Source organism: Streptomyces sp. NPDC003691, from assembly GCF_053981115.1.
The window spans coordinates 1-57,671 of sequence record NZ_JBSFNQ010000010.1; the positions used below are offsets into that span (position 1 = coordinate 1).

The window sequence follows — 57,671 nt, forward strand, 5'->3', positions numbered from 1 at the left end:
GCCACCCGCTACGAGAAGACCGCCGAGTCCTACCAAGCAGCCCTCACCCTGGCATCGCTCCTGATGTGGGCGTGACATTTGAAGACAACTCCTAGCGGGCAACGTGCATGAAGAACCGGACGGATAGCTCCCTCTCAGCGAAGATCTGGCACATGGCCTGCCCCAGGGTGTAGGACAGCATTCCCTTCTCGGACGGGTCGAGTTCGCGGGCGAGGTCGGTACGTGTGATGCGAGGGATCGGATCATCGCTCCAGCTGAGATAGGCGGGCAGGGCCGCCACCCTGTGGCACCACTCGTACGCCGATGACCTCCCGTGCTTGGTTTGGTCGTACGGGGCCCTGCCCGTGATGAACAACGCGCGCGCCAAGTCTTGCGGCAGGACTGGCAGATCCTGCTCGACGGGGACTCCGGTACTGGCCGGGAAGAGCGTGGCATCGGTGCGCACGTGCGCGGGGCCTTTGAAGAACATCGTCGCCGCTTTCCGGGTTCAGGGCCGTCATACACAGACCGTGAGGATCTTCCTACCGGCATCTCTCTATCACCCCGGTCCGCAGTCCGCCCCGGCATCAGCGGAGACGGGAGCGATCCCCCGGGGACTCTGGCTCGCCGCATGGCTCCGGCCACGCCAGGCGCCTGTGTCCGCATGCCGCCCTGATGGCGACGGGCGCGTCGGACCGCGCCGGCCATCAGTCACCGAAGCGACCCACGACAGCCGCATGCTGCTGGAAAGTGAGCGTCGGCGTGGGCCACCACATCATCCGGATCTGTGAGCGACAAGGCGTCTCTGTCCTCGCCGACCGCGCCCAATCCGGCGCTGGCCCCCACGTCGCCGCCGTCCTCAAACGACCACTCGGGGGCGAACTCACCCGATGTTGCGCTACCGCGATTCTCCAGCGAAGACGGCGGTGCCCGAGTCCCGATCCGGGAACCGGAGCCAGTTGTAGACTCCCGCCATGCCGATCTTTGAATACCGGGGCGAAGCCGCCAACTTGAAGGTGCTGGCACGGGAAATAGAGGCGGATCAGCACCTCGCCGGAAAGTGTTCCCTCGCCCTCACGCCCCTGCAGCAGAACAGGCGCGACTCCTTACGCCACGCCCACTGGGCGGAGATCTCCATCTCCGTCGCCGCCGGACTGGCCACGAACACCCTGTACGACGCCTTGAAGGCACTGGTCGAGCGGGCGCGTGACCGGGGGCCCGTGGAGGAGGCGCCTCCTCGACCGGAAGACGACGACCAGGGTGCGGACGGCTCGGAAGGGGTGAACCGGTGACCGTCCACTCTCCACGTCTACGGAACTCGAGCGGCGCCGAGTTGAATCTGCGCAGCCAGATCCTCTTCCAGGATCAGACCCGCACGCGCACCAGCGATCTTGTGACGGCCGTCGGCTCCTGGCACAAGACCTACGTCCACGAGAGCAGCCACTGGGCGCGATATCACGGATCCACTGTCGGTATTCTTCTGAGCCTGCTGCGACGCACGAGGGACCAGTTGGCCGCGTACACGATCTCTCACCTGCCCCGGCAAGACGTTGAGCATCTCCACGAGGACCGGAGCAGCGGACTCCCCTTTTTCTCCTTCGAGCGCTACCCCAAGCACGCCCAAGGGGAACTGAAGTACAGCGAATTGGATTGGCTCAACCTCTACTACGCCTACTACCTCCTCTTGGACCCGGAGGGCCTGACGAAGTTCGACACCACCACCTGGGACATGCGGGCGGCAATAGAGCACTCCCTCGAAGACATGTGGCGCCAGGGTGCGGGCATGGAGATGGTCGAGTGTCCCGATGACGTACGCGTCGGCATCGACGGGCCCCTGAAGCTCGTGCACACCTCCGAGGGCCCGCTCACCACTCGCGTCCTCTTCGAGTGCGCGGCGGTGCTCGACGAAGTCTTCCAGTTCGAGGGCGCCTTCATGCGGAAGACTGACCCGGCGCTGCGCGAGTTCTTACTCGAGGTGCTGAACGGCGATTATGGGATGCCGTGTCGCCTGGCACGTACTCTCGCAGGGCGCACCCTCGGCGGAAGTACCGCCCTGGCTCTTATCGACTTCGCACTGAACCCTGTGGTGCCGGGCTTGAACTCCGACGATCCGTCCGTTGACTGGAAAGAGCTCTACCCTCCCTACCGGTTCGTGACGGCAGCCAAGGCGATGACGGGCTGGGAGACGGACCTGGATTTCCAGTATCCGAGCCACGAGGCAACGGTCCACTTCCAGCAAATGTTGGCCAGGCGCAGTGGGCTCCGGATGGGAAGCGTGGCTTCCCGTCTGTCCGACCTCTCGACCCTCCGGGAAGCAGCCACGGCCCCCATGCACCTGTCCGCGCGTACGCCTGCCGTGTCCCTCATGTGCGCTTCACGTCTGCTTGGCCTGCGGGAAAGAGACGTCTGTTCGATCTCGCACTATGGCGTCAATTTCCTGGGCGAGAGAGCGACTAGGTTCATCAAGCCTGACCGGGACATGCAGTGGCTGTTCCCGGTGTTCCAGGTGAGTCAGGGTGAGTACCGGTGGCCAGCGGAGCACGTGGGCCTCGATGAGGCGACGGACCTACTGATAGGTGCCGCCGTGGCCTCGGCGTACGACGACATCCTGCACGGCATCGGCCCTCTCGCTCACGACCACCTTCCCCGGCGCCTCTTCGACGACCTCGGACAGGTCGAAGCGCTGAACCAGGTCCTTAAGGACTCGACGGGACTGGATATGGGCTGGCATCGGACCTGATGCCGACCCATTCACCGCTCCTGGTGCAACGCCGCTAAGTACCGGTCACATTGTGCGCCTCCAACATGTCCATCCCTCACCCTGTCCGTCGGTCTAATAGGTGATGGCCGCATGGGTGCTGTCTCTCAAAAACTCGGGGTGAATAAAGGAGTGGCCACGGAATCCAGCGTGGCTGGCCTAACCTCGTCGGCCAACTCTCGGACAAGTCAATTCCCGAACCCGTCGCAGGCGAGCCCTACGCCACCACGCCGACTGGCTTGACAAGCACGGAGTCATCCAAAGGGCACCGGCCGGTCCGTCTTCATTGCCGTCGAAATCGACAGCGCCCCCACAAAGCCCCCGGCTGGAACACCCACCCGAAGCCTCTTTGCCAGGCTCGTCGCAACACTGGAATGATGACCATGTTGCGACGATCAGTCGATTCCGCCCTCCCAAGTGAGGCCACTTCACGTTCCTGCGGTCACCTGGCCGAAGACGCGGTCGAACTTCCGGCTCAGATGGGTGGCCGCGATGCGCGGGGCGAGTTGTTGGTCGACGCTCACGTTGCGGTATGGGGTGGACACGAACTCAGACATCGCTGCCTTCAGGGGGGCGGACGGCAGGAGCTAGCCGATGCATCCGGTCGGCGAGTTCACTCAAGGCGTCGGCGAAGGCGCCGCGGGTGCGGGTGCGGTGGGATCGGGTACCGGCCAGTGCACCCGGTCGGGGACTCGGAGCCGAGCTGTTCGTGAGCGTTGTCGCAGACGGCCACGACAGGGTCGTCTGGTCGGTGCGAGTGTGCAGGCAGCGGCCAGGGAATGGCCGCGTTTGCCAGCGGTCGCGACGGCGCGGGGATGGACGCGCTGTGCGGGCTCGGTTCGTGCCGAGGCGGTCGGCACCGTGTTGTGCGCCGTCCGGCTAGCTGGTGCGGGCCGCGTCACACGCGTTCATACAGGGAATCCTCCGTCTCCCTCAGTTCGCGTTCGACGGATTCGCTGAGGTTCGGGTTGTCGATGAGGACGCCGAATTCGACGTTGTTGTTCTCTGCGCTCCAGGAGAGGTTTGCGCTGGTGACCAGGAGGAGGTGGTGGTCGACGACGAGGAACTTGGCATGGTTGCGGACGTAGCCGCCGTCGAATTCTTTGGTGCGCCAGATCTCTGCCGGTGCCAAGTGCGCGGCTACCTCGCTGGTTGATGGTGACCAGTGCTGTGCGCTGCCATCGGCGGCCCGGGTGTCCATGTAGACGCGGACAGCGACACCTTCGCGCTGTGCAGCCGTCCGAAGCGATGTCCAGAGCGTTGAACTGCGCTGGAAGTTGAAGGTCGAGCAGGTGATCGCGTGGCGGGCGCTGTCGACGAGGCGGGTGACCGAGGTGGTGAGTGGTCCGCTCTGGGCGAGGTGTCCGGGCATGGTCCACAGCGGTGACAGTGTGGTCGGAAGTGCCCGTGCCCCCTCGATCGCTCGCAGAACCAGGAGCTGCTGGGGTGCCGCTCCGGGGCCGCCGCCGACGGCTTCCAGCAGCCGCCGTGCCTCTGCCCGCTGGCCGACCGCGACGACCTTAAGGGCGGTGGTCAAGGTGTCGCCGTCGGCCAGGCGGTCCGCTATGTCCTTGGCCTCTGTTCCGGTCAGGAGTCGGCCGAGCCGACGTGGCGCGTCCGCTTCACTCATGGGTCTGGAAGAAACCGAGGCCGCTGCCGGGCAGATCGAGGAGGAAGCGGCGGTCGAGGAAGCGGTTGGCGCGCTCGCAGGAGGTTTCCGAGGCCATGACGCAGCAGTGGCAGGCGGCGCCGTGGAGGAAGTCCTCGGGGTCCTGGGGGGTGCGCTTGGAGCAGATGGGGTCGGAGGAGCAGCGGGTGGCCTTGCGCAGCGCGCTGCCGATGACACGTTGGAGGCGTGTGGGCTCGCTGAGCTGGACGAGGCCGCCAAGGGTGCCGTCGCTGTCGGAGGCGGTGGTGCAGATGAGAAGGCCGGCCGCGGGGTCGCGGCCTTCGGCGGCGGGCCACGCGTAGAGGCGTTCGCTGAGGCTGGCGGCTGAGTAGCCGCAGGTCAGGGCGAGTTCGCGGATGAGGATGTGGGCGAGGGTGTGGACGAGCCAGTAGCGCGGGGGCTTAAGGCGGGTGTCGGGATGGACCTGGTCGGCGGTCTCGGAGAAGCGGCGGCGGAAGTTTCTCTCGTGCGCCTTGCGGTGCAGCTCCCACAAGGGGGCGTCCAGGACGCGCTTCTCCCAGGCGGCGACTGCGTTCTCGTCGAGTTGGAGGAAGATGCCTTCACCTCGGTCCTCGTTCGCCACGGTCCAGCTCGGCCGAGAGGTACGCGTCAGCGGGGCCAGGCGTCGTGGAAGGTCGCCAACGCGGTCCATGTCGTCGATGCGGGTGAAGCCGACCAGCGCGTTGACCTTGCGCAGGCGTTCGACCGCGAGCACACGGGTGATCTCAGGGCGCAGGGCGTCGCCCCGGTCACGGGTGGCGAGGGTAAGCCCGCTCCTGGGGTCTGCGACGCGGGCGCCGACAATGTCGCGCAGCAGGTAGCGCCATTCGGGGACGAGGAGGTCGACCGGGTCCCAGTCGCGGAGCTTCTTCTCCTGCTCCTCCAGGGTGTCGGTGGGAACGGATGCTGTCTGGAGGACCTGCTCCAGGTCGTGGTCGGACAGGCCAGTGACGTCGACGCCGCCGTCCATGCCGAGCAGGTCCCGGATCAGGTCCAAGTTTTCGCGGTACTTGGCGAGCTTGTCGCCGAGCGCGGTGCGGACGCGGTCGGCCAGGTCGCTGGCCTTCTCCTCTTGGGACTCCGGCATCACGATGATCGACTGGGTGGCTGGGAACCACAGGTTGGAGGCGCCGACGAGCATCAGCCGGGTCTCGTTGCGGCAGCCCTTGGGTTCAAAGGCGTCCAGGTGGGGGTGGCGTCCGCGGCACTGGGGGAGTTTCGTCCGGCCGGCCTCGCCCTGTGCTTCGTTCATGAGCCGTCGCATGTCGCAGGATGCGCAGTGGATGACGGCCGAGGCTCCCTTGCCGGCGGTCCGGTCGACCATCTTCAGAGTGGGCAGCTCCGCCTGGGAACACGGCTGCCCGCGGTGCACCCACAGGTCGTACGGAAACTCGTCCAAGTGTCCGTCGACACAGGCCAGCAGATACCGGGCCGGGATGGCTGTGCGGCGCATCGGCTTGCGGGAGCCAGTGCCCGCACGACCCGTGCACTTGGCGTGCTCGAAGACGGCCAGGTCGGTACGGAAAGGGTGAGTGTTGCGGTAATCGAACTGAGTGAGCAGCCCGAGCATGTCGCAGCCCGTGCACCGCAGCCATTGCGGGAACACCCGGGAGGGCACTCCGAGATCATTGCCTTCGGCGGACCGGCTGTGCTTCTTCGGCTGCCACGGATACGGCCGCAGCTGCACATCGGGGGAACGCAGCATCATCCGGACCACATCGCGCAGGCGCGGGGCGTGGATCTGCGGGGGGGCGGAGTCACGGCGCCGCCAGATGCGGTTCCAGTCGTCCAGGCCGGTGGGCATGATCGTGAACTGTGGCAGGTCCATGATCGCGCCGGGACCATAGGTGTAGAGGAGGGAGGAGGGGCGGGCCGATCCGACCTTGGCACGGTTGTGCTTGGTGGCCTTCTCCGCCTCCTGCTCCAGGTCCCCCAGCGGGTCGACGGCCCGGGCGACGTCGTAGACGAAGCGCGTCTCGTCACTCACGAGTTGTCCTCCGGCATCTTCCACTGAGGGGCACGGTCAGGTGCGCGGTACACCAGTCGCTCCTTGATCGGGCTCACCAGGAGGTTGATCTCCGGCTGCACCTCGCGCATCGAGTTCGCCACCACGAACGGTGCGGCGTCACGGGTGTCGATGCCGGCCTTGGCATTCTCCGCGCTCATCATCAGTGCCTCGTGCCGACTGTCGTCCAGAACCTTCTCGTACACCAGCGACTTACGGTCTTCCATGAGCCTCTTGCGCCGCTTGCCCCACTGGTCGAGCCGGTTCTCCAGACGCAGCCGGGCGCGGGTGGCGGCGTCCTCGTCGCCGGCCCGCGCGACGCGGCGCACGAGGGCGTCAACGAGTTCGCCCGCGAAGTGCTGTTCGGCCTCAATATGGGCCGCCCCGTCCTCCGGGGACAGCCCCTGGCCGGCCTTGGCGGCCTGCAGAACACGGGCGGCACTGACCAGCACGCCGTCCAGACCGCGCTCCAGCGAGGTCACCGAGAACGGGGTCACCGACAGCGCCTCCACCTGGGCGTAGAACGTCTCGTGGTAGTGGCGGAACTGCTCGAAGTGGGCAAGGTCCCTCGGCCGCGCCCAGTTCCCGAGCGCGACCACCAGACCCGGCCGGTCCGCGAGACGGCCGACACGGGAGGACGCCTGGATGTACTCCGCGGTGTTCTTCGGCTGCCCGACCACGAGCATCAGCCCAAGGCGCGTCACGTCCACACCGACCTGGAGCATGGAGGTGGCCAGCACCACGTCGTACGGATTGACCTCACGCACGGGCTCAGGCTTTTTCGCCACCCGCAGCGCGCGCCGGTTCCCCTTGCCCGCCGTGGAGTCGAAGCCAGGATCGAACGCCGCCGCCATCTGGTCCAGGGTCGCGGTGATGTCCGCGGAGGCCACGCGCGAGGTCAGCTCGGCGACGTGCAGCGAACCGTATTCGGTGCCGGTGCGGCGGGGCAGCTTCGACCAGGGGCGGCCCTTCGCGAGCGCGGTCTGGATGTCGTCGCTCATGTACCGGGCCATGCCCGCGAGTTCACGGGTGGCGCTGAAGTAGCCGACCAGGGTCATATACGGATCAGCCGCGCGGCCGGAGCGGTCGAGAAGCAGTTGCCCGCCGGCCAGGAGCACCTCGGCGACCCGGATCTCCGCCGTGGTCAAGCGCACCCCGGTCGTGCTGATCCCGATGTACCGGCGCCCCGGGTGCTTCTCGGAGACCGGGATCTCCTTGGAGAAGTACGTGTTCCCGGCGTCCAGGACCTGCGGCGGGAAGATGGTGACGTCGCGCCCGTACAGCGCGCGCACCTGCTCCGGCGCGTTACGGGCCGTGGCCGTGGAGGCGACGAGCAGCGGACGCACCGGGCGCCCCTCCTTCGTCCGCCAGTCGGTCATCACGTCGATGGCCACCTCGAACAGGCCCACCGTCGTGCCGAGCGCCCCCGTGATCAGGTGCAACTCGTCCTGGATCACCAGATCCGGAGGCCGCAGCCGCATCGCGGGATGAACGGGGGCCGTCGGCCAGCCGTCCTTCCTCGGATGCTTGCCGCCGTCCTTGATGTCGCACTGCTGATAGTCGGGATGCACGAAGCCGTGCCGCTCACAGCGCCGCGAGACGTGCCCGAACAGCGAGGCGGCCTCACCCTCCCGCGCCAGGCGGGCGAACTTGTCCACCGTGGCGATGACGAACGCCGGCGCGAGCCGGTAGATCTCCTCGTCCACCGTGAGTACTGGCAGCCCGTCCGGGACCCCACCACCGTCGGCGAACGGACAGTCAGCCAGCTCATCTCCGCAGTACACGTACACCCGACGCAGCGCGGGCTCCGTGCGTACATCGCGCGCTTCCACCCGGGTTCCGCACCATGGACAGCGCTGGATCTGCAGTACCGTCAGCCGGTAGCCGCGGCCCCCATGGGCCTTCTGCAACTGTTCGGCCGCCTCGTCGTACCGCTTCGGACTCACATCCGTACCGACCCACAGCCCGATCCGGAACGGCTCCTCCCCCCAAGCCGCCACGTCATCGCGCCGCGCCAACTCCGCCGCGCACACCAGGGCGGTGGCCCGCTGGAACTGCTGGGCGGTGAGCAGACGCAGCGTGTACCGCATCAGGACGGCCACCCCGGACCGCCCGTCCAGCGGACCGCCGAAGGCGTCCACGACCCCCTGGCGGCGACGAATCGCGAACGTGTACGCGGCCAGACCCAGATACGCCTCCGTCTTGCCACCACCGGTCGGGAAGAACAGCAACTGCGCCTTGGCCAGATCCCCCGACCGCTTCTCCGCCGCCGGATCGGACAGCAACGGCAACTGCATGAGCACGAAGGCAAGCTGGAAAGTACGCCACGAATGCGCCAAGGCCCCCTTCTCCGCGAGGATCGCCTCACGAGCCTCCTCGATGCTCTCCTCCGGCCGGCTCGCCCGCCGCTCCGCGACCTGCGACTGCACACGCTGATCAGCCATCACCCGGTTCATGAACCGGAAACAGCGCAACGCCTCCTCATCCTCAAGGAGATGCTTCAGACCCGCCTCAAGCTGGCGCTGCACCCGGCGCGCCTCAGTGACCGCGTCCAGGCCCTCGGACCGCAGATGCTCCGGAAGGGCTCCGGCCCGCCGCTCCTCGCCGTCCAGCCAGGCCGTGTAACCCGCGACGATTGGCTCAAGACCCGTACGCAGCTCGTCGCTCGACACCTCCTGAAGCTTGCGCATGTCCAGCAGAGCCGCGCCGATCTCCTCGGCGGCCGTCTGCGGCGTCTCGCTCACCGGCAGCCATGTCGTCACGACCTCACTGGCCCGGCGCGCCCCCTCGGCCACCCGCCAGTCCACTGAGCAGGTCCGGCCATGGGCGAACTCCAGACGGTCGCGGTACTGAAGCCGCAGCCGCCGCAGCTCGTCGTCCGGCTCCTCGCGTGTGTCCAGGAGTACGTCATTGACCGGCAGGAACACCTCAGCACCGTCGGCCGACACCGACAGCTTGGTCTGGTACAGCCACGCCTCGACCGGGATCTTCCGAGGCGTCTCCCGGTCGTTGCACAACGCCACCTCGACCAGCCGACAGCCACGCTCGGCATCGTCGTAACGATCCACCCGGAGCAGGACCTTGTCCTTGAGCACGATCTCGGTCGTGCGGGAAGGCTCCAGGTCGGCGATCTTGATCATCTTCGTGATGGCATGCGGGGTGCGCTGGAAACGACGGAGAGCCGGAGCGGGTGCCGCGCCCTCACCCCCGCCGCCTTCGGCGCCTTCCCCGCGCTTCTCCTTCACCGGCTCGTACGTGCCCCACGAGGCGGTCACCGTGAGCTCGTTGAGGTCGTCGGGGATCTGGAAGCGCAGCCCCATCGACGCCGGAATCATCAGCCCACGCTTCTGCGGCTGATCCTCGACCTCATCCTCGTCCGAACTCGCGCTGCTGTCGTCGACCGCGGTGAGCGGCACGCCACGGCTCTCGGCAGCGTCCACAGCATCGCCCACGTCGGTCGCAGCGTCGTCCGACCCCGCCTCGCCGGGGTCGTCCTGGCCGGCGGTGAGGCGCACGGGCGCTATCCGGCCGATCAGGTAAGCCGAGTCCGGGACACCGTCAAGGATCTCGTCCGGGCCGTTGGCCGGGCCGAGGAGCTCACGCTCCAGGATGTCGACCAGGTTCTCGCGGGCCGTCCAGGAACGGTCGTCGGGTTCGAGGGTGAGACGGTAGGCCGGGGCCTGGGGGGTGCCGAGTGTCGCTGCGGGCTGGGCGCCGCTGCGTCGCGGGGTGGTCACTCGTCGTCCTCCTCGTCCTTGATGCCCTCATTGTTGCCGGCGGGACTGACAACGCCCTGCGAGGCGGCACGGCGATGGTTCTCTTCGAGGAGGCGGTCGAGGATCTCCACCCGGGCGGCGGGGCTCACCGTCCAGCGCTCCATCTGACGATAGGTGTGGAAGCCGTGGTCCAAGGGGACGTCGTCCCAGCCGTATGCGGCCATGACGGCGTGGTCGAGCTCAACATGGATCCGGCGGAGGCGGGCTACGTCGGGGTCGGCGGCGTCGGTGATGGCGGGGTCGTTTACCAGGTTGTAGAGCTTGGTGAGGCCGAGGTCACGGCGGAGCATGATCTCGCGGCGGTCGGTGTCGAGGACTTTGCCAATGTCAGACAAAAGCTTGGTCGGCTGCGGTCGAGGGAACGTATCGAAGAGATCGGAAGGCGCATACCTCGTCGTATTATGCCCAAGCGACGACCCGTACATAATCGCCCACATCTGGTGAGGGCTGGACGACAGTACAGCCTGGTCGGCAAATTCCTGAGTGGCGAACACCACGGTGGCCTCACTCGGAACCAGCCCCTTGGGGATCCGGCAAGGCATCACAATCACGGAATGGCGATTTAGGAAAAGAGCATGGTTCAGCTCGGCAGTCGCCTTCCGCATTGCAGGAGCCAGCTCTGCAAACTGCCACCAGCGTTCCCGCCGTGGTTTGCGCTTGTTCTTCGCCCGCTCGGGTTTGACGCGCCCTAGCAGCCGTTCATAGGGTAGCTCGTACTGCTTCGCGGCTTCCTCTGTCCGGTCATTGAAGTCGATTACCCAGCGCGAAGCCGAGCTGTTCGGCCGGGAGTTGATGTCATCTCCATTCAAGTACGGGAAGAGTACGTCACGATTCTTGGCGTCTGCCTCGATCCAGGCATCGGCTTCACCAGGCTGCAGCACGAAGCCCATTCCAAGGACGTAGCAACCGATAAACGCGATTCCCGCGTTCTCTGCAAGCCGGACTGGCGAGCCTTCCACGCGGCCGCCCGCTTCCAGCAGAGTGGAAATGCGTGCCACCTCGATATCGTTCGCGATCCGAGGCGCATCTGGAGCCACTAGGCCACGGCTGCCCCACACTGCCGCGTACTCCAGGTTGGCGCTGGCCGCAGGCCACGACCGGCTCTGAATCGCGCGGGTGATCGTGAAGTCCTTCGAGACCAGCTGGTCGAGACCGACCTGCCGGGTGTCCCCCTGCGCAACCGTATTCGTCGCGATCAGCCCAAGCCCACCGCGCTGCGTCAGCAGCCTGTAGGCACGCAGGAAGAAGTACGCCACCAGATCCGCGCTCCCCTTCTTCCCCTCCGCGAGCGTGTTGACGAACCAGTCGCGGGCGTTGGTCCCCATCGCCCCGGTGAGCTTCTGCCCGCCCAGGAACGGCGGGTTCCCGACTACTGCATCGAACCCGCCCCGCTCCATCACGTCCGGCACCGCCAGAATCCAGTGCAGTGGCTTCCACCACTCGTAGTCCGTCGTCACTGTCGGCTTGAGCCCGGCCTCCTTGATGCCGTCGAGCATCGTTCGGTCCGCTTCCCCGCCCCCGGCCGGGTACGCGTTCTCCACCGCGATCCGCAGATCCTCGTACGCCGCCTTCAACTGTTTGCCGGGCTTGCCTCCCCACCGCAGACCGGCCGCGATCACCCCGTCCGCGACGTCGGCGAGCTGTGCCGTCAGCTCCTGGTACCGGCGGAACTGCCGCCGCTTGGTAGCGGCCGAGCGCTGTGGGTCGCTGTCGTCGACCTCGGTGGCGAGCTGGCGGCGCAGACGGCTGGCCCGCTCCAGGATGCCGTCCACGTCCAGGGCGAAGATGCTGAACTGGTTGCCGGCCGCGGCGGGGTCGATGTGGAGGCGGCGCAGCTGGTCCGCGTCAGTCAGGCCGAGCAGGGCATTGCCGTGCAGGACCTTGTCGTCGACGAAGGAGAACGGGAGCTTCGGATCCAGCGACACCAGCCACAACGACAGCTTGCACATCTCCACGGCCATGCCGTTGATGTCGGCGCCGTAGAGGCAGGTCGCAACGACGGTCCTTATGGCGTGGACGTGCAGGTCGTGCGGCGTCCTTCCGTGCGCCACGCCCTCGCGCTGCCATGCCTCGACAAGCCGGTCCGCGAGGTACCGTGCCGCAGCCACGAGGAAGGCGCCCGAGCCACAGGCAATGTCGGCGATGCGCAGGTCGAGGATCTGGTCGGAGTCGATGGGCCGCCAGGCGTCCTGGTCGGCTGTCTGGTGTGGTCCGGGCGAGAAGACGAGTGGTTCCAATGCGTACCGGACGACTTCCTCGGCCAGCGAGCGGGGCGTGTAGTGCGCGCCGGCCGAGGCGCGCGAGGGGGTCTCTACCAGTAGAACGCCGCCGGGCTCAACCACCAGCGGTCGGTTGCGCAGGTCGCGGCGGATGATTCCGATGAAGGGGCGGAGCCGGTCGCGCAGGTCTGGGTCGTCGGTGACGTCGCGCAGGGCGATCTCGGTGTCGTCGAGGGTGTCGCCCGCCTTCAGCGCCTTGGTGAGGGCGGCTTTGCTGGATGGCTTCGCGGCCGGCTGGTGCTGCTTGATCCAGGCGAGGATCGCGTCGGCCAGCGTGGTCTCGGTGCGCTTGGCCTGGCTGAGGTCTTCGAGGGTGGCGAGGGGGATCTCGGGTTCGGATCCCGCGCCGCCGGTGAGGCCGACAATGATCTCTTCGGCGGGTTCGCAGGAGTAGCCGAGCAGACCCTCGTAGATGTAGCCGATCTGTTCAACGTCGATGTCGCGGAAGGAGATCCGTCGCGCTCCGCCGGGCAGCTGGGCGATCTGGACGGCGCGCAGGACTTCGAGCATGACGCGGTCGCTGACCGTGATGGCCAAGGTGTCCTGGGAGTCGCAGGCGGTGAGGAAGGGGAAGCGGGCCGGGTCGAAGAGGGAGCCGCCGTACTCGGGCAGACGCAGGTCCTCGAAGCTCGCGCCCCGGTACAGGGCTTGGGAGGTGGCCAGGAGCCGGTGCCAGGTCAGGAACGTGGCGTCGAGGGCCTGTGCGCCCTCCTCCTTTTCACGGGCGTCGAGGAGGTCGAGTTCGTCGCTGATGCCGTATCCCATCGCGAAGAGGCGGCTCTGGGGCAGCAGTCCGCGTTCTTCGGCGAAGAGGAGGAAGACCACGCGCATCATGACGGTGACGGCGGCCTCATAGACCTCGCCCCTCGCCGCCGGCAGCGGGTCGGGCTCGCTGCGTCGCTGTGCCTCCAGGGCGCCTTCGGACAGGGACTGGACGATGAGTTCGACGGCACGACGGACCTGGGTGCCGAGCGTTTCGGTGATCTTCTCGGCGGCGGTGACGGACTCGCCGAAGAGTTCTGTCAGGCGGTCCTGCTGTTTTCCGCCCACCAAGCGGCGGCGCTGGAGGAGTTCGATGAAGGCGTTGCGGGTCTGGGGCTCTTCGATCCAGGTCTGGGCGTCGACGATGCCGGAGGCGACCATGGTCTGCGGGCGGGCGCTGACGACCGCCCACCAGCGGCCGTCGGTGACGACGCCGATCGGGACGCCGGAGACGCGCAGCAGTTCTTCCATGCGGTCGATCGGGCTGGCCGACCAGCCGTCGGTGAGCGGGTCACGCAGGGAGTCCGTGGGGTCGGTGACCAGGACGAGAGCTCCGGTGGTGTCGCCGTGGACGAGGGCGCCGTGGGCGCGCACGGTGACGGTGTAGTCGGGTGAGCGGACCTCGGCGGCGGCCGGGGCGGGCACGGTGTATGAGGTACCCCAGCGCAGCCCCTGGCTCAGGACGAGCTCGACCCAGGTGTCCCGGGCCTCTCGGTACAGGTCGAGGGCAGCTACGTCGCCCGGATGCTCGTCCCAGTTCTCCCATGCCTTCTCGAAGGCGGGCTTGCCGTCCTTGATGACGTCGAGCGCCCGGGAGTCGGGCTGGGGAATGCCTTCGCGGTAGACCCGCTCCAGGGCGGGAACGGCGAGGAACGGGCCGTCGGTGTCGACGAGTTCGAGCCAGGCGCGGTGCCGGTCGGCGGCGGTCGGTGGATAGCGGCGGCTCATGCCTTGACCATTCCGTTCTTCGCGTCTTCGGGGGTGAGGGCGAACACGACCGCGGCAGCGGATACGTAGGGCCTGATGTCGCTGTAGCGCTCCTGGATCGAGGCGATCTCGCGCGCCTCCTCGTCGTCCAGGCTGTCCAGGCGCTCGTCCATGTGGTGGAGGTCCCGGCGTCGCTGCTTCTGCTGGTCGTCGGTGAACAGCAGCTCTTCCTCGGCGCGGATGGCCTGCTCCAGACGGTCGCGGGACTCGCGCAGGTTGAGCCGGAATGCGTCGAAGATCTCGTGGGCGCGCTTGATGTCGGCGTCCCGGCGCTGGGTGAGCGCCTCGGTGACCTTCTCCTGACGGTTGGCGCTCTTGCGTTCCATCGCGGTCAGCAGGCGTGTACGCAGCCGGGAGCCGTCGTCGTTCCACTGATCGGCGAGGTGACCACGTACCTTCTGATCGGCGAGGAGTAGGTCGGCGGAGTCGAGGGTCTCGTCGAGGACCTGCTCGACCTTGGATTCGGCGAGGGCCTGACCGCGTAGCCGGACGCCGGTGAGGAACACCTCCTCGTGCAGGCGCAGCCCGCCGCGTCCGACCAGGACGAGACGGGAGACGGCGGCCACGCAGGACTCGGGGAGGCCAGGAGCGATGACGGCGGTCACCCGGTGCACCGGGGAGTCGGTGCTGAACAGCGCGGAGCGCAGGGTGCGGGTGGCACGCTGCATGAGAGCGTGCCCGAGGTGGATGTGGACCTGGTCGGTGCGGTGTTGCGCGGCCTCGTCGTCGAAGGTGATGGGACGCGGGACACCGGGTTCCAGGCGAGTGTCCAGACCACGCAGGGCCGGCTGCCAGGAGCGGCTGAGGTTCGGAATCTCGAAGACCTGCGCTTCGGTGCGGTCGTCACCGATTTCGACGAGCGGCGGCTGCGAGGTCAGCGTGAGCGCAGTGTCCACCACCCGGCGGGCGTTCGCGGGCGTGAGATGCATGGCGGCCTTGCTCTCGTGGTACGTCTCGGAGAGCTTGGTGAGCCGGCGGTTCAGCTCCATTCCGCCCGCCAGCACGCGGGTGATCACCTCATTGCCGTCGTCAGGCGCCGTCAGCCGGGCCTTGCGCACCGTACGGGTGGGGGCGAAGTGTTCCTGCACCTCGGCATCGATGACCTGGTTGACCTTGCCTAGGTCCTCGGTGGCCTGCCCGACCTTGGTCGCGATGATCCCCATGAACTTCATGTCCGCGTCGTACGTCGTGGAGCCGGAAAGCGGCACGAAGTGGAAGATCTCCGGGTGCTCGGTCTGCCCGTACCGGTCGATCCGGCCGATGCGCTGCTCCAGGCGGGACGGGTTGAAGGGGATGTCGAAGTTGACCAGGCGGTGGCAGTGGGTTTGCAGGTCAATGCCCTCACCGGCGGAGTCGGTGGCAAGAAGGACGCGGACCTTGTGCTTGTCCGGGCTTTCGGTGAAACGGGCGCGGATCTTCTCCCGCTCCTCGGTCGGGGTCGAGCCCTGGATGACCTCCAGTACGTCGTTGTAGCCGCGCTGACGCAGCACGCGCTCGATCCATTCGAGGGTGGTCGCGTACTCCGTGAACACCACCACACGTTCGTTGGTCCAGTGCGTGCCGTCCGGCCGGCAGACCGCGGCGAGGAAGGTCAGCAGTTCTTCCAACCGGGAGTCCGGCTTGTGCTCATATCGGCGCCCCCATTCGATGAGCGAGGCGATCTCGCTGCTAGTCGCCACGACCAGGGGGTCCGAGCCCTTGGAGTGGCGCAGCGCGGTGAACTCGGGGTGCTCGGCCGCACCCTCCTCCTCGTCCGTCTGACCGCTGCCCAGTACCTCCGTGTAGTACTGGTCCTCGTCGTCCATCCGCAACTGCCGGTCACTGCCGTCCGCGCCCTCGTACAGCTCAAGGGTGCGGGCAAAAGACCACGGGCTCGACAGGAAACGCTTCTTCAGCAGCATCGCTACGATGTCGCCGCCCGAACCCTTGCCGTTCGCCCGGGCGCTGTCCGCCAGCAGCCGCTCCAGCCGCGCGAACCGCTGCTGCTCCTCCTCCGACGGCGTGAACGGCAGGGTTTTCAGCTTCCGGGTCTTGAACCCCTTCTCCGGAAGGTCAGTCTTCAGCCACCGCACCATCACCTCCTTCAGCGCCTGCTCATCAATGCTCGCGCCGCGGGTGAACCGGCGGCCGTCGATCATCTCCAGCAGAGCCGTGAAGGACTCCGAATAGCCGTTGTGCGGCGTCGCGCTCAAAAACAGCCGGTGCTCGCACGCCTCGGCGAGCCGCATCGTCGCCGTCGTCCGCTTGCTGTCCACCGCGTACCCACGCTGCCCCGGCGCCGTCGTCGGGCTGGACGGTGCCACATGGTGCGCCTCGTCGACCACCAGCACGTCGAACGCGTACCGCCTGGCCGTCCCCGCGCTGCGCACATCGGCCAACACGTCCCGCAGCAGGCGCTGGGCCCGCAGCGACGGCAGCCACGCCATGCTCACGATCACGCGTGGGAAGAGCCGGAACGGATTGGCGTTCAGCCCGTGGCTGCGCCGCACCTTCGCCATCAATTCGCTGTTGACGATGACGAAGTCCAGGCCGAACTTCTCCCGCATCTCGTCCTGCCACTTCAGCGACAGGCTCGGCGGGCACACGATCACCACGGAACGCGCGCGGTGCCGCAGCAGCAGCTCTTGTACGACGAGCCCGGCCTCGATGGTCTTGCCCAGGCCGACGTCGTCGGCGAGCAGCAGGTTCGTGCGCGACGACTGGAGCGCACGGCTCAGCGGCACCAGCTGGTACGCCTCCACGTTGGCGCCGCTGCGGAAGGGGGCCTGGTAGGAGTCGGCGTCCGCCGAGGTGACCGCACCCCATCGGACAGAGTCCACGAACGCGGCGAGGGTGTTCGGGTCGTCGAACGCCTCCGCCCGCACTGTTTCCGGAAGGCCCTGGTTCGGGGCGACAGCGTGGCCGACCTCCAGTTCCCAGACCACCGTCAGTTCCTGCCCGAGCCGGTCCTCGTCCAGTGACTGAAGGCCGACCACATGGGTGAGACCCGGTGTGCTTTCGTCGGCGGGACTACGGGGAAGCCCCTGCTTCCGGATGTCGGACACCGCCCAGGTGGAGCCCCGCACCTTGACGACCTGCCCAGGCTCCGGGACCGGCGGAAGGGTGGTCGCCCTCGCGGTACTGCTCGCTGATCCCTGCGGGTGCTCCGTAGCGGTCGCCACCTGGGCAGACTCCTTCCCCAACGCTGTCATTGCCAGACCGTGACCGCCGCGGCCGCGGCGCGACGCTCGCGAGCCGCCCGAGGGATCACCAAAGCACCAGTATCGCCGACTCTCACACCGCCTATTTGGAGGGTCTCGGAATCATCTTCAGACCTTCGGTGTGGACCAGCGGTGATGCCGCACACAGATGGGGACGCCCCGATCAGTGGTCGCCACTTCGAGGGGCGTAGGAGCGATCACGAGTTTGACTGCGGCAGTGCCGGTACCGGGTCAGCCTCGTCCAGCGCACGTCGACCAAGCTCTTGCCTGCCCTTCACTGAGGCGAGAACGGTCAGATCTCGATCACGGTCGCGCGTCCACCGCAGAGGGCGGTGAGGTCGTCGGGGTCGGAGGTCAGGAGGGTGGTCGGCCCGGGTGCGGCGAGGGCCGTGGCGCTGAGCATGGCGTCGATCGCGTACTTGTGGCCGTGGAGGCCGGCGTCCGTGAGGAGGGCCGCGGCGTGGCGGGCGATGGCCTCGGTGACCGGTTCCACCACGATGCGGGAGAGGGTCCACTCCAGGGCGGGGCGGTTGATCCGAGGGTGGACGACCTCCACCAGGGTGGCCGCGGAGGTGATCACGCGGAGGTCGTCGGTCCTGGCCAGGGCGAGCCAGGCCGTGACCGTCCGGTCGCGCAGGACCGCCTTGGCCAGCCCTTCGCTGTCGAGTACGAGCGTGCCGCCCGGGGCGGCGGGGGAACGGGTCACGCGGCGTTCGCTCCACCCTGCGTCTGCTGCTGGCTGCGGGCGTGGTGGAGCTGGTCGCGCACCGACTGGATCTCCTCGCCGGTGATGGGACCGTGCTCGGCCTCGGCGACCTGGATGATCTCGTTGAGGTTGTCGCGCTCGATCTGCCGGGCGACGGCGGCGGCCACATAGGCGGAAAGCCCAGAGGGTCCGCTGCGGGCCTTGGCGGCCTCGGCGATGTCGCGCGGCATGGTGATCGAATACTTGCTGGTAGGTTCACTCATGCTACCTATCCTACTGCTGATGCTCCAACGGCAGGTGCGTGGTATTACCACGCAGTCCTGGCAGGTTCACCTGGTTGGAGAGGTGGCGATTCGTCGTGAACACAAAAGAGATGCAACCGCAGGCCGTCAACGGCGAGGGTCGACGTGGTTCGAGCCCGACTCGGCGCCGGGGCGATGCTGGCCAGGGGGCAGTGCAAGGGATGAGTGCCGTAAGTCTGGGCGATGAACTCGCTGCGGCGCTGATCAAGGCGATCCGCGAGCAGACTGGTGCAGTCGAACCCACGGCCGTTCAGGACTCGGCCACCCTGAGCTGGTACGCCTTCGCACTGGAATACTTGGACATGCGCTGGCCCCTCATCGCGGCCAAGTCGCGCAACGAAACGAGTGATGCGCTCTGTGAGATCACGCAGGCCATGCTCCGTGACATGCGCGACCGGCCGAGTGACCAGTTGATACGGCGTGCACTGCGAGGCTGGGCCTTCGTGGTCCCTCGCACGGAGCCCCGCAACATGCCGACTGGCGTCCGTCTGGCTCTGCGCTGGGTTGCTGGGGCCTCGCGCCCCCTCACGGACTTGCTGAATCCGAGTGTGATGCGGTCTGTCCTGACAGCCCTGCGGCTCAAACAGGACGGTACGGCGGCAGCCGCGGAGACCCAGCGCCGAAAGCACAAAGTGCTGGTCCACGCCGTTCACTACGCCATGGAGCAGCGCAAGCTCCCCACTGACCCCCTCGCCCCAATCCAGTGGCGAGTCGCGGCAGCCCTCGAACAGGTCGATCCGCGAGTGGTCGCCAACCCGGCCCAGGCCCGCGAGCTGCTGTGCGCTGTGTCGTACGTCGGTAGCTTCCGCCGCGCGCGTGGCCGTCGACTGGTCGGACTGTTCGCCGGCATGTACTACGCGGGTCTGAGACCGGCCGAGGCGGTCGCGGTTGGTTTGCCCGCCTGTGTCCTGCCCGCCGAGGGGTGGGGGCAAGCGACGTTGAGCCGCACTCTGCCGCAGGCGGGCAAGAGGTGGACGGATACGGGGCGACTCCATGATGAGCGTGGGCTGAAGAACAGACCGGTCGACGACGTGCGCGTCGTTCCGTTGCCACCCGAGTTGGTCGAGCTGTGGCAGTGGAGCGCCGACACCTTCGGCACTGCCGACGACGGGCGGCTCTTCTTCAACGAGCGTGGCGGCATCGTCGCCTCGACCACCTACGACCGCGTCTGGCACGAGGCCCGAGAGCTGGGTCTCCCGTCAGACCTCGTGCATTCGCCACTCGCGGTCCGTCCGTACGACCTGCGTCACTCTGCTCTGTCCACGTGGCTCAACGCCGGTGTCGACCCCACTGAAGTCGCGAAGCGCGCCGGCAACAGCGTGGAGGTCCTTCTGACCCGCTATGCGAAGTGCTTGTACGGCCGCTCCGCGATCGCCAATCGGCGTATCGAGAAGCTCCTGCACGAGTACGCGTAGAACCGTTTGCACTTGTCATCCCCCCCCGCAGGGAGACGTCGATCCCGCGCTCCGAGTGAGGCAACGCCTTCGGCGGCAGGCAGACAAGGCAACGTGATGGCGCAAAGGTGACTCTGTGGACCTTCAACGTTCCGGTGCTGCCCTGCTGATGCGCACGGGTGCCCGGGGCTCTGCCGTGGCAGCCGAATAGGGTCGCTCGTATGAACACGACAGAACCAGGAATCCGGTCGGCAGTGCTGGGGCGCTTCATCAAGACGGGCGTGCCGTTGGGACCCTTCGAGGCCACGAGGTTGCCAGGCTTCACCATTGCTTCCGGCACCGGGCGCATCCACGCGGTCGAAGACTGTCCTCTGCTTCGCAAGGCGTCCGAGGTGCGAGCGATCGACTTCGCCCTGGATACGGCCTCGGCCGAACGGCTCTGCTCGAACTGGAGCTGCCGCTGGGAGCTGCCCGACGGGCGGTGGTCCGTTTTCCTCGACACGCTGTTCGCCGTGTCGCTGTTGCGGCTCGATGAGGACGACATCCAAGAGCAGCTGCCGCAAGAGGAGGAGGTCGCCGAGGCGGCGGCCGTTCTCTCTCAAGGCGAGTATCCCGTGGACGAAGACGACGCTGATGCCTGGGAACGCCACGAAGCGGCCAGGGCGTGCCGCACTAACCTGGTGTCGATGTGGCGTGACACCCAGAGCCGCCTTGTCGCCGCCGAGAAGGGCTTGACCGACTGCCCGTGGCTGCGCCCGTGGACTGAGGAGTGGACTGTGGCGCATATCGTCCTGGTCGAGCAGCAGCGGCAGCTGGTCGCCCGTTTCTGCAATCCCCGCGCTCTCTCCGAGGCGGCGGCGGTCACGTCGCTGCCTCAGCCCCTACTGACCCCGGAAACTGCCTTCGACATCTTCGGCCCCGATGCCACCAGTGTGCTGCTGAGGACCTGGCGGGCGTGGCGGACCGGTGCGCGGTGGGATGCCAAGCCGCTCGCCGAAGCAGCGCTCTCGGCCCAGCTGGCCTTCCACGAAGCGGTGGGGCGTCGGCGGAAGGGGAGGGCCGAGGCCGAGCAGTCGTTGGAACGGTTGACCGAAGCGTGGGCCGAGCAAGCCCGCGAAGCTGCGGCCAGGGCGTCGGTCGGGAAGCCGTGGAGGCTGATCGGGGTGGAGATACCGCCTACCGGGGCGTACGCGCATGGTGCAGGGACACACGAATTGCTGACGACCTGGGAGTCGGCTGTCCTCGCGGTGTATCAGATTGCCGTGGACTGGCGCCGGTCCACCGCGGCATTGTGGGTTCCCCAGGGCATCGGCGAGCAACTCCTGGCAGAAGAGGGCACGATGGGGGCGACTGATCTCCTCCGTGAAGCCGAGGACTGGGCCGCGCCGGCTTCCGCTCTCCTCATGGCCTGGGACCCGAAGGGCTCTGCCGGTAAGGCCTGATGGCTGGTCGAGACTTCGTCGTGCCTGTCGCCGCAGAAAGACAAACGGCCACCCGGGCGTAGGGCATTGGTGTCCCAAGTGATGGAAACCGCAGGTCACGGCGCTGTTCAGCGGGCAAGAAGGGACCCTCGCCGACCTTCATCCCGCGTGTATCCCGCAGAATCCGACATGGATCTCTTCGCGGGATGGTGGACTCGTCCCCTCCGCCTCGGAATGCGATGAAACCACCGGTCAGCGCCCTGACGGCAGTTACTTGCACACGGCCAAGTCGGCCGTTGCTGTTCTGTCATGCGCAAGAAAGGCCCTGACCGGCATTTCTGCTGGTCAGGGCCTTAATCCGAAGTGCCCCCGGCAGGATTCGAACCTGCGCACACGGCTCCGGAGGCCGTTGCTCTATCCCCTGAGCTACGGGGGCGCACTGTCTGCCTCGGGTGTTGCTGCCGTCGGCGTGACGGGTAGAACACTACCAGCTCTCCGAGGGTGCCCGTGAACAGGTATTTCGAAGGGATGGACGGGGGATGGAAGTGGACCGGGGTCGCCCGGAGGGGGTGGAAGTGGGGAAAACCCGGACGCAGCCCCGGGAGCGGACCTACTCTCGAGTTGTGTCAGGTGCGTCCGGGCGGGTGCTCGTTGTCGATGACAACCGGGTCATCCGGCAGTTGATCAGGGTCAATCTCGAACTCGAGGGCTTCGAGGTCGTGACCGCGGCCGATGGTGCCGAGTGCCTGGAGGTCGTCCGCCAGGTGCGGCCCGACGCGGTGACGCTCGATGTCGTCATGCCCCGGCTGGACGGGCTGCGGACGGCCGCGCGGCTGCGGGAGGATCCCGGGACGCGGCATCTGCCGGTGGCGATCATCAGCGCGTGCACCCAGTACGAGGTCGAGAGCGGTATCGAGGCAGGGGTCGACGCGTTTCTGGCCAAGCCCTTCGAGCCCGTGGACCTGGTGCGGATGGTGCGGCGGCTGGTGTGCCGGGAAGAGCCTTCGGTGGTCGACGGGCGGTACGGGGCCGGGCGGGCGCTCGGCTGACGGCGGTGCATGTCCAGGACCGGTGACCGGCCGGGGGCGGTGCTGTCCGGGCGACGGCGGTGCATGTCCGGGGGCCGGGTGACCGTATGGCGAAACCGTTCGCTTTACGGGGGGCTCCCTCCCCTACGCTGGTCCCGTGACCCCCGCGCAGCTCTCCCGTACCGTCCGGCACGCCGTGTGCCGGGCGGTGGCGGACGGCGCGCTCGCCGTGGAGGTGCCCGGCAGCGTACGGATCGAGCGGCCCCGGCCGGGCGGCTGCGGGGACTGGGCCACCAATGTCGCGCTCCGGCTCGCCGGGCCTGCCGGGCGGCCCGCCCGAGCGGTGGCCGAGGAGTTGCGGGCGCGGATCGCCGGGGAGCCCGGCATCGGGGCGGTGGAGATCACCGGGCCCGGGTTTCTGAACATCACCGTGGACGAGGATCCGCTGGAGCGCCAGCGCGCAGTCGTGGAGCGGGTCCGCGGGCAGGCCGCCGGGGGAGCGGAGGAGAACCGCGGTCAGGCCCCCGCCGGAGTGGATGACCGGTACCCCCGGGGCAGCGGGCAGGCACTCCCCGGAGCGGCGACAAACCGGACGGCGACCCGCCCCACCGGCACCCGGCAGGCCCTCTGGGACGAGACCGTCGCACTGCTGGGGCAGGCGAGCGGGAGCCCCGGAAGCTCCGTACCGGTGCAGGAGTGCGCCGACGCGAGCGACGTGCCGGGGAAGCTGGGAAGCGACGCCGTGCGGTGGGCGTTTCTGAGCGCCGCCGCGGGCGACCGGGTCCGGCCCGGGGCCGGACTGCTCCGGCAGCACGAGAGCAACCCCCTGTTCACCGTCCGGTACGCGCACTCCCGGGCCCGGGCGCTGAGCCGCGAGGCCGCCCGGCTCGGGTTCGCGGCGCGTGGTGAGCAGTATGTGGAGACACCGCTGGAGCGGTGGATCGGGGACTGGCCGGAGGTGCTCGAATCCGCCGCGCGGCTCGGCGCCCCGGACCGGATCGCCCGGCATCTGGAGGGCACCGCCGAAGCGCTGCTCGGTTTCCAGCACACGGTCCTCCCCGTCGGCGGGGAGAAACCCTCGGCCGCCCACCGCTCCCGGCTCGCGCTCGCCGAAGCCGCCGGGGCGGTGCTGGCCGGCGGCCTGTCCCTGCTCGGCATCAGCGCACCCGAACACCTGTGAGAGAGAACCGACCATGAGCCGTTCCGCACATCCCGCCGGGCCCCGCCACGCCGACGTCCTGCCCGAGGGCCACTACGCCGCCCCGCCCGCCGACCTCAACGCCCTCGACGAGAAGATCTGGGCCCGGACCGTGACCCGGGCCGCGGACGGCGTCGTCGCCGTCGGCGGGATCCCGGTGACGGCGCTGGCGGAGGAGTTCGGCACCCCCGCGTACTTCCTCGACGAGGAGGACTTCCGGGCCCGCTGCCGCGCCTGGGCCGAGGCCTTCGGGCCCGGTGCCGACGTCTTCTACGCCGGGAAGGCCTTCCTCAGCCGCGCCGTCGTGCGCTGGCTGTCCGAGGAGGGGCTCAATCTCGACGTCTGCTCCGGCGGCGAGCTGCGCACCGCCCTGGACGCGGGCATGCCCGCCGAGCGCATCGCCTACCACGGCAACAACAAGTCCCCCGAGGAGATCGAGCGGGCGATCGAAGCCGGGGTCGGGCGGATCGTGCTCGACTCCTTCCAGGAGATCGCCCGGGTCGCCCACACCGCCCAGCGGCTCGGCCGCCGCCAGAAGGTGCTGATCCGGGTCACCGTCGGGGTCGAGGCACACACCCACGAGTTCATCGCCACCGCGCACGAGGACCAGAAGTTCGGCATCCCGCTCGCCGGGGACCAGGCCGCCGAAGCGGTCCGCCGGGCGCTCGCCCTCGACGGCCTCGAACTGGTCGGCATCCACTCCCACATCGGTTCCCAGATCTTCGACACCTCCGGCTTCGAGGTCGCCGCCCACCGGGTGGTCGGACTGCTCAAGCGGGTCCGCGACGAGCACGGCGTCGAACTGCCCGAGATCGACCTCGGCGGCGGTCTGGGCATCGCGTACACCCCCGGCGACGACCCGCGTGAACCGCATCACATCGCCAAGGCGCTCCACGAGATCGTAGGCCGCGAGTGCGACGCCGCCGGGCTGCGCAGCCCGCGGATCTCGGTCGAGCCCGGCCGGGCCATCGTCGGACCGACCGCCTTCACGCTGTACGAGGTCGGCACCATCAAGCCGCTGGAGGGGCTGCGGACGTACGTCAGCGTCGACGGCGGGATGTCGGACAACATCCGCACCGCGCTCTACGACGCCGAGTACAGCGTCGTCCTGGTCTCCCGCACCTCCGACGCGCCCCCGATGCTCAGCCGCGTCGTCGGCAAGCACTGCGAGAGCGGTGACATCGTGGTGAAGGACGCCTTCCTCCCGGCCGACCTGGCCCCGGGCGATCTGATCGCGGTCCCCGCGACCGGCGCCTACTGCCGCTCGATGGCCAGCAACTACAACCATGCGCTGCGCCCGCCCGTGGTGGCGGTCTCGGAAGGTGCGGCGCGAGTGATCGTCCGGCGCGAGACGGAGGAAGATCTGTTGCGTCTCGATGTCGGTTAATGGAGATAGATGTCTCGGATGCCGGACGGAGCATAGAAAATGCTGTCCGGTGAGTGAGACTGGACCAACCCCCAAATGTTGAGAAACGAGGTCGGATGATGCGTACGCGTCCGCTGAAGGTGGCGCTGCTGGGCTGTGGAGTGGTCGGCTCAGAGGTGGCGCGCATCATGACGACGCACGCCGACGACCTCGCGGCCCGGATCGGCGCCCCCGTGGAACTCGCGGGGGTCGCCGTGCGGCGGCCCTCCAAGGTGCGCGAGGGCATCGACCCCGCGCTGGTCACCACGGATGCCACGGCCCTGGTCAAACGCGGCGACATCGACGTCGTCATCGAGGTCATCGGCGGGATCGAGCCGGCCCGCACCCTGATCACCACCGCCTTCGAGCACGGCGCGTCCGTAGTGTCGGCGAACAAGGCGCTGCTGGCCGAGGACGGTGCCACGCTGTACGCCGCCGCCGAGCGGCACGGCCGCGACCTGTACTTCGAGGCCGCCGTCGCCGGGGCGATCCCGCTGATCCGGCCGCTGCGCGAATCGCTGGCGGGCGACAAGGTCAACCGGGTCCTCGGCATCGTCAACGGCACCACGAACTTCATCCTCGACAAGATGGACACCTCCGGCGCCGGATACACCGAGGCGCTGGACGAGGCCACCGCCCTCGGTTACGCGGAGGCCGACCCGACCGCCGACGTCGAGGGCTTCGACGCGGCCGCCAAGGCCGCGATCCTCGCCTCCATCGCCTTCCACACCCGGGTCCGGCTCGACGACGTCCACCGCGAGGGCCTGACCGAGGTCACCGCCGCCGATATCGCCTCCGCCAAGCGCATGGGCTGCACGGTCAAGCTGCTGGCGATCTGCGAGCGCGCCGCCGACGGCCGGTCGGTCACCGCCCGGGTGCACCCCGCGATGATTCCGCTCAGCCATCCGCTCGCCTCCGTCCGCGAGGCGTACAACGCGGTCTTCGTGGAGTCCGAGGCCGCCGGGCAGCTGATGTTCTACGGCCCCGGCGCGGGCGGCGCGCCCACCGCGTCCGCGGTCCTCGGCGATCTGGTCGCCGTCTGCCGCAACAAGCTCGCCGGGGCCACGGGCCCGGGGGAGTCCGCGTACACCCAGCTGCCCGTGAGCCCCATGGGCGAGGTCGTGACGCGGTACCACATCAGCCTCGACGTGGCCGACAAGCCGGGTGTCCTCGCCCAGGTCGCGACGGTCTTCGCCGAGCACGGGGTGTCCATCGACACCGTCCGCCAGCAGGGCCGCCCGGACAGCGACGGTGAGGCCTCCCTCGTCGTCGTCACCCACCGCGCGCCCGACGCCGCCCTCTCGGGGACCGTCGAGGCGCTGCGCAAGCTCGACACCGTGCGTGGTGTCGCCAGCATCATGCGTGTTGAAGGGGAGTAACCAGCAATGACCCACCAGTGGCGCGGCATCATCGAGGAGTACCGGGACCGGCTCCCGGTCTCCGACACCACTCCGGTCGTCACGCTCCGTGAGGGTGGTACGCCGCTCGTACCCGCGCAGGTGCTCTCCGAGCGCACCGGCTGCGAGGTCCACCTCAAGGTGGAGGGCGCCAACCCCACCGGTTCCTTCAAGGACCGCGGGATGACGATGGCGATCACCCGCGCCAAGGAGGAGGGGGCCAAGGCGGTCATCTGTGCCTCCACCGGCAACACCTCCGCCTCGGCCGCGGCTTACGCGGTACGGGCCGGGATGGTCTGCGCGGTACTGGTGCCCCGGGGGAAGATCGCGCTCGGCAAGATGGGCCAGGCGCTGGTCTACGGCTCGAAGATCCTCCAGGTCGACGGCAACTTCGACGACTGCCTGGACCTGGCCAGGAATCTGTCCGAAAACTATCCGGTGGCCCTGGTCAACTCGGTCAATCCCTACCGGATCGAAGGCCAGAAGACTGCCTCCTTCGAGATCGTGGACGCCCTCGGCGACGCCCCCGACATCCATGTGCTGCCGGTCGGCAACGCGGGCAACATCACGGCCTACTGGAAGGGCTACCGGGAGTACGCCGCCGACGGCCCGGCCACCCGCACCCCGCGGATGTGGGGCTTCCAGGCGTCCGGCTCCGCGCCGATCGTCCGCGGCGAGGTGGTCAAGGACCCCTCGACCATCGCCACCGCCATCCGGATCGGCAACCCGGCCTCCTGGCAGCAGGCGCTGGCCGCCCGCGACGAGTCCGGCGGCGCCATCGACGAGGTGACGGACCGTGAGATCCTGCGGGCCTACCGCCTGTTGGCCTCGCAGGAGGGCGTCTTCGTGGAGCCGGCGTCCGCCGCTTCCGTGGCCGGTCTGCTGAAGGCCGCCGAGGCGGGTCTGGTCGACCCGGGCCAGCGGATCGTCTGCACGGTCACCGGCAACGGTCTGAAGGACCCCGACTGGGCCGTGGCCGGCGCTCCGCAGCCCGTCACCGTCCCGGTCGACGCGCCGACCGCGGCCGCCCGCCTCGGTCTGGCGTAGCGGTCCGGGATACCGCGCCGTCCGGCCGCGGCGGCCCGCACGCCAAGGCGTCCGGGCCGTCGCGGCCGGGGTGCGAGGACCCGGTGACGGGGCCCGGGCAGCCGTAATACCCCGGTGGAAAGCATCCCAAGCCGGGCGGTGCCGGAGGCCGGGGCACAGCGGGCTCGCGACACGCATCGTGCGCCTCCTGTGCGCCCTATGTCGCCACTGAACCTTCCTTCGATAGGCTGTACCGAACCCACCCACCCCGTATGCCGGTGCGGTGGTGCGACCGTCGTTCGCGGCCCCGGGGGCTGACCCCTCCCGATCCCGCGCACCGCCCGTACGCACATCGGTTCCCCCCTTCATCCCCATTCGGCAGAACCCGACACCACCGATACCGTCAACAACACCGTCACCGCCCGTCCCTTGCGCAACAAGGGGCAGAGCCAAGGAGAGTCTTCGAGCGATGGCCGGTCCAGCGTTCCGCGCCGCCGCCGTCCGGGTGCGCACCCCCGCCACCAGCGCCAATCTCGGTCCGGGCTTCGATGCCTTCGGGCTGTCGCTGGGGCTGTACGACGATGTCGTCGTCCGGGTCGCGGACTCCGGTCTGCACATCGACATCGCGGGTGAGGGCGCGTCGACGCTGCCCCGTGACGAGAGCCATCTGCTCGTACGCTCCCTGCGTACGGCCTTCGATCTGCTCGGCGGACAGCCGCGCGGCCTCGAAATCGTCTGTGCCAACCGGATTCCGCACGGCCGCGGCCTCGGCTCCTCCTCCGCCGCCATCTGCGCCGGGATCGTCGCCGCCCGCGCGGTGACCATAGGGGGCGAGTCCCGCCTCGACGACACGGCGCTGCTGGAGCTGGCCACCGAGATCGAGGGCCACCCGGACAATGTCGCCGCCTGTCTGCTCGGCGGTTTCACCCTCGCCTGGACCGACTCCGGCGCCGCCCGCGCCATCAGGATGGACCCCGCGGATTCCGTCGTTCCGGTGGTTTTCGTCCCCGAGAAGCCGGTGCTCACGGAGACCGCGCGGGGGCTGCTGCCGCGGACCGTCCCGCATGTGGACGCCGCCGCGAACGCCGGCCGTGCGGCCCTGCTGGTCGAGGCGCTGACCCGCCGTCCCGAGCTGCTGCTGCCCGCCACGGAGGACCGGCTCCACCAGGAGTACCGCGCCCCGGCGATGCCGCAGAGCGTCGACCTTGTCAACCGACTGCGCGCCGACGGCGTCCCTGCAGTCATCTCCGGTGCGGGCCCCACGGTGCTCGCGCTGGCCGAGAACAGTGCGGCCGAGAAGGTCGCACAGCTCGCGGGGGAGGGCTGGGCGGCCAACCGCCTGGGCTTCGACACCGCGGGTGCGAGCGTGCTGCCGCTCGTCTCCTCCGGGGCCGCCGCGCCCGCCGGGGATCCGTCGGGAGACGGATCCGGGCAGGTGTACGGGGCCGGGGGCGGCGCCCGGGAGCCCGGTGACACGCCCCTCGGGTGAGCCGCCCCGGCGGGGAACCGCCCCGGGAGCGGGGCGGACGCCGCGGCGAGCGGACAGCGGGGCATTTCCGGGAATTCCCGGGGAGAAATCCGGGCGGCCGCCCGGCGGGATCCCCGTGGTGATTCCCGGGGACACGAGATTGCCGGTGATGGAGAGGGGGAATGTTTGTTGGAGCCGGTAGTGTTAACCTCAAGTCAGCACCCGAAGCCTTTGCGGCTCGGAGCTTCGTGTCCCGTATCGGGACCACCAATTCTTCCGGGAGCCTCCCCGACTGCCTGAGCAGCCTGCCTGAGCAGTATCGAGCACGCTCCGGAACCGGCACGACACCCCCCGCTCCGCCGAGAAGTGGCCGAGCAGGGGGATCTCGGGCCGGATCGCAAGTATCTGCTTCTCCGCCGTACGCAGAATCGGCGGGGACCACCGCCCCGGCACGGTCGCCATCACCGACCGCGTTCGGACAGCACAACCGGTCGCCGAGCCAGATGGCCGACGTCCGCTCCAGGGAAGGACCCTTCGTGAGCGACACCACCGATCTGATGGGCGTGACTGCCGACACCAGCGTCGACACTTCCGCGCCCGCCGCAGGTGCTGCCTCCGGCACCACCGCCCGGCGCCGCCGCTCCGGCACCGGCCTTGAGGGCATGGTCCTGGCCGAGTTGCAGCAGGTCGCGTCCGGCCTCGGGATCCGGGGCACCGCGCGGATGCGCAAGAGCCAGTTGATCGAGGTCATCAAGGAGGCCCAGGCCGGCGGCGGAGCCGCGGCCAAGAAGGCCGCCGAGCCCGAGGCCAAGACCGCCGAGGCCAAGCCGAAGCGCCGCGCCACCTCGAAGGCGCGTACGGGCGACGCCGCGGCCGAGGCCGCCCCGGCCGCCGAGAAGGCCGCGCCGGCCGCCGAGAAGGCGGAGAAGGCCGTGGCCCAGCAGCAGATCGACATCCCGGGACAGCCGGTCAGCGACGACCAGCCGGCCGTCGAGCGCCGCCGCCGCCGGGCCACGGCGCAGGCGGGCAGCCCCGAGGTCCAGGACGGCGGCGCCGTCGCGGTCAAGGAGGCCGAGAAGGTCTCCCGGACCGACGCGCAGGACTCCGGCGCGCAGGACGGCGAGGGCCGCAAGGACCGCGGCGAGCGCGGTCAGCGCGGCGACCGCCGGGACCGCCAGCGCGGCCGCAAGGGCGACGACCAGCAGCAGGGCGGACAGCGTCAGCAGCAGGGCGGCCAGAGCCGTCAGCAGGCCGCTCCGCAGGACGACTTCGACGACGAGGGCGGCCGCCGTGGCCGCCGCGGCCGCTACCGCGACCGCCGTGGCCGCCGCGGCCGCGAGGACTTCGCCGGCGAGCCGCAGGTCTCCGACGACGATGTGCTGATCCCCGTCGCGGGCATCCTCGACATCCTCGACAACTACGCCTTCATCCGCACCTCGGGCTACCTCCCGGGCCCCAACGACGTGTACGTGTCGCTGGCCCAGGTCCGCAAGAACGGCCTGCGCAAGGGCGACCACGTCACCGGCGCCGTGCGGCAGCCCAAGGACGGCGAGCGCCGCGAGAAGTTCAACGCGCTGGTCCGCCTGGACTCGGTCAACGGCATGGCCCCCGAATCGGGCCGCGGCCGCCCCGAGTTCAACAAGCTGACCCCGCTCTACCCGCAGGACCGGCTCCGCCTGGAGACCGACCCGGGTGTGCTGACGACCCGGATCATCGACCTGGTGTCGCCGATCGGCAAGGGCCAGCGCGGTCTGATCGTGGCCCCGCCGAAGACCGGCAAGACCATGATCCTGCAGGCGATCGCCAACGCCATCACGGTCAACAGCCCCGAGTGCCACCTGATGGTCGTCCTCGTCGACGAGCGGCCCGAAGAGGTCACCGACATGCAGCGGTCGGTCAAGGGCGAGGTCATCTCCTCGACCTTCGACCGTCCCGCCGAGGACCACACCACCGTCGCCGAACTCGCCATCGAGCGGGCCAAGCGCCTGGTGGAGCTGGGCCACGACGTGGTTGTCCTGCTGGACTCCATCACCCGTCTGGGCCGCGCCTACAACCTGGCGGCGCCCGCCTCCGGCCGCATCCTGTCCGGTGGTGTCGACTCGACCGCGCTCTACCCGCCGAAGCGCTTCTTCGGTGCCGCGCGCAACATCGAGGACGGCGGCTCGCTGACCATCCTGGCCACCGCGCTGGTCGACACCGGCTCGCGGATGGACGAGGTGATCTTCGAGGAGTTCAAGGGCACCGGCAACATGGAGCTCAAGCTCGACCGGAAGCTCTCCGACAAGCGCATCTTCCCGGCGGTGGACGTGGACGCGTCCAGCACCCGCAAGGAGGAGATCCTGCTCGGCAGCGAGGAGCTGGGCATCGTCTGGAAGCTGCGCCGGGTGCTGCACGCGCTCGACCAGCAGCAGGCGATCGAGCTGCTGCTCGACAAGATGAAGCAGACGAAGTCGAACGCCGAGTTCCTGCTCCAGATCCAGAAGACGACGCCGTCGTCCAACGACTGACGCCCGTCGCAGAGTGGCCCGTGGGCCCCGCCTTCCCCGAGTGGGACGGCGGGGCCCACGGCCGTTCCGGGCCCGTACCGCCGCGGTTCCCGGGCCTTCTCACGCGGTTTTCATCACCGCATGCAACCCTTTTGCTGAGGGACGCGTCCTACCAATGGCGGAACAAAGCTGGACAGAGCGGAAGTTTTGCCCTCGCTCGGTGGCCGGAGGGTCACGGAGCGCGACGGCGGTACGGAGGGGGTCCCAGGCGCCGGGAGGCGCCCGCAGGGCAGGAGAGGACATGAACGAGCAGAGCAGCGGCGACAGCGGTACGGGCGGTGCCGGGAGCGGCCGGAAGCCGCGTTCCGGCAGGCGCCGGGCCGGTGTGATCGCCGCCTGGGCCACGGCGGCCCTGGTCGCCGTCGGCGGCGCCGGGCTCGGCTATCTCTATCTCGGCCTCGACGGCAATCTCCGCGGTATCGACATCAACGCCCGGCTCAGCGAGCGGGACCGCCCCCAGGACATCGGCAACGGCTCCCTGGACATCCTCGTCCTGGGCTCCGACTCCCGTTCCGGCGCCAATCGCGAGTACGGGCGCGACCAGGGCGGCGCCCGCGCCGACACCGCCATGGTGGTCCACGTCTACAAGGGCCACCGCAAGGCCAGCGTGGTCTCCATACCCCGCGACACCCTCGTCGACCGGCCGGCCTGCACCGGCCCCGAGGGCGAGCGAATACCCGCCGCCCACGGCGTGATGTTCAACAGCGCCTACGAGGAGGGCGGCCCGGCCTGCGCCGTCAGCACCGTCGAGCGGCTCTCCGGGATCCGCATGGACCACTACATCGAGGTCGACTTCACCGGCTTCAAGAAACTCGTCGACGAACTCGGCGGTGTGAAGATCACCACCACCGAACCGATCCGGGACCAGGACAGCCGCCTCGACCTGCCCGCCGGGACCCACACCCTCGACGGTGAACAGGCCCTCGGCCTGGTCCGTACCCGCAAGAGCGTCGGCGACGGCAGCGACCTGGGCCGGATACAGCTCCAGCAGGCCTTTGTGAAGGCGTTCCTCGCCCAGGTCAAGGACGCCGGGCTGCTCACCGACCCGCTGAAGCTCTACGGGGTCGCCGACACCGCCACCCAGGCCGTCACCACGGACTCCGGCCTCGCCTCCGTACCGAAGCTCACCGGCCTCGCCCGCTCCCTGGGCGGCATCGACCCCGCCGATGTACGGATGGTCACCATGCCGGTCGTCTACGACCCCCAGGACCCCAACCGCGTCGTCCCCCTCGACGGCGCCGCCCGGCAGGTATGGACCGCCCTGCGGCAGGACCGGCCGATCCCGGCGGGCGCGCTGACGCACTCCGCGGGCGACAAGGCCGGCACGGTGGTCACCCCCACCCCGGACGCGGCCGACACGCCCCGTACCGGCGCCGGCACGGAGTGACGCCGGCGCGCGCCGCCGGTCACCCGGCGCGCACGCCCGGGCACCCGGAACCACCCCGCCCGCCCCTTTACGGCGCCCGGAACCGCCGGGAATAGTTCCGCACCGACCCCGGTTTTGGGAGATACGGCCGGTCCTGGCAGACTGGTTCGTCGGCCCCGGTTCACGCGCGTGCACTCCGCCCGTGCGACCCGGCGCCCTCCCGAAACTAGGAGACACCTTGAAGCGCGACATCCACCCCGAGTACGTCGAGACGCAGGTCAGCTGCACCTGTGGCGCGTCGTTCACGACTCGCAGCACCCTGTCCTCCGGCACCATCCGTGCCGAGGTCTGCTCCGAGTGCCACCCGTTCTACACGGGCAAGCAGAAGATCCTCGACACCGGTGGCCGCGTGGCCCGCTTCGAGGCCCGCTTCGGCAAGGCTGGCGGCTCCGCCAAGAAGTAGCGAGCCAACTGCGCCGGTCACCGGCCGTCCCCGTGCCGGGGCGGCCGGGACCGGCGCTTTGACGTCCCGCAGCACCTTCGTACGTAAGCAGAGCAGGAGCCCCCGATGTTCGAGGCGGTCGAGGAACTCGTCGGCGAGCACGCCGACCTTGAGCAGAAGCTGGCCGACCCCTCCGTCCACGCCGACCAGTCCAACGCGCGCAGACTCAACAAGCGCTACGCCGAGCTGACCCCGATCATCGCCGCCTACCGGTCCTGGAAGGGCACCGGCGACGATATCGAGACGGCCCGCGAGCTGGCCGCCGACGACCCGGACTTCGCCGCCGAGGTCAAGGTGCTGGAGAAGCAGCGGGAAGAGCTGACGGACCGGCTCCGGCTGCTGCTGGTGCCCCGCGACCCCAGCGACGACAAGGACGTCATCCTGGAGGTCAAGGCCGGCGCCGGCGGCGACGAGTCCGCCCTCTTCGCGGGCGATCTGCTGCGGATGTACCTCCGCTACGCCGAGCGCGTCGGCTGGAAGACCGAGATCATCGACGCCACCGAGTCGGAGCTGGGCGGCTACAAGGACGTCCAGGTCGCCGTGAAGACCAAGGGCGGCCAGGGCGCCACCGAGCCCGGCCAGGGCGTCTGGGCCCGCCTCAAGTACGAGGGCGGCGTGCACCGCGTCCAGCGCGTGCCCGCCACCGAGTCCCAGGGCCGGATCCACACCTCCGCGGCCGGTGTCCTCGTGACCCCCGAGGCCGAGGAGATCGACGTCGAGATCAACCCCAACGATCTGCGGATCGACGTCTACCGCTCCTCCGGTCCCGGCGGCCAGTCCGTGAACACCACCGACTCCGCGGTGCGCATCACCCATCTGCCCACCGGTGTGGTCGCCTCCTGCCAGAACGAGAAGAGCCAGCTCCAGAACAAGGAGCAGGCCCTGCGCATCCTACGCTCCCGGCTGCTCGCCGCCGCCCAGGAAGAGGCCGAGAAGGAGGCCGCGGACCAGCGCCGCAGCCAGGTCCGCACGGTCGACCGCTCCGAGAAGATCCGGACCTACAACTACCCGGAGAACCGCCTCTCCGACCACCGCGTCGGCTTCAAGGCGTACAACCTCGACCAGGTACTCGACGGCGATCTCGACGCCGTCATCCAGGCCTGTGTCGACGCCGACTCCGCGGCCAAGCTCGCGGCCGCCCAGTAAGCCCGGCCGGACCCTTCCGTACCAACCAGGTGGAGGACCACCAGTGAACCTGCTGCTCGCCGAGGTGGCCCAGGCCACCCAGCGGCTGGCCGACGCCGGCGTACCCTCGCCGCGCTTCGACGCGGAGGAGCTGGCCGCGTATGTGCACGCGGTGAAGCGGGGCGAGCTCCACCTGGTCAAGGACGCCGACTTCGACGCCCGCTACTGGGAGGCCGTCGCCCGCCGCGAGGCCCGCGAACCCCTCCAGCACATCACCGGCCGCGCCTTCTTCCGCTATCTGGAGCTCCAGGTCGGACCCGGTGTCTTCGTGCCCCGCCCGGAGACCGAATCCGTCGTCGGCTGGGCCATAGACGCCGTCCGCGCCATGGACGTGGTCGAACCGCTGATCGTCGACCTCTGTACGGGATCGGGCGCGATCGCCCTGGCCATGGCGCAGGAGGTGCCCCGCTCCCGGGTCCATGCCGTGGAGCTGTCCGACGACGCCCTGCACTGGGCCCGGAAGAACGCCGAGGGCTCCCGGGTCACCCTCCACCAGGGCAATGCGCTCACCGCGCTGCCCGAACTGGACGGCCAGGTCGACCTGGTGATCTCCAACCCGCCGTACATCCCGCTCACCGAGTGGGAGTACGTGGCGCCCGAGGCCCGCGACCACGACCCGGAGATGGCCCTCTTCTCCGGCGAGGACGGCCTCGACACCATCCGCGGCATCGAACGGACCGCCCACCGGCTGCTGCGCCCCGGCGGGCTCGTCGTCATCGAGCACGCGGACACCCAGGGCGGCCAGGTGCCGTGGATCTTCGCCGAGGAGTCCGGCTGGACGGACGCGGCGGACCATCCCGATCTGAACAACCGCCCGCGGTTCGCGACCGCCCGCAAGGCGACGCCGTGACGACGACCCCGTACGCTCCTGCCGCGTACCTGCCCGAGGAGGCTCTCTGATGGCCCGGCGATACGACTGCAACGACGCGACCGACCGGACGACCGGGCTGCGCGAGGCATCGTCCGCGGTCCGCCGCGGCGAACTGGTCGTGCTGCCCACCGACACCGTGTACGGGCTGGGCGCCGACGCCTTCAGCTCCGAGGCCGTCGCCGGTCTGCTGGCCGCCAAGGGCCGCGGCCGCAATATGCCCACCCCGGTCCTCATCGGCTCCCCGAACACCCTCCACGGGCTGGTCACCGACTTCTCGGAGAACGCCTGGGAGCTGGTGGACGCCTTCTGGCCGGGCGCGCTGACCCTGGTCGCCCGGCACCAGCCGTCCCTCCAGTGGGACCTGGGCGACACCCGCGGGACCGTCGCCGTCCGGATGCCGCTGCACCCGGTCGCCATCGAACTGCTCACCGAGGTCGGCCCGATGGCCGTCTCCTCGGCCAATCTGACCGGCCACCCGGCACCCGAGGACTGCGACGCCGCGCAGGGCATGCTCGGCGACTCCGTCTCCGTCTACCTCGACGGCGGGCCGACGCCCGGTATCGTCCCCTCGTCGATCGTCGACGTCACCGGGGAGGTGCCGGTGCTGCTGCGCGCCGGGGCACTGACCGCGGACGAGCTGCGCAAGGTCGTCCCCGACCTCGAGGTGGCGCCTTGATCGCCCCTGACCAGGGGCGTGGCACCGAGTCGGACGACTGCTTCCGGATACTCCACGTCAGCACCGGCAACGTCTGCCGCTCGCCGATCACCGAGCGGCTGACCCGGCACGCCCTCAGCGACCGCCTCGGCGATCTGCTGGCGAGCGGGCTGATCGTGGAGAGCGCCGGCACCTGGGGGCACGAGGGTGCGCCCATGGAGGCCAACGCCGAGATCGTGCTCGCCGACTTCGGCGCCGACGCCACCGGTTTCACCGGGCGGGAGCTGCTGGACGAGCATGTCATCCGGGCCGATCTGGTGCTGACCGCGACCCGGGACCACCGGGCGCAGGTCATCTCGATGGGGCACTCCGCCGGACTGCGGACTTTCACCCTCAAGGAGTTCACCCGGCTGGTGCGGGCCATAGACCCGGCGACCCTGCCCGACCCGCGCGACGAGGGCGTCGTCGAGCGCGCCCGGGCGCTGGTGCGGGCCGCGGCCGCGCTGCGCGGCTGGCTGCTGGCCCCCAGCCCGGACGCGGACGAGGTGTACGACCCCTACGGCGCGCCGATCACCTTCTTCCGCTCCATCGGCGACGAGATCAACCAGGCGCTGGACCCGGTGGTCACCGCCCTGACGGGCGTTCCCGCCCGGCACTGACGCCCCGCGGCGGCCCGGCCCGGCCGCTCGCGCGCGCCGCGGGCACCCGCGGCCTACAGTGAAAGCGCACCGATACGCGAGGACCGGAGCGCGCCATGCCCGTCCGCACCGCACGCGCGAGCGCCGCGAAGAGCGCCGTCCGCTATACCGCCGATCCGGAGCTGCTGAGGCGGCGGGATCCCGAGATCGCCGAGGTGATCGAGGAGGAGACGGCCCGGCAGACCGGGTCGCTCCAGCTGATCGCCGCGGAGAACTTCACCTCCCCGGCGGTGCTGGCCGCCCTCGGCTCCCCGCTGGTCAACAAGTACGCGGAGGGCTATCCCGGCGCCCGCCACCACGGCGGCTGCGAGCTGGTCGACGCGGCCGAGCGGATCGCCGTGGACCGGGCCCGGGCATTGTTCGGCGCCGAGCACGCCAATGTGCAGCCCCACTCGGGCTCCTCCGCGGTGCTGGCGGCGTACGCGGCGCTGCTGCGGCCCGGTGACACGGTGCTGGCGATGGGGCTCCCGTACGGCGGACATCTCACCCACGGCTCGCCGGCGAACTTCTCGGGGCGCTGGTTCGACTTCGTGGGCTACGGCACCGACCCGGAGACCGGGCTGATCGACTACCGCGAGGTGCGCAGACTGGCCCGGACCCGGGGGCCGAAGGCGATCGTCTGCGGCTCCATCTCCTACCCCCGCCATCCCGACTACGCGCTCTTCCGGGAGATCGCCGACGAGGCGGGCGCGGTGCTGATCGCGGACGCCGGGCATCCGATGGGGCTGATCGCGGGCGGGGCGGCGCCCAGCCCGGTGCCGTACGCCGACGTGGTCTGCGCCACCACCCACAAGGTGCTGCGGGGGCCGCGCGGCGGGCTGGTGCTCTGCGGCGAGGAGACGGCGGGGCGGATCGACCGGGCGGTGTTCCCGTTCACCCAGGGCGGGGCCCAGATGAACACCGTCGCGGCGAAGGCGGTGGCGTTCGGCGAGGCCGCGGCGCCCGCGTTCGCGGCGTACGCCCACCGGGTGGTGGCCAACGCGCGGGTGCTGGCGGCCGGTCTGGAGGCGGAGGGCTTCACGGTCCTGACGGGCGGTACGGACACCCATCTGATCGTGGTGGACCCCGGACCCCTCGGAGCGGACGGGAGGACCGCACGCGGCCGTCTGGCGGCCTGCGGGCTGGTACTGGACACCTGTGCGCTCCCCCATACGGAGGAGGCCCGGGGGCTGCGCCTGGGGACCGCGGCGGTCACCACCCAGGGGATGGGGGAGGCGGAGATGGCGCGGATCGCGGTGCTCTGCGCGGCCGCGCTGTACGCCGAGGGTGACGCGGTGCGGACCTTGCGTACGGAGGCGGCGGAGCTGGCCGGTAGATTTCCGCCGTATCCGGGGTAGCCGAGACCGTGTGCAACCGTCAGCGGCGCCCGCCAGTCCTTCACCATGCGGCCGCCACGGTTAGGGTGTGGGGCTGAGATGGCCAGCGATTCCTGTGGGGCAGCCCGTGCGTGATTATCTGCTGACGCTCTGTGTCACAGCCGCGGTGACCTATCTGCTGACCGGTCCGGTGCGGAAGTTCGCCATCGCGACCGGGGCGATGCCGGAGGTCCGCGCGCGCGACGTGCACCGAGAACCGACGCCGAGGCTCGGCGGCATCGCCATGTTCTTCGGGCTGTGCGCGGGGCTGCTGGTCGCCGACCATCTGCAGAACCTGGGCAGTGTCTTCGAGCTGTCGAACGAACCGCGGGCGCTGCTCTCCGGCGCCGCGCTGATCTGGATCATCGGGGTCCTCGACGACAAGTTCGAGATCGACGCGCTGATCAAGCTCGGCGGCCAGATGATCGCCGCCGGTGTGATGGTGATGCAGGGTCTGACCATCCTGTGGATCCCGGTCCCCGGTGTCGGCACGGTCTCGCTCACCTCCTGGCAGGGCACCCTGCTGACGGTGGCGATCGTGGTGATCACCATCAACGCGGTGAACTTCGTCGACGGTCTCGACGGGCTCGCGGCCGGCATGGTCTGCATCGCGGCCGCCGCGTTCTTCCTCTACTCGTACCGCCTGTGGGTCGGCAACATGATCGAGGCCGCCGCCCCCGCCGCCCTGTTCACGGCCATCCTGATGGGCATGTGCCTGGGCTTCCTGCCGCACAATATGCATCCGGCGCGGATCTTCATGGGAGATTCGGGGTCGATGCTGATCGGCCTGGTGCTGTCCGCCTCCGCGATCTCGGTCACCGGCCAGGTGGACCCCGACACCCTGCGGATCTTCGTCTACGACGGCAGCACCCGCGACGCCACCCATGCGATGCTGCCGGTCTTCATCCCGCTGCTGCTGCCGCTGACGATCATCGCCATCCCGGTCGCCGACCTGGTGCTGGCCATCGTCCGCCGGACCTGGAAGGGCCAGTCGCCGTTCGCCGCCGACCGGGGGCACCTCCACCACCGGCTGCTGGAGATCGGCCACTCGCACAGCCGGGCCGTACTGATCATGTACTTCTGGTCGGCGGTGTTCGCCTTCGGCGTGGTCGGCTACTCGGTGCACTCCGCGTCCCTGTGGATCGTCATGGTGATCGTCGGGCTGAGCGCGGTGGGCCTGGTGCTGCTTCTGCTGCCGCGGTTCACCCCGCGGGCGCCGCGCTGGATGGAGCGGTTCGTCCCGCCGCGCTACCGCCGCCGCAAGCGGCCCGCGGCCGGTGCAGAGCCGGAGCCCGCCCACGCGTACGCGGCCGGGGCCGGTGAGGCGTCCGGCACGGGTGGGGAGAGCGGGGCGGAAGAGGCCCGGAGGAAGCTTCCGGAGGGGGTCGGCGGGGCCACCGCGCTCGGCGCGAGGCCGGAGCCCGCGGAGCGGAAGAAGGCCGGAACCCCAGGGTGACTTTTGCCATGTTCGGGCCCATTAGCAGACAAGCCGCGGCCAAGTCCGCGCACACACGGGCGCATTCACTCTCATGTGTGAGAGTGGGCACACGAACGGGTAAAGGTCTCCTCAAATAGCTTGTGATACGATTCACGAGAACCGGCGACAGTGCCGAAGGACCGTAGTGCGACGGTCTTCCGGCCCCCGAGGACCCGTCTCGGACCCGGCTTACGCTCGTCCATGACGACACCACTGCCACCAACCGCAAGCGGAGATGCCGCCATGCCGTCCACTGACGCACGCACCCTTCTGCACACCGCCGTACCGACCGCAGTCACCGGCCTGATCGCCGTTGGCGTCGGCGCCGGCGTCGCGGGCGGCAAGGGCGCGCTCGGCGCCGCCGTCGGCGCGCTGGTGGTCGTTCTCTTCATGGGGACGGGACTCGTCGTCCTGCAGCGCACCGCCAAGCAGTACCCGCATCTGTTCCAGGCGATGGGCTTTCTGCTCTACACCACACAGCTGCTGCTGCTCTTCGTCTTCCTGCTGGCGTTCAAGGACACGACCCTCTTCGATTCGAAGGTCTTCGCCCTGACGCTGCTGGTGGCGACCATCGTCTGGGTCGCGGCCCAGGCCCGCGCCTATCTCAAAGCCAAGATCCTCTACGTCGAGCCCGAGGAAAACGCGGGCGCGGGGGCCCCGAAGACCGGGTCCGCGACGTGAAGCGTAGGGCCGGGATAAATGGGCTTTCGGGTTCCTGCTATCGTCCGGTGCCAACTGCGGCACTGCGGGCGCGGGCATCCGAGCTGACGCCCGCTCATCCGCGAGGCTCATGGCCCGCCCGCCGCCCCACCATCCGTTACACCAGTCCCGTGCCGAACCGCGGCTGCGCGCCGCGCCGACACAACGAGGTTGCCGTACCTATGCGCCACGCTGAAGGAGCCCGCGGTGAGTGCTGACCCCCAGATGCTCGCCTTCGAGGCGGACTGTCAACTCTTCACCGGGTGTGGATTCAACGCCCCTGGGCTCCACACGTTCATGTACGAGCCTCTGTTCACGGTCGGTGGCTTCGAGTTCAACAAGCCCATGCTGCTCGCCTTCGCGAGCACGCTGATCGTCGTCGGCTTCTTCTGGGCGGCCTTCAACAAGCCGAAGCTGGTGCCCGGCAAGGTCCAGATGATCGGTGAAGCGGGTTACGACTTCGTCCGCAAGGGCGTCGTCTACGAGATCATCGGCAAGAAGGAGGGCGAGAAGTACGTCCCCCTGATGGTCTCCCTGTTCTTCTTCATCTGGATCATGAACCTGTGGTCGATCATTCCGATCGCCCAGTTCCCGGTGACCTCGCTGATCGCGTACCCGGTGGTCCTCGCCCTCCTCGTCTACTTCCTCTGGGTCGGACTGACCTTCAAGAAGCACGGCTTCGTCGGCGGCTGGAAGAACATCCTTGGCTACAACAAGGACCTCGGCAAGATCCTTCCGCTGATCATGCTGCTGGAGTTCTTCTCGAACCTGATCATCCGCCCGTTCACCCACGCCGTCCGGCTCTTCGCCAACATGTTCGCGGGCCACCTGCTGATCGTGATGTTCACCGTCGCGACCTGGTACCTGCTCAACGGCGTCGGCGTCCTCTACGCGGGCACCTCGTTCATCCTCGTCATGGCGATGATCGTGTTCGAGCTGTTCATCCAGGCCGTCCAGGCGTACGTGTTCGTCCTGCTGGCGTCCAACTACATCCAGGGCGCGCTCTCCGAGCACCACTGATTCACCTCAGACCTCCCTCCAGCGCAACCCTCCAGATCGTCCGGTGGCCAACCCCCACCGGGTCCTTGAAAGAGAAGGAAGAACCGGCATGTCCGCTCTCCAGACCCTCGCCGCCGTCGAAGGCAACGTCGCCGCCATCGGTTACGGCCTCGCCGCCATCGGCCCCGGCGTCGGCGTCGGCATCATCTTCGGTAACGGCACCCAGGCCCTCGCCCGTCAGCCCGAGGCGGCCGGCCTGATCCGCACCAACCAGATCATGGGTTTCGCCTTCTGTGAGGCGCTCGCCCTGATCGGCATCGTCATGGGCTTCGTCTACTAGGACGAGTCCGGACAGCCCACCTCTTTTTCACGGAAGGCACTGATGTGAGCGCCCTGATTCCCATCGCGGCCGCGGGAGAGCCGATGCCGCCGCTGCTCCCGCACCCCGATGAGCTCATCATCGGCACCATCGCCTTCGCGATCGTCTTCTTCTTCCTCGCCAAGAAGCTCCTCCCGAACATCAACAAGACTCTGGTGGAGCGCCGCGAGGCGATCGAAGGCGGCATCGAGAAGGCCGATGCGGCCAGGACCGAGGCCGAGAGCGTCCTGGAGCAGTACAAGGCCCAGCTCGCCGAGGCCCGTCACGAAGCCGCCCGGCTCCGCCAGGAGGCAACCGAGCAGGGCGCCACGATCGTGCAGGAGATGCGGTCCGAGGGCCAGCGCCAGCGCGAGGAGATCATCGCCGCCGGTCACGCCCAGATCCAGGCCGACCGCAAGGCCGCGGCCGCCGCGCTCCGCCAGGACGTCGGCACGCTCGCGACCGACCTGGCGAGCAGGCTCGTCGGCGAGTCCCTCGAGGACTCCGCCCGGCAGAGCCGGACGATCGACCGCTTCCTCGACGAACTCGAGGCAGGCGCCACGACCACGGTGAAGGCGGAGGTCTCCCGGTGAACGGAGCGAGCCGAGAGGCGCTGTCCACTGCCCGCGAGTCCCTCGACGCGCTGACCGACAACACGTCGGTCGACGTGGCGAAGCTCGCCGGGGAACTGGCCGCCGTCACCGCTCTGCTCGACCGCGAGGTGTCGCTGCGCCGGGTCCTGACCGACCCGGCGCAGAGCGGCGACGCCAAGGCCGAGCTGGCGGGACGGCTGCTGAGCGGCCAGGTGGGCGGCGAGACCGCCGACCTGGTCTCCGGAGCCGTGCGCTCCCGCTGGTCGCGTTCGCGCGATCTGGTGGACGCGCTGGAGGAGCTGGCGAACATCGCCGACCTCACCGCCGCCCAGCGGGCGGGCGTTCTCGACGACGTCGAGGACGAGCTGTTCCGCTTCGGACGGATCGTGGACTCGAACCCGCAGCTGCGGTCCGCGCTGACCGACAAGTCCGCGGCCCCGGCCGCCCGCGACGAGCTGCTGAAGAGCCTGCTCGACGGCCGGGCGAACCCGGCCACCGGCCGGATCGTCGGCCGGCTCGTCTCCGCGCCCCGGGGACGTAGCCTGGAACAGGGACTCGACTCCCTGTCCAAGCTGGCCGCGGCCCGCCGGGACCGGATGGTGGCCGTGGTCACCTCCGCGGTACCGCTCAGCGACTCCCAGAAGGAGCGCCTGGGCACCGGACTGGCCCGGCTGTACGGCCGTGAGATGCACCTCAACCTCGAGGTGGACCCCACGGTCATGGGCGGGATCACGGTCCGGGTCGGCGACGAGGTCATCAACGGCACCATCGCCGACCGCCTCGACGAGGCGAAGCGCAGGCTGGCGGGCTGACGCGCACCCGCGCGTCCGCCGCCCGCGGCGGCACAACTGAACTGGCAAGACAGCGGCCCGGTTGGGCCGTGCAGAGATTGCAGAAGATTCCTGGGGGTCGCCCCCAGACCCCAAAGAAACTTCGGGCCCAACAAGGAGAGCAGGGAACCTGATGGCGGAGCTCACGATCCGGCCGGAGGAGATCCGGGACGCGCTGGAGAACTTCGTCCAGTCGTACAAGCCGGACGCGGCCTCGCGCGAGGAGGTCGGTACGGTCAGCGTGGCCGGCGACGGCATCGCGAAGGTCGAGGGACTTCCCTCGGCCATGGCGAACGAGCTGCTGAAGTTCGAGGACGGAACCCTCGGCCTCGCGCTCAACCTGGAAGAGCGCGAGATCGGCGCGATCGTCCTCGGTGAGTTCAGTGGTATCGAGGAGGGGCAGCCGGTCAGCCGTACCGGCGAGGTCCTGTCGGTCGCGGTCGGCGAGGGCTACCTCGGCCGGGTCGTCGACCCGCTCGGCAACCCGATCGACGGCCTCGGCGAGATCGAGACCTCGGGCCGCCGCGCCCTCGAGCTGCAGGCCCCCACGGTCATGGAGCGCAAGTCGGTCCACGAGCCGATGGAGACCGGCTACAAGGCCGTCGACGCCATGACGCCGATCGGCCGCGGCCAGCGCCAGCTGATCATCGGCGACCGCCAGACGGGCAAGACCGCCCTGGCCGTCGACACCATCATCAACCAGCGCGACAACTGGCGCTCGGGCGACGTGAACAAGCAGGTCCGCTGCATCTACGTCGCCATCGGCCAGAAGGGCTCCACCATCGCGTCCGTGCGCGGCGCGCTGGAGGAGGCCGGCGCCCTGGAGTACACCACCATCGTCGCCGCCCCGGCGTCCGACCCGGCGGGCTTCAAGTACCTCGCGCCCTACACCGGCTCGGCCATCGGCCAGCAGTGGATGTACGAGGGCAAGCACGTCCTGATCATCTTCGACGACCTGTCGAAGCAGGCCGACGCCTACCGCGCCGTGTCGCTGCTGCTGCGCCGTCCGCCGGGCCGTGAGGCCTACCCGGGCGACGTCTTCTACCTGCACTCGCGTCTGCTGGAGCGCTGCGCCAAGCTCTCCGACGCCATGGGCGCCGGTTCGATGACCGGTCTGCCGATCGTCGAGACGAAGGCCAACGACGTCTCGGCGTTCATCCCGACCAACGTCATCTCCATCACCGACGGCCAGTGCTTCCTGGAGTCCGACCTGTTCAACGCCGGTCAGCGCCCGGCCCTGAACGTCGGTATCTCGGTCTCCCGCGTCGGTGGCTCCGCCCAGCACAAGGCGATGCGCCAGGTCTCCGGCCGGCTCCGCGTGGACCTCGCCCAGTTCCGTGAGCTGGAGGCGTTCGCCGCCTTCGGTTCCGACCTGGACGCGGCCTCCAAGGCCTCCCTGGAGCGCGGTAAGCGCATGGTCGAGCTGCTGAAGCAGCCGCAGTACGAGCCGATGCGCACCGAGGACCAGGTCGTCTCCGTCTGGGCCGGCACCACCGGCCGGATGGACGACGTCCCGGTTCAGGACATCCGCCGCTTCGAGCGCGAGCTGCTGGAGTACCTGCACCGCGAGGAGTCCGGCCTGATGCTCTCCATCCGTGAGGGCGCCAAGATGTCGGACGACACGCTGACCGCTGTCGCGGACTCCATCGCCGCGTTCAAGAAGCAGTTCGAGACCCACGACGGCAAGCTGCTCGGCGAGGACGCTCCGGCCGCCGTCAACGTCTCGAAGTGACGACGGAAGGGACCTGACTCATGGGAGCGCAGCTCCGGGTCTACAAGCGTCGCATCCGGTCCGTCTCCGCGACGAAGAAGATCACCAAGGCGATGGAGATGATCGCCGCCTCGCGCATTGTCAAGGCACAGCGCAAGGTGGCGGCCTCCACGCCGTACGCGACCGAGCTGACCCGCGCGGTCACGGCGGTGGCGACCGGATCGAACACCAAGCACCCTCTGACCACCGAGGCGGAGAGTGCCACCCGCGCCGCGGTACTGCTCATCACGAGCGACCGCGGTCTGGCGGGCGGCTACTCCTCCAACGCCATCAAGGCGGCCGACCGGCTCACCGAGCGGCTCCGCGGCGAGGGCAAGGAGGTCGACTCCTTCATCGTCGGCCGCAAGGGTGTCGCCTACTACGGGTTCCGTGAGCGCAAGGTCGCGGGCTCGTGGACCGGCTTCACGGACAGCCCGGAGTACGCGGATGCCAAGAAGGTCTCCGCGGCGCTCATCGAGGCCGTGCAGAAGGACACCGCCGAGGGCGGCGTCGACGAGCTGTACATCGTCTTCACGGAGTTCGTGTCGATGATGACGCAGTCGCCGGTGGACAACCGGATGCTGCCGCTCAGCCTCGGCGACGCGGCGGAGGAGACCGGCGGGAAGGCCGAGATCCTTCCGCTGTTCGACTTCGAGCCGTCGGCGGAGGACGTTCTCGACGCACTGCTGCCGCGGTACGTCGAGAGCCGGGTCTACAACGCCCTGCTCCAGTCCGCCGCCTCCGAGCACGCGGCCCGCCGCCGCGCGATGAAGTCGGCGACCGACAACGCGGGTGAGCTGATCAATACGCTCTCCCGACTTGCCAACGCGGCCCGACAGGCCGAAATCACCCAGGAAATCAGCGAGATCGTCGGTGGCTCCAGCGCCCTGGCCGACGCGACCGCGGGGAGTGACAAGTAATGACGACCTCTGTTGAGACGGCCGCTGCCACGGGCCGCGTCGCCCGGGTCATCGGCCCGGTCGTCGACGTGGAGTTCCCCGTCGACGCGATGCCCGAGATCTACAACGCGCTGCACGTCGAGGTGGCCGACCCGGCCCAGGACGGCGCGCTCAAGACGCTGACCCTCGAGGTTGCGCAGCACCTCGGTGAGGGTGTGGTCCGCACCATCTCCATGCAGCCCACCGACGGTCTGGTCCGCCAGGCCCCGGTGACCGACACGGGCAAGGGCATCACCGTCCCGGTCGGCGACTTCACCAAGGGCAAGGTGTTCAACACCCTCGGCGAGGTGCTGAACCACCCCGAGGAGAACGCCAACGTCGGCGAGCGCTGGGCGATCCACCGCAAGGCCCCGGCCTTCGACCAGCTCGAGTCCAAGACCGAGATGTTCGAGACCGGTCTGAAGGTCGTCGACCTGCTGACCCCGTACGTCAAGGGCGGCAAGATCGGTCTGTTCGGTGGTGCCGGCGTCGGCAAGACCGTGCTGATCCAGGAAATGATCATGCGTGTCGCCAACCTCCACGAGGGCGTCTCCGTCTTCGCGGGCGTCGGCGAGCGCACCCGTGAGGGCAACGACCTCATCGACGAGATGGAGGAGTCCGGCGTCCTCGACAAGACGGCGCTGGTCTTCGGCCAGATGGACGAGCCCCCGGGCACCCGTCTGCGCGTCGCCCTGGCCGGTCTGACCATGGCGGAGTACTTCCGCGATGTGCAGAAGCAGGACGTGCTCTTCTTCATCGACAACATCTTCCGGTTCACCCAGGCCGGTTCCGAGGTCTCCACGCTGCTCGGCCGTATGCCGTCCGCGGTGGGTTACCAGCCGAACCTGGCGGACGAGATGGGTCTGCTCCAGGAGCGGATCACGTCGACCCGCGGTCACTCGATCACCTCCATGCAGGCGATCTACGTCCCCGCGGACGACCTGACCGACCCGGCCCCGGCCACCACCTTCGCCCACCTCGACGCGACGACGGTGCTCTCCCGTCCGATCTCGGAGAAGGGCATCTACCCGGCCGTGGACCCGCTGGACTCCACGTCCCGGATCCTGGACCCGCGGTACATCGCCGCGGACCACTACGAGGCCGCCATGCGCGTCAAGGGGATCCTCCAGAAGTACAAGGACCTCCAGGACATCATCGCGATCCTCGGTATCGACGAGCTGGGCGAAGAGGACAAGCTGGTCGTCCACCGCGCCCGTCGTGTCGAGCGCTTCCTGTCCCAGAACACCCACGCCGCCAAGCAGTTCACCGGTGTGGACGGGTCGGACGTTCCGCTCGACGAGTCGATCGCCGCGTTCAACGCGATCTGCGACGGTGAGTACGACCACTTCCCCGAGCAGGCCTTCTTCATGTGCGGTGGTCTTGAGGACCTCAAGAAGAACGCCAAGGAGCTGGGCGTCTCCTGACGCCGGCGATCCGGTGAGGAAGCGGCGGGCGGGGTGCCCCCGGCCGCCGCTTCCTCCCGGAGCCCCCGCACCTCCGGCCCCCGGGCCGGAGCGGGCCCCGGCACGATCCTGTCCGGCGCCCTACTAGACTGATGAACCGACACCCGGCGAAGCCGCCGGGTGGTGACCCGAGGAGCCACCCTTGGCTGCTGAGCTGCATGTCGAGCTGGTCGCCGCCGACCGTCAGGTCTGGTCCGGTGAGGCCACCCTGGTCGTCGCGCGCACCACGTCCGGCGACATCGGCGTCATGCCCGGTCACCAGCCGCTGCTCGGTGTGCTGGAGTCGGGCCCGGTGACCATCCGTACCAGTACCCCCGAGGGTGCCGGGACGGTCGTCGCCGCCGTGCACGGCGGATTCATCTCCTTCGCCGACAACAAGCTGTCGCTGCTGGCGGAGATCGCCGAGCTGGCGGACGAGATCGACGCCCAGCGTGCCGAGCGCGCGCTGGAGCGTGCCAAGTCGGAGGAGGACGCCGCGGCCGAGCGCCGCGCCGATGTCCGGCTCCGTGCGGTGGCGGTGCGCTAGCACCCCGCCGGAAGACTACGACCTCAGCCGCGGCTCGGACTGGAATCCTCCAGACCGGGCCGCGGCTGAGGCGATGCAGGTGCGAGTAGGACCCCTTCTCCGCACGGGGCGGAGGCCGGGTTTGGGTACGACGGAGCGAGGAGGTCGGCGCGATGTTCCTCGCGGTGCTGGTGAGCGTGCTCGCGGTCGTCGCACTGGTGGGGATCGGGCTGTTCGTCTTCGGACTGCGCCGACGGCTGATCCAGCGCTCCGGCGGGACCTTCGACTGCTCCCTTCGGTGGAACGTCCCCGGTGATCCGGCGGAGGCCGGACTGCCGCCCGGGAAGGGCTGGGTGTACGGGGTCGCCCGCTACAGCGGTGACCGCATCATGTGGTTCCGCGTCTTCTCCTACGCGCCGCGGCCGCGCCGGGTGCTGGAGCGCTCCGCCATCGAGGTCGTCGGCCGCCGGATGCCCGAGGGCGAGGAGGAGCTGGCCCTGCTCTCCGACGCCGTCGTGCTGGGCTGTCTCCACGAGGGGACGAAGCTGGAGCTGGCGATGAGCGAGGACGCGCTGACGGGCTTCCTGGCCTGGCTGGAGGCGGCGCCTCCCGGCCAGCGGGTGAACGTGGCGTAGTCGCGTGGCCGCCTCCCGCTGGGGCAGCGGTGCGGTTCGGCTTCCCGCCGGGTAGCGGTGCGCGGACCGTGGACCCGCCGGTAGTCGGCCGCTCTGCCCCTCGGCGGGTGCTTGGTACGGGACCGTAGACCCTCCCGTAGTCGCCTGCCCCCGGGACCGTGGGTGGTTTCTCGCGCAGTTCCTCGCGCCCCTGGGTACTCGTACCTGGTGCCCTTCGACCGTGCGGGCGCTCGTTCTCCCGAAGGGCCTTGGGTTCAAGGCCTGAGGGGCGCTGGGGGTCCCTCCGTGCCGAAGGCACAGGGGGCGGAACTGCGCGAGAAACCACCCCCGGGCCGGGGATGGACGACCACAGGCACCGGCTACGGTCCGCACCGCAGCGCCCCGCCGGCGAGGCGCGGGCATGCGGAAGGGGCCGGGGAGAGATCTTTCTCCCCGGCCCCTTGGCGTCGGCTCACGGGCCTACGGGCGGGTCAGCGCCCCCCGTGCCGGGTCACTGGAGGCCGTTGTGGACCGCCGTGACCAGTTCGCCGTTGCTGGTGTCACCGCTGAACTCCCACCAGAACGCGCCGCCCAGTTCCTGGTTCTTGGCGTACGTCATCTTGGTGGCGATGTTCGCCGGGGTGTCGTAACCCCACCAGTTGCTGCCGCACTTGGCGTAGCCGGTGCCGCCCGCGGTGCCGGTGGACGGGCAGGTGTTCTTCAGGACCTTGTAGTCCTCGAAGCCGGGCTCATAGGTGCCCTGGGCCGGTCCGGTGGCCGTACCGCCCGGGAGCGGGTCGGTGACGCCGGTCCAGCCGCGGCCGTAGAAGCCGATGCCGAGGAGCAGCTTGTTGGCCGGCACGCCCTTGGTCTTCAGATGCGAGATCGCGTTGGACGAGGTCCAGAGCGGGTCCGGGATCCGGGGGTACGTGGTGAGCGGGGAGTGCATGGCGGTCGGGCCCTGAGCGGACCAGGCGCCGAAGAAGTCGTACGTCATCACGTTGTACCAGTTGAGGTACTGCGCGGCCCCGACGTAGTCGGCGGCGTCGATCTTGCCGCCGGGCTTGCCGTCCGCGGTGATGGCGGCGGTGACGAGGTAGTTCGGGCCGAACTTGGTGCGGAACGCCTGCGCCATGGTCTTCATGACCGCGGGGCCGCTGCTGTCGCAGGTGAGGCCGCAGGCGTTGGGGTACTCCCAGTCCAGGTCGATACCGTCGAAGACGTCGGCCCAGCGCGGGTCCTCCACCAGGTCGTAGCAGGACTGGGCGAAGGCCGCCGGGTTCTGCATGGCCTGGCCGAAGCCGCCGGACCAGGTCCAGCCGCCGAAGGAGAACAGGATCTTGATCTTCGGGTACTGCGCCTTCAGCTTGCGGAGCTGGTTGAAGCTGCCGCGCAGCGGCTGGTCCCAGGTGTCGGCGACGCCGTCGACGGAGAGGTCGGCGGTGTAGGCGCGCTCGTAGTCGGAGTACGCGTCACCGATGGTGCAGCGGCCGTTCTGGACGTTGCCGAAGGCGTAGTTGATGTGGGTGATCTTGGCCGCGGAGCCGGAGGTCACCAGGTTCTTCACGTGGTAGTTGCGCCCGTAGACGCCCCAGTTGGTGAAGTACCCCATCTTGATCTTGTTGCCGCCGGGGCCGCCGCCGAGGGTGGTGAAGGTGTGGACGCCGCTGAGCGGGCCCAGCTGGTCGATGGTGTCCCGGGCCTGGACCGAGTAGCTGTACTCCGTGCCCTTGGTGAGGGCGTTGTCGGTGTACGTCAGCCCGGTGACCGTGGCGATCTTCAGGCCGTCACGGAGCAGGTCGTAGTTCTTGATGCCCGTGTTGTCGGTGGCCGCGGTCCAGGAGATGACGGCCGAGGTCTCGGTCACACCACTGGAAGTGGGGGTGCCCGGGGCGGTGGGCAGCGGGTCGGTGTTGCCGCCGTCGCAGGTGGCGCCGTTGATCTTACAGTTCGACGGCGCGCCGGTGCCGGTGCCGTTGAAGCCGAAGGTGGTGGACGCGCCGGGCGCCAGGGCGGCCGCCCAGGACTTGTTCTTCGCGGTCCAGCGGTTGCCGACGTTGGTCACGTCGGCGTCCCAGGCGGAGGTGACCCGCGTGCCGGTGGGAAAGTCCCACTCGACGGTCCAGTTGGTGATGGTGGTGGTGCCGGTGTTCTTGACCGTCCACTTGCCCTCGAAGCCGCCGCCCCAGTCAGAGCCCTTGACATAGGTGGCGGTGGCCGAGGTGGCGGCCTGGGCAGGGGTCGCGAGGCCGACCATGGCGGCCATCGGGACAGCCAGCGCGGCCAGGACCGCGATCACCCGGGATCTGAGTGACCATCGGGAACCGGGGGCGCGCGGAGGTGGGGGTTGAGTGCTCACGGGTACTCCTTGAGGAGGTCCGGACAGTGGGGGTGGGACCAGGGTGGAACCGTGCACTGCGCACTCTGCGAGGCTCACCGCAGCGTGTGTTCCGGTGAGAGTAAGAAGGTCTGGACCAATCGTCAATAGGTCCAGACCATAGTGAGGTCCCCCGGAACAGAGCGCTCCAACCGCCTTGTTCCGGCCACAGTGAGACGGTCCGTCAGATCCCCAGTTCCTGCGCCAGAACGGCCGCCTGGACCCTGCTGCGGAGCCCCAGCTTTCCGAGAAGCCTGCTCACATGGGTCTTCACCGTCGCCTCGGCCATCCTGAGCCGTACCGCGATCTCCGCGTTCGACAGACCCTCGCCCAGACAGCCGAGGACCTCCCGCTCCCGGCGGGTGAGTGTTTCCAGAAGCGCCGGATCGGGTCCTCCGGGGGTGCGAACCGGCCGCGGAGTGGCGAATTCCGCGATCAGTCTCCGGGTTACCGCGGGGGCGATCAGTCCCTCCCCGCGGGCCACGGTCCGGACCGCCTCCAGCAACTCCCGCGCCTCGGTGTCCTTCAGCAGAAAGCCGGACGCGCCGGCCCGCAGGGCGCCGAAGACGTACTCGTCGAGGTCGAAGGTGGTCAGTACGAGGACATCGGCGAGCCCCTCGGACACCACCTGACGGGTCGCCGACACCCCGTCGAGCCGGGGCATCTGGACATCCATCAGCACCAGGTCGGGGCGGAGCTCACGGGCGAGCCGGACCGCCTCCTCCCCGTCCCCGGCCTCGCCGATCACCTCGATGTCCGGCGCGCTGCGCAGGATCAGCACCAGACCGGCCCGGACCGCGCTCTGGTCCTCGGCCACCAGAACCCGGACGGGGGCCGCGGCGTCCGGCTCCCGCGGTGCTGTGCCGTGGTGGTCTGCGGGGGTCATGCGTCGGGCTCCTTGTCGTCGTCGCGTACGGGCAGTACGGCCCGCACCCGCCAGATCTTCTGCCGGCCGGTCCCGGACGGGCCCGGCTCCGGGCCCGCCCCGAACTCTCCGCCGAGGAGGGCGACCCGCTCCCGCATCCCCACCAGACCGGCCCCGGAGCCGGGCGCCCGGGGGCCGGAGCGGTCGCCGGCCGCACTGGTCACGGTCACGGTCAGACTGTCGTCCGGGGCGTGTTCCAGCACGACGCGCACCAGGCCGGGGGAGGCGTGCTTCAGCGCGTTGGTCAGTGACTCCTGGACGATCCGGTACGCCGCCTGCTCGACCGGCGCGGGCAGCGCGAACATCCCCGTGGTGCCCTCGCCCACGGGCCGCCGGTCGTCGAGGACGACCTCGATTCCGCTGGCCGCGCCGTTGGTCCGGGCCTGGTCCACCAGGGACTCGATACCGGAGAGCGACGGCCGGGCGGCCGGTTCCCAGTCGTCGCTGTTGTCCCGCAGCAGCCCGATCAGCCGGCGCATCTCGGCCAGCCCCTCGACGCTGTTCTCCCGGATGACCTCCAGCGCCCCGCGGGTGGTCTTCGGGTCGTCGAGGGAGATCGCGGCCGTGGAGTGGATCGCGATCGCGGAGAGATGGTTGGCGACCATGTCGTGCAGTTCCCGCGCCATCCGGGAGCGTTCGGCGGTGACCGCCTGGGCCCGGTCCATCTCGGCCAGCAGCGCGGTCTGCTCCGCCCGCAGCCGGGCCGCGTCCGCCGCCTCGCGATGGTTGCGGACGATCGCCCCGGTGGTGGCCGGAACAAAGGTGATCAGCCCGAAGAGAAAGCCCAGCAGTACGGACTCCGCCTCCCGCAGCACCGCGATCAGTACCCCGGTGACGATCACCGTCAGTACGCCGGTGACCTTGGGGACGTGCCGGGCGAACCGGACCGGGCCGTAGACCACGGAGGCGTACACCCCGTCCGTGAAGAGCACGACCGTGATCAGGGAGCCGACGGTGAACAGGTCCGCGAGCATCGCCAGGGTGGCGACCAGCAGGGTGGTCAGCGGATGCGAACGGCGGAGGACCGACTGGCAGCAGATGACCACCAGCGGCACCAGGGCCGCCCACGGCGGTGTCGGGCTGGTCTGCGGGCGCTGCATATAGAGCCCGAGCGACCAGAGCAGGACGCCGCCGAAGAGCGCGGCCGCGGCGATCAGGACATCGTCGCGGTGAGGACGGGGGAAACGCACGTACCCATCAAACACGGACCGGCCGCCGGGGTGCCTCCTGACGGGGTGGGAACCTCCGCTACATCGAAAGATGCAGTTCGGCGGCGTGCGATCTCCTCAGGGGCGACGACGACCGGCGGCCCGGGCCGGGGGAGTCTGGACGGGGTGAGAGGAGTACAGCCGTGATCGTCACGCTGATCGTGATCTGCGAGGTCGGCTTCTGGGTGCTGCTGGCGGCCGGGCTCGGGGCCCGCTATGTGCTGCGCAGGCCGCGCCTGGGAGTGGCGCTGCTGCTCTGCGAGCCGGTGCTGGAGATCGTGCTGCTGGTCGCGACGGCCGTCGATCTGAAGAGCGGTGCCGAGCCGAACTGGACCCATGGACTGGCCGCGCTGTACATCGGCTACACCGTCGGCCACGGCCACCGCACGGTGAAGTGGCTGGACGGGCTGGCGGCCCGCCGCTTCGACGGGGTGGAGCCCCCGCGGGCCCCGAAGTACGGCCGGGAGCGCGCCGCCCACGAGGGCAGGGTGTGGCTGGGCACGGTCACCGCCGCGGCGACCGCCTCCGTACTGCTGCTGCTGGCGATCGCGTACGTCGGCGACGGCGCCCGGGACGACAGCCTCTGGGCCTGGATGGCCCAGGCCTGGAAGATCACCGGGATCCACGGTCTGGTCGCGCTCTGGTACACGATCGCCCCGCCGAAGGCGCCCGCCGGGAAGGACGCCTGGGGGAACGACCTGACCGCGGCCACGGACGGGTCCGGCGAGGCCGCCCGGCAGCCGGAGCGCACCGGCAAGCGGCTCTAGAACGCCTTCCGGCCCTGCCCCAGGGGTCCCCGGCGCGGACTCAGCGTTCGCCGCCGGGGACCCACAGCACGTCGCCCTGCTCCTTGTTCGCCGTCCTGGCCAGGATGAACAGCAGGTCCGAGAGCCGGTTGAGATAGGTCGCCGTCAGCGGATTCATCGTCTCGCCGTGGACCTCCAGCGCCGCCCAGGTGGAGCGCTCGGCCCGGCGGACGACCGTGCAGGCCTGGTGCAGCAGCGCGGCGCCGGGGGTGCCGCCGGGCAGGATGAAACTGCGCAGCTTCTCCAGGGACGCCAGAAAGTGGTCGCAGTCCTTCTCCAGCCGGTCGACGTAGAACTGCTCGACGCGCAGCGGCGGGTACGGCGGGTCCTCGACGACCGGGGTGGACAGATCGGCGCCGACGTCGAAGAGGTCGTTCTGGATCCGGACGAGGACGGTGACGACCTCCTCCGGGAGCCCGCCCAGCGCGATCGCGGTGCCGAGGACGGCGTTCGCCTCGTTGGCGTCGGCGTAGGCGGCGATCCGGAGATCGGTTTTGGGCGCCCGGCTCATATCCCCGAGGGCGGTGGTGCCGTTGTCGCCGGTCCGGGTGTAGATGCGCGTCAGATTCACCATGGCACCAGCGTAATGAGGGCGCCGGGGGCCGGGCACGGGGCCGTCCGGGCGGGGACGGGCGGCCAGGGTCCGGGCCACCGCGGACATGCTGACGACGGGCATGGGTCCAGCGAAGCAGAGGCGTTTTAAGTTTGCAATGGACTTAAAAATTTCAGTGGCATCAAAAATGGGCTCCACTGCGGGAACGGGTAGGGTGACCGTATGGGCGAAGGGCTGAGGGAGCGCAAGAAGGCGCAGACACGGCGGCATATCTCCGATACGGCCACCGGCCTCTTCCTCGACCGCGGCTTCGACGCCGTCACCATCGCCGAGATCGCCGACGCCGCCGAGGTCTCGGTCAACACCGTCTACAACTACTTCGCCACCAAAGAGGACCTCTTCCTCGACCGCGGCGACGAACTGGTGGCCCGGCTCTCCCGCTGGGTGCGCGGCCGGGACCCGGGCGAGTCGGCGGCCGCCGCCGTACTCCGCGAACTGCGCCGCGAGGTCGAAGCGGTCTCGCCCGGCGTCGGACTGACTCCGGGTCATGAACGCTTTCTGCTGGTCGTCCAGGAGGCGGCCGCCCTGCGCGCCGCGCTCGCCCGGCTCCAGCAGCACGCCGTCGACCGGCTGGAGGCGACCCTGCGCGAGGAGACCGGCGCCGCCGCCGGGGATCCGCTGCCCGGCCTGGTGGCCGGGCAGATCGACTGGATCCACCAGTCCGTCATGTGCGCCGTACGCCGGGGGATGACGGCCGGGCGCAGCCCCGAGGACGTCGCCGCGGCCACCCTCGACACCATTGACGAGATCGAATCCCTGCTCGGCGAACGGGTCCTCGGCTACGCCGTGCGCCCGGCCGGCCGACCCCCGGGGTAACCCCCGGGCGGAATCCCGGCCGGCCCCGGTGAACCACCGCTCCCCGTCCGGCCGGCCCGCCGGACGGCCGCCCCCGGGTGTGATGTCCGCCCGACGGAGCGTGACGCGCATCTCTTCACCGCCACAGCACCGCCCGCGGGCGCTAACCTCCGCCGAGAGGCGAAAAGTGAACGACTGTTAAGGGGTGTCGCCGTGGCCGGGAAGCTCGCCGTCATCGGAGCCGGACTCATGGGGTCCGGTATCGCTCAGGTCTCCGCGCAGGCGGGCTGGGACGTGGTGCTGCGCGATATCACCGACGAGGCCCTCACCCGCGGAACGGACGGCATCAAGGCGTCGTACGACAAGTTCGTCGCCAAGGGGAAGCTGGACGCGGCGGACGCCGAGGCCGCGCTCGGCCGGATCGCCACCACGACCGACCTCGACGCGGCCGCCGACGCCGATATCGTCGTCGAGGCAGTCTTCGAGAAGCTGGAGGTCAAGCACGAGATCTTCCGGGCGCTCGACAAGATCGTCCGGGACGACACGGTGCTCGCCTCCAACACCTCGGCCATTCCGATCACCAAGATCGCGGCGGCCACCGCCCGCCCGGAGCGGGTGGTCGGGGTGCACTTCTTCTCGCCCGTACCGATGATGCAGCTGGTCGAACTCGTCCGCGGCTACAAGACCGGCGACGAATCCCTCGCCACCGCACGGCGGTTCGCCGAGTCCGTCGGCAAGACCTGCATCGTGGTCAACCGGGACGTCGCGGGCTTTGTGACGACCCGGCTGATCTCCGCGCTCGTCGTGGAGGCGACCAAGCTCTACGAGAACGGCGTAGCCTCCGCCGAGGACATCGACCTCGCCTGCAAGCTGGGCTTCGGCCATGCCATGGGGCCGCTGGCCACCGCCGACCTCACCGGTGTGGACATCCTGATGCACGCCACCGGCAACATCTACACCGAATGCCAGGACGAGAAGTTCGCCCCGCCGGAGCTGATGCGCCGGATGGTGGACGCGGGTGACATCGGGCGCAAGAGCGGGCAGGGCTTCTACACGTACTGACGCGTCCGGCCGGCGCGTGGGTGTGCGTACCGGCGCGAGCCGGTGCGCGGCCGTACGGGCCGGAGCGGTCCGGACCCGTACCGGTGCGTACGGATCCGCCGCGCCGACACCGGAGTACGGGCCGCTCCGGCGGCCCTGCCGACCGGGCCTCCGGGCCCCGTCGATCACCCTTCGGAGTGATTTCGGTATCGGTTCGCTTACAACCAGCAACCGTGCGGCCCGTAATGCAGTCAGTTGATGGAGAACCGCAGTGGACTGACGGAACCGCCCCGGACGGGACGGCACCGGTGGGACCGGAGAGGTCCGGCCGGAGCCGGTCCGCGGGGGCGGAGAAGCCGCCGGGTGCCGTCACGGGCGCCCTGCCCCCGCGTCCGCCGGCGCGGGAGGACCGCCGACCGCGCGGCGGCGCGGGCCCGGCGGCCGGACGCACGACAGTTGAAGCACTCTCGGGGAGCGCATATGCACATCAGGGGCGACCACACCGAGCTGGTCGTCGGGGGCCGCCTCGACGTCCGCAGCGCGGCGGACGCCCGTACGGTCCTGCACACGGCCGTCGACGACGGGGACGGGGACCTGGTGCTCGATCTCACCGGTCTCGACTCCTGGGACGCCACCGGGCTCGGCGTCATCATGGGCGCCCACCGCCGCGCCGGACGCTGCGGCCGGCGGCTCGTACTGCGCGGAGTGCCGCCGCAGATGCAGCGGTTGCTCGTCGCGACGCGGCTGCATCGCATTCTGGCCATCGAGGGCGGTCTCGCCGCGGAATCGCTTCCCCGCGTCTGACCCACCGTCCGGCCAGTCGTCCGCCCGCCGTTCCGGCGGTCGTCCGGCGCGCCGTCCGGCCGCCGCCGGACCCGAGTCCGGTGCGCGTCCGTCCGTGCGGCCCGCCACGGGTCAACTCCGCTTCGGCCCCGGGTCCTCCCCGCCGTCAGCAGCCGCCGTACGGTCCCCGAACCGTCCGCTTCCGGCCCGCCGGTCCCCGGCCGGAGCACCCCGCGGGTCACCGGACGTCCGTAGGGCCCCCACAGCATCCGCCGATTTCTCATGGGATCGTGACCTCGCGGACCGCGCGGCACCCCCCGGGTGGGGGGATACCCTGCCACCGTCAAGAGTTGTGTTCCGGCCGCCGCCCCGGGCCGCGACGCGCCCGGCCGGATCCCGACGGGACGGCACGGGCCCGGACGGGGGTCCCGCACCGGGGCGGTTCAGGGGCCGGGGAACAAGGGAGCCAATGAAGCAGAGGGAGCCGATGAACAGGGCCAGCTCCGGAGGGAGCGCCGGCGCACCGCGCGCCCCGCGCGACCCCGCCGTGGAGAACTTCGCCCACCCCGCGCCCGCCCCCGTCCGTATCACCCCGGTCGTCGCGGGCGACTTCCTGCTCACCGTCAACCCCGTCGACGGCAGCGAGATCGTCCTCCGTCCGCCCGGGGGCGCCCCCGACGGCCAGGACTGGCCGCCGCCGCCCGGGCGGCGGACCCCCGCCGAACGGGCCGCCCACGAACGGGCCTCGGCACCCCCCGTACCGGCCGGTCCCGCCCTGCCGCGCCCCGCCCTCGTCGAACGCGACGAACTGCGCGACCGCCTCACCCGGCTGCTCGGCCGCGGCCGCTCGGTACGGCTCACCGGCCCGCCGGGCTCCGGCCGCACCGCCCTGCTCGACCTGGTCGCCCAGGACTGCGGCTCGTTCGCCCCCGACGGAGTGATCCGCCTCGGCGGGGCCG

The 57,671-nt window shown here is 69.6% G+C and carries 47 protein-coding genes, 1 tRNA gene and 1 pseudogene (1 of these 49 running past the window's edge); 35 read left to right on the plus strand and 14 right to left on the minus strand.

Translation table 11 applies throughout. The annotated features are described in order from the left end of the window. Positions 1–91 precede the first annotated feature (91 nt). Entirely contained in the window at positions 92–469 is a 378-nt protein-coding gene (locus tag ACWDR0_RS07125) for a hypothetical protein (RefSeq protein ID WP_456350636.1), read from the minus strand. Between the two features lie 278 nt (positions 470–747). On the opposite strand from ACWDR0_RS07125, the pseudogene ACWDR0_RS07130 reads away from it, so the two are divergent. From ACWDR0_RS07130 to ACWDR0_RS07140, 3 genes and pseudogenes are all read left to right on the plus strand, one after another. Beyond that, positions 748–867: pseudogene (locus ACWDR0_RS07130) on the plus strand (IS5/IS1182 family transposase); the annotation flags it as partial. 86 nt (positions 868–953) lie between these two features. Further along, complete coding sequence (locus ACWDR0_RS07135) at positions 954–1,271, plus strand: hypothetical protein (protein ID WP_030944093.1); 318 nt, start codon at positions 954–956, stop codon at positions 1,269–1,271. Then, complete coding sequence (locus ACWDR0_RS07140; protein ID WP_456350637.1) at positions 1,268–2,719, plus strand: hypothetical protein; 1,452 nt, start codon at positions 1,268–1,270, stop codon at positions 2,717–2,719. Before ACWDR0_RS07135 ends, ACWDR0_RS07140 begins: the two co-directional genes overlap by 4 nt. 446 nt (positions 2,720–3,165) lie before the next feature. Here the strand turns inward: ACWDR0_RS07140 and ACWDR0_RS07145 are convergent, their stop codons facing one another. From ACWDR0_RS07145 to ACWDR0_RS07180, 8 genes are all read right to left on the minus strand, one after another. Further along, positions 3,166–3,294 carry a hypothetical protein gene (locus ACWDR0_RS07145; protein ID WP_456350638.1) on the minus strand — a complete coding sequence of 43 codons (129 nt, stop codon included), beginning with the start codon at positions 3,292–3,294 and terminating at the stop codon, positions 3,166–3,168. A gap of 341 nt (positions 3,295–3,635) precedes the next feature. Next, entirely contained in the window at positions 3,636–4,367 is a 732-nt protein-coding gene (gene drmC, locus ACWDR0_RS07150) for a DISARM system phospholipase D-like protein DrmC (RefSeq protein WP_456350639.1), read from the minus strand. Next, entirely contained in the window at positions 4,360–6,393 is a 2,034-nt protein-coding gene (drmB, locus tag ACWDR0_RS07155; RefSeq protein ID WP_456350640.1) for a DrmB family protein, read from the minus strand. Before drmB ends, drmC begins: the two co-directional genes overlap by 8 nt. After that, a complete protein-coding gene (gene drmA / locus ACWDR0_RS07160) occupies positions 6,390–10,148 on the minus strand; it encodes a DISARM system helicase DrmA (protein ID WP_456350641.1) in 3,759 nt (1,252 codons plus the stop codon). Before drmA ends, drmB begins: the two co-directional genes overlap by 4 nt. After that, positions 10,145–14,176, minus strand: a complete 4,032-nt coding sequence (locus tag ACWDR0_RS07165; protein WP_456350642.1) for an Eco57I restriction-modification methylase domain-containing protein — start codon at positions 14,174–14,176, stop codon at positions 10,145–10,147. The genes drmA and ACWDR0_RS07165 overlap by 4 nt, the downstream gene beginning before the upstream one ends. After that, on the minus strand, positions 14,173–17,376 hold the full coding sequence (drmD, locus tag ACWDR0_RS07170; protein WP_456350643.1) for a DISARM system SNF2-like helicase DrmD: 3,204 nt from the start codon (positions 17,374–17,376) through the stop codon (positions 14,173–14,175). The genes ACWDR0_RS07165 and drmD overlap by 4 nt, the downstream gene beginning before the upstream one ends. A gap of 331 nt (positions 17,377–17,707) precedes the next feature. Next, entirely contained in the window at positions 17,708–18,121 is a 414-nt protein-coding gene (locus tag ACWDR0_RS07175) for a type II toxin-antitoxin system VapC family toxin (protein ID WP_456350644.1), read from the minus strand. Next, positions 18,118–18,384: a CopG family transcriptional regulator gene (locus tag ACWDR0_RS07180; RefSeq protein WP_456350645.1), complete on the minus strand. Its 267-nt coding sequence runs from the start codon at positions 18,382–18,384 to the stop codon at positions 18,118–18,120. The genes ACWDR0_RS07175 and ACWDR0_RS07180 overlap by 4 nt, the downstream gene beginning before the upstream one ends. A 200-nt stretch (positions 18,385–18,584) precedes the next feature. Here ACWDR0_RS07180 and ACWDR0_RS07185 point away from each other — a divergent pair, with 200 nt between their 5' ends. Next, positions 18,585–19,838 (plus strand): tyrosine-type recombinase/integrase, encoded by a 1,254-nt coding sequence (locus ACWDR0_RS07185; RefSeq protein WP_456350646.1) that lies wholly within the window; start codon positions 18,585–18,587, stop codon positions 19,836–19,838. 200 nt (positions 19,839–20,038) lie between these two features. Continuing rightward, on the plus strand, positions 20,039–21,259 hold the full coding sequence (locus tag ACWDR0_RS07190; protein WP_456350647.1) for a hypothetical protein: 1,221 nt from the start codon (positions 20,039–20,041) through the stop codon (positions 21,257–21,259). Positions 21,260–21,602: 343 nt separating this feature from the next. On the opposite strand, the gene ACWDR0_RS07195 is transcribed toward ACWDR0_RS07190, so the two are convergent. Continuing rightward, positions 21,603–21,674: transfer RNA gene (locus ACWDR0_RS07195), tRNA-Arg, on the minus strand. Between the two features lie 103 nt (positions 21,675–21,777). Between ACWDR0_RS07195 and ACWDR0_RS07200 the strand changes: the two genes are divergently transcribed. The 25 genes from ACWDR0_RS07200 (at position 21,778) to ACWDR0_RS07320 (ending at position 48,185) form a co-directional block, all read left to right on the plus strand. Next, positions 21,778–22,287 (plus strand): response regulator, encoded by a 510-nt coding sequence (locus ACWDR0_RS07200; RefSeq protein ID WP_456350648.1) that lies wholly within the window; start codon positions 21,778–21,780, stop codon positions 22,285–22,287. A 136-nt stretch (positions 22,288–22,423) separates the two neighbouring features. Beyond that, the gene (nrtL, locus tag ACWDR0_RS07205; protein ID WP_456350649.1) at positions 22,424–23,446 is read left to right on the plus strand and encodes an ArgS-related anticodon-binding protein NrtL; all 1,023 of its coding nucleotides are present in this window, start codon (positions 22,424–22,426) and stop codon (positions 23,444–23,446) included. 13 nt (positions 23,447–23,459) lie between these two features. After that, positions 23,460–24,851: a diaminopimelate decarboxylase gene (lysA, locus tag ACWDR0_RS07210; RefSeq protein WP_456350650.1), complete on the plus strand. Its 1,392-nt coding sequence runs from the start codon at positions 23,460–23,462 to the stop codon at positions 24,849–24,851. 95 nt (positions 24,852–24,946) lie between these two features. Next, positions 24,947–26,248 (plus strand): homoserine dehydrogenase, encoded by a 1,302-nt coding sequence (locus ACWDR0_RS07215; protein WP_456350651.1) that lies wholly within the window; start codon positions 24,947–24,949, stop codon positions 26,246–26,248. A gap of 6 nt (positions 26,249–26,254) precedes the next feature. Then, on the plus strand, positions 26,255–27,313 hold the full coding sequence (thrC, locus tag ACWDR0_RS07220; RefSeq protein ID WP_456350652.1) for a threonine synthase: 1,059 nt from the start codon (positions 26,255–26,257) through the stop codon (positions 27,311–27,313). Between the two features lie 448 nt (positions 27,314–27,761). Beyond that, positions 27,762–28,781 (plus strand): homoserine kinase, encoded by a 1,020-nt coding sequence (gene thrB / locus ACWDR0_RS07225; protein ID WP_456350653.1) that lies wholly within the window; start codon positions 27,762–27,764, stop codon positions 28,779–28,781. 515 nt (positions 28,782–29,296) lie between these two features. Beyond that, entirely contained in the window at positions 29,297–31,267 is a 1,971-nt protein-coding gene (rho, locus tag ACWDR0_RS07230) for a transcription termination factor Rho (RefSeq protein ID WP_456350654.1), read from the plus strand. 280 nt (positions 31,268–31,547) lie between these two features. After that, complete coding sequence (locus ACWDR0_RS07235) at positions 31,548–32,693, plus strand: LCP family protein (protein WP_456350655.1); 1,146 nt, start codon at positions 31,548–31,550, stop codon at positions 32,691–32,693. Positions 32,694–32,910: 217 nt separating this feature from the next. Then, positions 32,911–33,135: a 50S ribosomal protein L31 gene (gene rpmE, locus ACWDR0_RS07240; protein WP_456350656.1), complete on the plus strand. Its 225-nt coding sequence runs from the start codon at positions 32,911–32,913 to the stop codon at positions 33,133–33,135. A 105-nt stretch (positions 33,136–33,240) separates the two neighbouring features. Beyond that, entirely contained in the window at positions 33,241–34,320 is a 1,080-nt protein-coding gene (prfA, locus tag ACWDR0_RS07245) for a peptide chain release factor 1 (RefSeq protein ID WP_456350657.1), read from the plus strand. 43 nt (positions 34,321–34,363) lie between these two features. Continuing rightward, positions 34,364–35,209 (plus strand): peptide chain release factor N(5)-glutamine methyltransferase, encoded by an 846-nt coding sequence (prmC, locus tag ACWDR0_RS07250; RefSeq protein ID WP_456350658.1) that lies wholly within the window; start codon positions 34,364–34,366, stop codon positions 35,207–35,209. A 49-nt stretch (positions 35,210–35,258) separates the two neighbouring features. Next, on the plus strand, positions 35,259–35,906 hold the full coding sequence (locus ACWDR0_RS07255; protein ID WP_456350659.1) for an L-threonylcarbamoyladenylate synthase: 648 nt from the start codon (positions 35,259–35,261) through the stop codon (positions 35,904–35,906). After that, on the plus strand, positions 35,903–36,544 hold the full coding sequence (locus ACWDR0_RS07260) for an arsenate reductase/protein-tyrosine-phosphatase family protein (protein WP_456350660.1): 642 nt from the start codon (positions 35,903–35,905) through the stop codon (positions 36,542–36,544). Before ACWDR0_RS07255 ends, ACWDR0_RS07260 begins: the two co-directional genes overlap by 4 nt. A 95-nt stretch (positions 36,545–36,639) precedes the next feature. Then, positions 36,640–37,920 (plus strand): serine hydroxymethyltransferase, encoded by a 1,281-nt coding sequence (locus tag ACWDR0_RS07265; RefSeq protein ID WP_456350661.1) that lies wholly within the window; start codon positions 36,640–36,642, stop codon positions 37,918–37,920. A gap of 106 nt (positions 37,921–38,026) precedes the next feature. Continuing rightward, entirely contained in the window at positions 38,027–39,394 is a 1,368-nt protein-coding gene (locus tag ACWDR0_RS07270) for an MraY family glycosyltransferase (protein ID WP_456350662.1), read from the plus strand. A gap of 264 nt (positions 39,395–39,658) precedes the next feature. Continuing rightward, on the plus strand, positions 39,659–40,096 hold the full coding sequence (locus ACWDR0_RS07275; protein ID WP_456350663.1) for a hypothetical protein: 438 nt from the start codon (positions 39,659–39,661) through the stop codon (positions 40,094–40,096). A gap of 225 nt (positions 40,097–40,321) precedes the next feature. Beyond that, positions 40,322–41,134 (plus strand): F0F1 ATP synthase subunit A, encoded by an 813-nt coding sequence (atpB, locus tag ACWDR0_RS07280; RefSeq protein ID WP_456350664.1) that lies wholly within the window; start codon positions 40,322–40,324, stop codon positions 41,132–41,134. Positions 41,135–41,222: 88 nt separating this feature from the next. Next, positions 41,223–41,453 carry an ATP synthase F0 subunit C gene (atpE, locus tag ACWDR0_RS07285; RefSeq protein WP_006346597.1) on the plus strand — a complete coding sequence of 77 codons (231 nt, stop codon included), beginning with the start codon at positions 41,223–41,225 and terminating at the stop codon, positions 41,451–41,453. A gap of 44 nt (positions 41,454–41,497) precedes the next feature. After that, a complete protein-coding gene (locus tag ACWDR0_RS07290) occupies positions 41,498–42,064 on the plus strand; it encodes a F0F1 ATP synthase subunit B (RefSeq protein ID WP_456350665.1) in 567 nt (188 codons plus the stop codon). After that, positions 42,061–42,876: a F0F1 ATP synthase subunit delta gene (locus ACWDR0_RS07295; RefSeq protein ID WP_456350666.1), complete on the plus strand. Its 816-nt coding sequence runs from the start codon at positions 42,061–42,063 to the stop codon at positions 42,874–42,876. Before ACWDR0_RS07290 ends, ACWDR0_RS07295 begins: the two co-directional genes overlap by 4 nt. A 151-nt stretch (positions 42,877–43,027) precedes the next feature. Beyond that, positions 43,028–44,626 (plus strand): F0F1 ATP synthase subunit alpha, encoded by a 1,599-nt coding sequence (gene atpA, locus ACWDR0_RS07300; RefSeq protein WP_456350667.1) that lies wholly within the window; start codon positions 43,028–43,030, stop codon positions 44,624–44,626. Between the two features lie 20 nt (positions 44,627–44,646). Then, positions 44,647–45,564: a F0F1 ATP synthase subunit gamma gene (locus ACWDR0_RS07305; RefSeq protein ID WP_456350668.1), complete on the plus strand. Its 918-nt coding sequence runs from the start codon at positions 44,647–44,649 to the stop codon at positions 45,562–45,564. Beyond that, positions 45,564–47,006 carry a F0F1 ATP synthase subunit beta gene (atpD, locus tag ACWDR0_RS07310; RefSeq protein ID WP_456350669.1) on the plus strand — a complete coding sequence of 481 codons (1,443 nt, stop codon included), beginning with the start codon at positions 45,564–45,566 and terminating at the stop codon, positions 47,004–47,006. The genes ACWDR0_RS07305 and atpD overlap by 1 nt, the downstream gene beginning before the upstream one ends. Before the next feature lie 181 nt (positions 47,007–47,187). Next, positions 47,188–47,571 (plus strand): F0F1 ATP synthase subunit epsilon, encoded by a 384-nt coding sequence (locus tag ACWDR0_RS07315; protein WP_456350670.1) that lies wholly within the window; start codon positions 47,188–47,190, stop codon positions 47,569–47,571. Between the two features lie 152 nt (positions 47,572–47,723). Further along, entirely contained in the window at positions 47,724–48,185 is a 462-nt protein-coding gene (locus ACWDR0_RS07320) for a DUF2550 domain-containing protein (protein ID WP_456350671.1), read from the plus strand. A gap of 490 nt (positions 48,186–48,675) precedes the next feature. On the opposite strand, the gene ACWDR0_RS07325 is transcribed toward ACWDR0_RS07320, so the two are convergent. The 3 genes from ACWDR0_RS07325 to ACWDR0_RS07335 form a co-directional block, all read right to left on the minus strand. Further along, positions 48,676–50,421, minus strand: a complete 1,746-nt coding sequence (locus tag ACWDR0_RS07325; RefSeq protein WP_456350734.1) for a glycosyl hydrolase family 18 protein — start codon at positions 50,419–50,421, stop codon at positions 48,676–48,678. A 304-nt stretch (positions 50,422–50,725) separates the two neighbouring features. Next, the gene (locus ACWDR0_RS07330) at positions 50,726–51,427 is read right to left on the minus strand and encodes a response regulator (protein WP_456350672.1); all 702 of its coding nucleotides are present in this window, start codon (positions 51,425–51,427) and stop codon (positions 50,726–50,728) included. Next, positions 51,424–52,656, minus strand: a complete 1,233-nt coding sequence (locus ACWDR0_RS07335) for a sensor histidine kinase (RefSeq protein WP_456350673.1) — start codon at positions 52,654–52,656, stop codon at positions 51,424–51,426. Before ACWDR0_RS07335 ends, ACWDR0_RS07330 begins: the two co-directional genes overlap by 4 nt. Positions 52,657–52,817: 161 nt before the next feature. Between ACWDR0_RS07335 and ACWDR0_RS07340 the strand changes: the two genes are divergently transcribed. Further along, positions 52,818–53,441, plus strand: a complete 624-nt coding sequence (locus ACWDR0_RS07340; protein ID WP_456350674.1) for a hypothetical protein — start codon at positions 52,818–52,820, stop codon at positions 53,439–53,441. Between the two features lie 40 nt (positions 53,442–53,481). Here ACWDR0_RS07340 and ACWDR0_RS07345 read toward each other — a convergent pair whose 3' ends face one another. Next, positions 53,482–54,054 (minus strand): cob(I)yrinic acid a,c-diamide adenosyltransferase, encoded by a 573-nt coding sequence (locus ACWDR0_RS07345; protein ID WP_456350675.1) that lies wholly within the window; start codon positions 54,052–54,054, stop codon positions 53,482–53,484. A 201-nt stretch (positions 54,055–54,255) separates the two neighbouring features. Between ACWDR0_RS07345 and ACWDR0_RS07350 the strand changes: the two genes are divergently transcribed. From ACWDR0_RS07350 to ACWDR0_RS07365, 4 genes are all read left to right on the plus strand, one after another. After that, a complete protein-coding gene (locus tag ACWDR0_RS07350) occupies positions 54,256–54,909 on the plus strand; it encodes a TetR/AcrR family transcriptional regulator (protein ID WP_456350676.1) in 654 nt (217 codons plus the stop codon). 192 nt (positions 54,910–55,101) lie between these two features. Further along, on the plus strand, positions 55,102–55,950 hold the full coding sequence (locus ACWDR0_RS07355) for a 3-hydroxyacyl-CoA dehydrogenase family protein (RefSeq protein WP_456350677.1): 849 nt from the start codon (positions 55,102–55,104) through the stop codon (positions 55,948–55,950). Positions 55,951–56,409: 459 nt separating this feature from the next. Beyond that, the gene (locus ACWDR0_RS07360; protein WP_146482361.1) at positions 56,410–56,733 is read left to right on the plus strand and encodes an STAS domain-containing protein; all 324 of its coding nucleotides are present in this window, start codon (positions 56,410–56,412) and stop codon (positions 56,731–56,733) included. 466 nt (positions 56,734–57,199) lie between these two features. Continuing rightward, positions 57,200–57,671, plus strand: the 5' portion of a protein-coding gene (locus tag ACWDR0_RS07365; protein WP_456350678.1) for an ATP-binding protein. 2,168 nt of this gene lie beyond the right edge of the window; only the first 472 of its 2,640 coding nucleotides appear in the window; its start codon is at positions 57,200–57,202; its stop codon lies off the right edge, out of view.

Excerpts from the sequence above, each read along its gene's own strand:
- prfA (WP_456350657.1), top strand. The coding sequence starts at position 33,241 with ATGTTCGAGGCGGTCGAGGAACTCGTCGGCGAGCACGCCGACCTTGAG.
- ACWDR0_RS07190 (WP_456350647.1), top strand. The coding sequence starts at position 20,039 with ATGAACACGACAGAACCAGGAATCCGGTCGGCAGTGCTGGGGCGCTTC.
- ACWDR0_RS07180 (WP_456350645.1), bottom strand. The coding sequence starts at position 18,384 with ATGAGTGAACCTACCAGCAAGTATTCGATCACCATGCCGCGCGACATC.
- ACWDR0_RS07135 (WP_030944093.1), top strand. The coding sequence starts at position 954 with ATGCCGATCTTTGAATACCGGGGCGAAGCCGCCAACTTGAAGGTGCTG.
- ACWDR0_RS07325 (WP_456350734.1), bottom strand. The coding sequence starts at position 50,421 with ATGGTCGGCCTCGCGACCCCTGCCCAGGCCGCCACCTCGGCCACCGCC.
- ACWDR0_RS07350 (WP_456350676.1), top strand. The coding sequence starts at position 54,256 with ATGGGCGAAGGGCTGAGGGAGCGCAAGAAGGCGCAGACACGGCGGCAT.
- ACWDR0_RS07360 (WP_146482361.1), top strand. The coding sequence starts at position 56,410 with ATGCACATCAGGGGCGACCACACCGAGCTGGTCGTCGGGGGCCGCCTC.
- ACWDR0_RS07215 (WP_456350651.1), top strand. The coding sequence starts at position 24,947 with ATGATGCGTACGCGTCCGCTGAAGGTGGCGCTGCTGGGCTGTGGAGTG.
- ACWDR0_RS07265 (WP_456350661.1), top strand. The coding sequence starts at position 36,640 with ATGCCCGTCCGCACCGCACGCGCGAGCGCCGCGAAGAGCGCCGTCCGC.
- atpD (WP_456350669.1), top strand. The coding sequence starts at position 45,564 with ATGACGACCTCTGTTGAGACGGCCGCTGCCACGGGCCGCGTCGCCCGG.
- ACWDR0_RS07125 (WP_456350636.1), bottom strand. The coding sequence starts at position 469 with ATGTTCTTCAAAGGCCCCGCGCACGTGCGCACCGATGCCACGCTCTTC.
- ACWDR0_RS07185 (WP_456350646.1), top strand. The coding sequence starts at position 18,585 with ATGAGTGCCGTAAGTCTGGGCGATGAACTCGCTGCGGCGCTGATCAAG.
- ACWDR0_RS07200 (WP_456350648.1), top strand. The coding sequence starts at position 21,778 with ATGGAAGTGGACCGGGGTCGCCCGGAGGGGGTGGAAGTGGGGAAAACC.
- ACWDR0_RS07235 (WP_456350655.1), top strand. The coding sequence starts at position 31,548 with ATGAACGAGCAGAGCAGCGGCGACAGCGGTACGGGCGGTGCCGGGAGC.
- ACWDR0_RS07255 (WP_456350659.1), top strand. The coding sequence starts at position 35,259 with ATGGCCCGGCGATACGACTGCAACGACGCGACCGACCGGACGACCGGG.
- ACWDR0_RS07305 (WP_456350668.1), top strand. The coding sequence starts at position 44,647 with ATGGGAGCGCAGCTCCGGGTCTACAAGCGTCGCATCCGGTCCGTCTCC.
- thrC (WP_456350652.1), top strand. The coding sequence starts at position 26,255 with ATGACCCACCAGTGGCGCGGCATCATCGAGGAGTACCGGGACCGGCTC.
- ACWDR0_RS07145 (WP_456350638.1), bottom strand. The coding sequence starts at position 3,294 with ATGTCTGAGTTCGTGTCCACCCCATACCGCAACGTGAGCGTCGACCAA.
- ACWDR0_RS07275 (WP_456350663.1), top strand. The coding sequence starts at position 39,659 with ATGCCGTCCACTGACGCACGCACCCTTCTGCACACCGCCGTACCGACC.
- ACWDR0_RS07345 (WP_456350675.1), bottom strand. The coding sequence starts at position 54,054 with ATGGTGAATCTGACGCGCATCTACACCCGGACCGGCGACAACGGCACC.
- atpE (WP_006346597.1), top strand. The coding sequence starts at position 41,223 with ATGTCCGCTCTCCAGACCCTCGCCGCCGTCGAAGGCAACGTCGCCGCC.
- lysA (WP_456350650.1), top strand. The coding sequence starts at position 23,460 with ATGAGCCGTTCCGCACATCCCGCCGGGCCCCGCCACGCCGACGTCCTG.
- ACWDR0_RS07330 (WP_456350672.1), bottom strand. The coding sequence starts at position 51,427 with ATGACCCCCGCAGACCACCACGGCACAGCACCGCGGGAGCCGGACGCC.
- atpA (WP_456350667.1), top strand. The coding sequence starts at position 43,028 with ATGGCGGAGCTCACGATCCGGCCGGAGGAGATCCGGGACGCGCTGGAG.
- ACWDR0_RS07320 (WP_456350671.1), top strand. The coding sequence starts at position 47,724 with ATGTTCCTCGCGGTGCTGGTGAGCGTGCTCGCGGTCGTCGCACTGGTG.
- drmC (WP_456350639.1), bottom strand. The coding sequence starts at position 4,367 with ATGAGTGAAGCGGACGCGCCACGTCGGCTCGGCCGACTCCTGACCGGA.
- thrB (WP_456350653.1), top strand. The coding sequence starts at position 27,762 with ATGGCCGGTCCAGCGTTCCGCGCCGCCGCCGTCCGGGTGCGCACCCCC.
- ACWDR0_RS07165 (WP_456350642.1), bottom strand. The coding sequence starts at position 14,176 with ATGAGCCGCCGCTATCCACCGACCGCCGCCGACCGGCACCGCGCCTGG.